Source organism: Mumia xiangluensis (assembly GCF_010994095.1).
Lineage (GTDB): Bacteria > Actinomycetota > Actinomycetes > Propionibacteriales > Nocardioidaceae > Mumia > Mumia xiangluensis.
On record NZ_WJYO01000001.1, the window covers coordinates 622965 to 679845 of the forward strand.

A 56881-nucleotide genomic window follows, 5' to 3' on the forward strand; every position below is an offset into this window, starting at 1 on the left:
GAGCAGGAGCGGTTTCACATCGCAGACCGTGCGTCGAGCAGCGTCGTCGCTACGTCGTCGAGCACCGACTCGTCCCCGGCGAACCATCCCGACTCACGCGGCCAGGTCGTGACGACGTCGGTGAAGCCGAGCCCGGCGGCCCGCTCCACCGCCTCGGTGAGAAACGCGACGCTCGACAGCGAGTAGACGGGCGCACCCGGATCGAGGAGGAGGTAGCGATCGATCGACCCTGGTTGCCGCCCCTCTGCCTCCAGAGCCGCATCCAGCTGATGCGTCTGCGCCGCGGTCTCCGCCCACCAGGCCTCCAGATCGCGGCTCGCGCCGCCGGTCGTCACCCAGCCTGCGCCGTACCGTGCGGCGAGCCGCATCGTTCGTGGGCCCGTTGCGGCGACGACGAAGGGCACACGCGGAACCTGGACGCACCCCGGTGTCCCTCGGGCGTCCACGGCGGAGAAGTAGGCGCCCTCGTGAGTGACATGCTCGCCGCGCAGGATCCGGTCGAGGAGATCCAGGAACTCACCGAACCTGTCGACCCGCTCGCGAGGTGTCAGTGGTCGTTGTCCGAGGACGGCGGCGTCGTAGTTCAGCCCGCCCACTCCCGCGCCGAGCATGAAGCGACCGCCGGACACGTCGTCCAGCGCTGTCACCTCGCGGGCGAAGTGCACGGGGTGACGGAAGTTCGGGGACGCGACGAGCGTGCCGAGCCGCAGGGACGACGTCGCCGCCGCGGCAGCGGTCAAGGTGACCGCCGCATCGAACCACGGGCCGTCGACGAGGTCGCGCCACCCGATGTGGTCGTACGTCCACGCGTGGGCGAAGCCGTACTCCTCAGCACGCCGCCACCGGGTCCCGGCGACCTCCCAGCGCTGGTCCGGAAGGATGACGATGCCGACTCGCATGGTTCGACCGTATGCCGGACCGGCGGCTACGTCGCGTCGTGCTGCCCGGCGGGCAGCACCGGTTGGAGCAACGGACGCTTCGCCGTACGGCCGTCGCCCGACGACCGTCCGGTGAGCCGGCGTCCGAGCCACGGTCCGACGTGCGCGCGGTACCAGGACACCTCGGTGCCGACGCGTTCCCGCGCACCGACGCGTACGGGCGGCGGCAGGGGCTCCTGCCACGCCCGACCGGCGTCGGGAAGGCCGGCGGTCGACGCCATGGCCGCCGCGAGCAGGGCGTGCCCGTCGGGGTTGAGGTGCAGCCGGTCGTCGGCCCACACCCGGGGGTCGCCCGCGGTGGGGACGGTCGCGATGTCGAGCAACGTGGCGCCGTACCGTGCGGTGATGGTGCGGAACCCGCGGTTCAGGGCGGCGACGCGTCCCCGCAGCGCTCGGCCGACGGGTGAGACGGCCGACAGGTCCGGGAACGTCATCAGAAGGACGGTGGCACCCTGACGCCGTAGCGGCCCGACCATCGCGTCGACGTCGGCGACGATGCGCTCAGCGGAGAACGTCGGCCGGATGAGGTCGTTCATCGCGACGACGAGGCTCACCAGGTCGGGTTCGAGCGCGAGCGCCGGCCCGAGCTGCTCGGCGCGGACCTCGGCAGTCACCTTCCCGCGTACGGCGAGGTTGGCGTACGTCGTCGCCGGATCGGCCTCGGCGAGCAGCACGGCGAACCGGTCGGCCCACCCGCGCGGTGCACCGTCCGCGTACGGGGTGTCCCCCACGCCTTCCGTCGTGCTGTCGCCGAGCGCCACGAATCGCCGGTAGGAAGCCATGGCAGGAACGATAGCCGCGGCGGCGGTCGGCGACGGACGCCGGAACGGGCGCCCGCCGCCGGACGGTCACTCCACGTCGGTGAGCAGCGCTCCCCGGGCAGCGCGTCGACGGCGCTGCTCCGCGGGGTCCGGCACGGGCACCGCGGCGATGAGCTGGCGGGTGTACTCCTCGCGCGGTGCGTGCAGCACCTCCTGCCGGGTCCCCTCCTCGACGATCCGCCCGTGGCGCATCACGGCGACACGGTTGGCGAGCGCGTCGACCACCGCCAGGTCGTGGCTGATGAAGAGGCAGGCGAACTGGAGGTCGCGCTGCAGCTCGGAGAACAGGTCGAGCACCTTCGCCTGGACCGACACGTCGAGGGCCGACGTCGGCTCGTCCGCGATCAACAGGTCGGGATCGAGCGCGAGCGCACGGGCGAGGCTCACCCGCTGCCGCTGTCCACCGGACAGCTCGTGCGGGTACCGGCCGGCGTACGACGACGGCAGCTGGACGCGGTCGAGCAGGGCGGCGACCTTGGCCCGTTGATCGGAGGCCGACAGGTCGCTCTGCACCTTCAGCGGCTCGGCGACGCACTCGCTGATCGTGAGGTGAGGATTGAGTGAGGCCGCCGGGTCCTGGAAGACGAAACCGAAGCGTCCGCGCATCGACCGGAGCCGACGGTCGGACTGCGACGTGATGTCCACGTCCCCGATGAGAACCGCGCCCTCCGTCGCCTTCTGCAGGCCGACGGCCACGCGACCGAGCGTCGACTTTCCGCTCCCCGACTCACCGACGAGACCGAGGACCTCACCACGACGCACGACGAGGTCCACGTCGTCGACGGCGCGGAACGACGGCTGTCCGAGGCGACCGGCGAACTCGACGGTCACCCCCTGCATGGTCAGCACCGCCGGCGCGTCCTCCGCCACCGGCGGCGCGCCGACACCCTGGCCGAGGTGGGGCACGGCGTCGAGCAGCCGGCGCGTGTACGGGTGACGCGGAGCGGCGAACAGCCGGTCGACCGGTGCCTGCTCGACGATCTCGCCCCGGTACATCACGACGGCGCGGTCCGCGACGTCGGCGACGACCCCCATGTTGTGGGTGATGAGGACGATCGCCGTGCCGAGCCGGTCGCGCAGGTCGAGCAGCAGCTCGATGATGGCGGCCTGCACGGTGACGTCGAGCGCGGTGGTCGGCTCGTCGGCGATGATGACGTCCGGCTCGAGCGCGATCGCCATCGCGATCATCACCCGCTGCTTCTGGCCGCCGGACAGCTGGTGCGGGTAGTAGTCCACCCGCCGCTCCGGGTCCGGCAGACCGACGAGGTCGAGGAGCTCGACCGCCCGCGCCCGCGCCTCCTTCTTGGAGATGTCGCGGTGCGTGCGGATCATCTCCACGAGCTGCCAGCCGACGGTGTAGACCGGGTCCAGCGCCGTACCGGGCTCCTGGAAGATCATCGACACCTGGTCGCCTCGGACGGTGCGGAGCTTGCGCTCCGACATCCCGATCATCTCGCGCGAGTCGCCGCCGGAGCCGGCGCGCAGCAGCGCCGAGCCCGAGACCACCGCCGTCGCCGGCAGCAGACCCATGACGGCACGCGAGGTCACCGACTTGCCGGAACCCGACTCGCCGACGACCGCGACCACCTCGCCCGGGGCGACGTCGAAGCTGACGCCCTTGACCGCATGGACCGGTGCTGCACCGGTACGGAAGGTGACCGCGAGGTCGGTGAGGCTCAGCGTCGCCACACGGCGTACGTCCTCGTCCACGGCGGCGGCCTCCTCGGCCACCTCCGAGTCCAGGCCCGCCTCCGCGACGGCGGCGGCGTACTCGGCGCTGATCTCCTCCTCGTCCGAGGTGGTGGTGTCGCCCCCGCGTGCCTTGAGCAGCGGGTTGAGGACGTCGTTGAGGCTCTCGCCGACCAGCGTCACGCCCATCACCATCAGGACGATGGCCATGCCGGGGAAGACACCCGTCCACCAGATGCCGTTGGTGGCATCGGACATCGCCTTGTTGAGGTCGTATCCCCACTCGGCAGCCGACGACGGCTCGATGCCGAAGCCGAGGAAGCCGAGGGCCGCGAGCGTGAGGATCGCCTCCGACGCGTTGAGTGTGGCGATGACCGGGACCGACTGGCGGACGTTGGCGAGGATGTGACGGAAGAGGATGCGCGGCGTCCGGGTGCCGACGACGCGTGCCGCGTCGACGTACGGCTCCACCTTCACCGCGAGAGTGGCGTTGCGGACCACGCGGAAGTACTGCGGGATGAAGACGACGGTGAGCGCGATCGCTGCCGCGAGGACACCCCCGACCACTCCGGACGAGCCGCCTCCGACCACGATCGCGACCACGATCGCCAGCAGCAGCGACGGGAACGCGTACAAGGCGTCCATCACCAGCACGAGCGCCCGGTCGACCGGGCCTGACAGGAAGCCGGACAGTAGGCCCAGTGGCACGCCGATGACGAGCGAGAACGAGACCGCGAGGACGATCACCGCGACCGCGGTGCGTGCCCCGTAGATCACCCGCGACAGCACGTCCTGGCCACCGACGGTGGTACCCCACCAGTGCTCGGCCGACGGTGGCTGCTGGGTGCCGAAGGGGACGCCGTCGACACGGGTCTCGTTGAACCCGTACGGCGCCAGCCAGGGCGCGAAGACCGCGAGGATCAGGAACACCGAGACCAGGATGAGGCCGGCGACGAGCATCCCGCGCTGGAGACCGCGGGTGGACTTGAGCAGTGAGATCATCGGTGTCTCCTCAGAACCGCACGCGGGGGTCGACGAACGCGACGATGACGTCGATCAGCAGGCTGGCGACGGCCACGATGATGGCGATCACGGTGACGATGCCCTGGACGGCGATGAAGTCGCGCTTCACCAGGTAGTCGGCCAGCGTGTAGCCGAGCCCCTGCCACTCGAACGTCGTCTCGGTGAGGACCGCGCCGCCGAGCAGCAACGCCACCTGAAGACCCATCACGGTGACCACCGGGACGAGCGCGTTGCGGTAGGCGTGCTTCTTGACCACACGGCGCTCGGGGATGCCGCGGGCACGCGTCGCCGTCACGTGGTCGGTGCGCAGCGTGTCGATCAGGTTGACGCGGACCAGACGCAGGAAGATGCCGCCGGTCAGCAGGCCCAGTGCGATCGCGGGGAGGATCGCGTGCTTGAGCACGTCCCAGACGTACGCGGGGTCGCCCCACAGGATCGCGTCGACGATCATGATGTGCGTCTGCGGGTCGACGTCCTGCAGCGCCAGCTCGACCGACGTGCTGGCGCGCCCCGCGACCGGGAGTCCGAGCGGCACGAAGGCCAGCTTGAGCAGCAGGCCGACGAAGAACACTGGGGCGGCGTAGACGAGGATCGAGAACACTCGCAGCGTCGCGTCGGGCCAGGTGTCGCGGTGGCGCGCGGCGAGGCGCCCGAGCGGGACGCCGAGCGAGAAGGCCACGAGGAGCGCCCAGAAGGCGAGCTCGAGCGTGGCTGCACCGTTCACGATCAGGACGTCGGAGATCGCACGCCCGTCGGTCATCGCGGTGCCGAAGTCCCCGTGGAGGATCCCGGTCAGGTAGTCCCAGTACTGCTGGATCAGCGGAGCGTCGAGGCCTGCCGCAGCCTTGCGCTCGTCGATCTGCTCCGGGGTCAGGCGCCCGCCCTGCGCGGCACTGATCGGGTCGCCGATCACGCGCATCAGGAAGAACACGAACGTGACGAGGATCCAGACCATCGGGATCACCAGCGCCAGCCGCACGAGGAGGTAGCGGGTCAGCGGACTCAGGCCGCCGGAGCGGCGCCGGGCCCGGGGCGCGTCGGGCTGCTCGGACCCGGTCAAGAGCTCAGTGGTCGCCATCGGCTCAACTTTCCACGAGAGTGCTTTTCGGGAGTGCAGACGAGCAGGGCGAGCCCCGGCCAGTCGGCCGGGACCCGCCCCCACTCAGGTGCTGCTCAAACCTCGGTCGTCGTCACTTCGACAGCGACGTCAGCCGGAACTTGAACGCCGCGTCGAGCGTGTTCTCCACGCCCTTCACGTCGTCGGTCGCGACCGCGACCTGCGCGCCCGTGAGCAGCGGCAGCGTCGAGATCTGCTCGGCAGCGAGCTGCTGGACCTGGCCGAGGATCTCCTCGCGCTTGGCCTTGTCGGGCTCCGTGCGCTCTGCGGCGAGAAGGGCGGTCATCTGGGGATCCTCGTAGTGGTTCCCGATGAAGTTGCCCTTGTCGTAGAACGGCGTCACGTAGTTGTCCGCGTCCGGGAAGTCCGGGAACCAGCCGAGCTGGTAGACCGGGTACGAGTCCTTGACGCGCTCCGCGTTGTACGTCGTCCACTCGGCCGACTGCAGGTCGACCGTGAAGAGGCCCGTGTCCTCCAGCTGACGCTTGACCTCGTTGTACTCCTGGTCGGAGCTGCCGCCGTAGTGGTCAGGGTTGTACTGGAGAGCGATCGTGACCGGCGTCTTGACCCCGGCGTCGGAGAGGAACTTCTCGGCCGCGGCCTTGTCCGGCTTCTCTCCGTACAGGTCCTTGAACGCCTCCGTGGCGCCCGGCAGACCCTCAGGGATCGGCGAGTACGCCGGCACGTAGGTACCCTTGTAGACCTGCTCGGAGATCGCGTCGCGGTCGAGCGACGATGCGACGGCCTTGCGGATCGCCAGCTTCTGAGCGTCGTCCGAGCCCGGCATCGTCTTCAGGTTGAAGACGATGTAGCGGAGCTCGCCACCGGCCCCCTTGTGGACGGTGACGCCGTCGGTGCCGTCGAGGCTCTCGATGTCGGTCGGCGTCAGCGAGCGCCAGGCCACGTCGATGTTCTTCTTCTCGATGTCGAGCTTGAGGTTGTTGCTGTCGGCGTACGTCTTCAGCGTGACCGTGTCGATCTGGGGGTCGTTGTAGGCGCCGTCGTAGTCGTCGTTCGCCTTGAACTCGGCCAGCTGGCCCTTCTCGTACTTCCCGATCGTGTAGGGACCGGAGAAGCCCTGCGCCTCGACGGCCTCGTCGTCGCTCAGCGCCTTGTCGGCGGGGTAGGTCTGCTCGTCGACGATCGGACCGGCTGAGGTCACCAGGACCTGTGGGAAGGTCTGGTCGTTCGGCGTCTTGAGCGTGAAGACGACGGTCTTGTCGTCCTTCGCCTCGACGCCCGCCATGTTGACCAGCAGCGAGGCCGGGCCGTTCGGATCCTCGATGTCGACGATGCGCTGGAACGAGAACGCCACGGACTTCGCCGTCAGCGGGTTGCCGTTGGCGAACGTCAGCCCGTCCTTGATGGTGCAGGTGTACGTCGTCGGGGTATCGAACTCGCACTTCTCGGCGGCGTCCGGCTGGGGCTCCGTCTCACCCTCGGGGAAGTTCAGCAGGTACTGGTAGACCTGCGTCTGGACCATCAGCGAGCCGTTGTCGTACGACGCCGCTGGGTCGATCGACACGACCTTGTCGGTGGTGCCGACGACGATGCTTCCTCCGCCGGAGCTGGATCCCTCGTCGTCGCTGTTGTTGCCTGCGCCGCACGCCGAGGCGCTCACGGCCAGGGCCGTGGCGCCAGCGATCGCCGCTGCTGCTCTCAGCTTGTTCACGTCGTTCTCCTCGGGTCAGAGGGGCACGGCCGAAAGATTTCGTGTTCGACCGGGCCCATCGGTAAGGATGTCCGCCGGGCGGACAGCCGCACGGCACGCTACTCCTGACGGCAGCGACCACCTAGGACAGACGCCCAACCTTCACGCGACTGTTATCTGGGCCGTGAGGCGTCCGGGGCTCGACGCGCGCGGTCGACGTGCGGTGGTGCCCGTTACGCTGGGAGGGCCGGATCCTCCGCTTTCCGCCCGTCGCCGTGCCCAGGAGTCTGTCGATGACCACCAACCAGCCGTCCGCGCTGAACCAGTCGCTCGCCGAGTTCGATCCCGAGGTCGCTGCCGCCATCGACGCCGAGCTCGGTCGCCAGCGCGACACCCTCGAGATGATCGCGTCGGAGAACTTCGCGCCCCTGGCCGCGCTGCAGGCTCAGGGCAGTGTGATGACCAACAAGTATGCGGAGGGATACCCGGGCAAGCGCTACTACGGTGGTTGCGAGTTCGTCGACATCACCGAGAACCTCGCCATCGACCGGCTCAAGGCGCTGTTCGACGCGACCTATGTCAACGTCCAGCCGCACTCGGGCGCGCAGGCCAACGCCGCCGCCATGCACGCGCTCATCAAGCCCGGCGACACCATCTTGGGTCTCGATCTCGCGCACGGCGGCCACCTGACCCACGGCATGCGCCTCAACTTCTCCGGCAAGCTCTACAACGTCGTCGCCTACCACGTCGACGAGGCCACGCTCCGCGTCGACATGGACGAGGTGCGTCGCCTGGCGGTCGAGCACCGCCCGCAGCTGATCATCGCCGGCTGGTCCGCCTACCCGCGCCAGCTTGACTTCGCCGAGTTCCGCGCGATCGCCGACGAGGTGGGTGCCAAGCTCATGGTCGACATGGCGCACTTCGCCGGGCTCGTCGCGACGGGCCTCCACCCGAGCCCGCTGCCGCATGCGCACGTCGTCACCTCGACGACGCACAAGACGCTCGGTGGACCGCGCGGCGGCGTGGTCCTCACCAACGACGAGGAGATCGGCAAGAAGATCCGCTCGGCGGTCTTCCCCGGTCAGCAGGGTGGCCCGCTCGAGCACGTGATCGCCGCGAAGGCCGTCGCGTTCAAGATGGCCGCGCAGCCGGAGTTCAAGGAGCGCCAGGAGCGCACCCTCGAGGGAGCCCGCATCATCGCCGAGCGGCTCAGCGCCGACGACATGCGTGCGGCGGGGGTCAGCGTGCTCACCGGCGGCACGGACGTCCACCTCGTCCTGATCGACCTGCGCGACTCGGCGCTGGACGGTCAGCAGGCCGAGGACCGTCTCCACGAGGTCGGCATCACGGTCAACCGCAACGCCGTGCCCTTCGACCCGCGGCCGCCGATGGTCACCTCCGGCGTCCGGCTCGGCACGCCCGCGCTCGCGACGCGTGGTTTCGGCGCCGAGGAGTTCCGCGAGGTCGCCGACATTCTCGCCGAGGCGCTCAAGCCGGAGATCGGGGACATCGAGGCGCTGCGCAAGCGCGTCGCCGCTCTGACCGAGCGCTTCCCGCTCTACCCGTCGCTGGCACCGCTGGCGTGAGCGCACCCTCTGCCCCGTCCCCTCGCCCCGTGGGGTGGTTGTCGCCGCGACTGTGGGGCCTGCACGCCCTGGTCGTCGCCGCGGTCGCCTTCACGGTGTCGCTGGGCCTGTGGCAGATGGGTGTGTACGACGACCGCCGCGCGGAAGCCGGGGTCTCGCAGCAGGACGCGCCGGCGAAGCCGCTGTCGGAGGTGCTCGAGCCGGACGACCCCTTCACGACCTCGGCCGGCTACCAGCACGTGACCTTCAGCGGGACGTACGGTCCGGCCGACGAGCAGGTGTGGGTGTACGGCCGTGAGCAGGACGGGCACAACGGCTACTGGCTCGTCGCGCCGGTCGTCGTCGACGGCGCCGAGTCGACGTCGGACCGCCCGGCGGCGATGCTCGTCGTCCGCGGGTGGAGGCCGGAGATCGGGGCGGGCGCCTTCCCGGCGGTCCCGACGGGCACCGTCGCGATCGAGGCGGTGCTCCAGCCAGGCGACGCTCGCGGTGGCGCCTTCGACGAGGACACGCGCACCCTCGACGGCGTCCGCATCCCGCGCCTGGTCAACGCGATGCCGTACGACCTGTACGGCGGCTACGGGATCGTCACCACGCAGGATCCCGCGGACACCGCCGGGCTGACGCCCGCGGAGATCCCGCCGCCGGTGGTCGACAGCACGGCCGGGATCCGCAACCTCTTCTACGCGATCGAGTGGTGGATCTTCGGCGCGTTCGCGATCTTCATGTGGTGGCGCATGTGCCAGGACGTACGCCGTTCCGGCCGTGGCGGCGGACCGCAGCCCTCGCGCGTGCCGGCGGCCAAGCGGGCCGCACACGAGGCCGCGCGAGCGCGCGCCGCCGGCCGGCAGCCCGATCCTCGCGAAGACACGTCGTCGGTGCGTTGAGCGCCGAAGGTACCCTCGAACGGTGCCCAAGACACTCACCGCGTACCGGATCCTCGCGCTCGTCGTCAGCTTCTTCGTGATCGCCGTCGTCGGTGGCTGGATCATCAAGATGATCGCCACCGAGGGCACCTCGCTGTACGACCTCGGCGAGTTCACCGCCTCGATCTCCCCGATCCACGGCGTCTTCTACATGGTCCTGCTCGTGATCACCGCGATCCTCTCGCGGCAGGCCGGCTGGACCGTCGGGTTCACGCTCACCACGATGATCCTCGCGACGATCCCGTTCGTGTCGTTCTGGGCCGAGCACCGGGCCACGCAGCACACCAAGGCGCTGTGGGCGACGTACGAGGCGGAGGCCGAGGCGGCCGCCGCCCAGTAGCCGCCGCCTGGTGCGGTCAGCGCCCGGCGAACGTCGCGTTGCCGGGGCCGTCTGCCAGGAAAGACCGGATCGCGTTGCGCATGTCCTCGGTGTCGTAGAGCGCCGCGGCGAGCGAGGTGATCTCTGCGTCGGCCGCCGAGACTCCACCACGCTCGACTGCTCGCAGGACGTCCTTGGTCGCCGCGTGAGCGCGCGTCGGCCCCGCTGCCAGCGAGGTCAGCAGCGCGGCGACCGCGTCGTCGAACTGGTCGACCGGGTGCACGCGGTTGACGACCCCCCACTGCTCGAGCGTCGCGGCGGGGTAGAGGTCGCCCGTCATCACGAACTCCTTCGCGCGACCGATGCCGGCCCGCGACGCGAGGCGCTGCGTGCCGCCCATCGTCGGGGTGAGGCCGACGACCTTCTCGACCAGGCCGAACTTCGCCCGGTCGGAGGCGACGATGATGTCGCACGCGAGGGCGACCTCGAGCGCCCACGTGAGGCACAGCGCGTGCGCCGCGAACACGACGGGATAGTCGAGCGCTGCGATGCGCAGCGGCAGCTCGAGCATGCGGTCGAAGAGGACCTTGCCCTCGGCCGCCGACGTCTGGGCGTCGAACAGCGAGACGTCGACCCCGCCCGACACGACCTTGCCCTCGGCGCGGATCAGCAGCGCACGGGGCGGGGCGGACGCGAGGTCGTCCAGGGCGTCCTCGAACGCCTGGTGGAGCTCGAGCGAGTAGAGGTTGACCGGCGGTGCCGCGAACGTGAGGGTCGCGGCACCGCCCGGATCACGAGTCAGGGTGACAGTCACCCTCAGATCTTGTCGGACGACGACGTCGACGTGGTGCCGGGGTCGGTCTGGGCGGCGTCGTCGTCGAGGGCATCCGGCGGCTGCGGTGCCGACGGGCTCGGCGGCGGGGTGACCTTCTCGGTCGGTCGCACCGGCTCCGGCGGCGGCGGCGGGGGCGTGTACGTGCCGCCGGACGGCGACGACGTCAGCTTCTTCGCGGCGAACGCGATCGCGCCGCCGATCGCGGCGACGAAGAAGAGCTTGCGTACGCGGTGCTTCTTCTTCTTCGGCTCGTCCGGGACGTCGTCGGCAACCGCCTGGGCCTTCGTCGCCGCGGCCGTGGCGGCAACGACGGCGAGCTCGGCGGCTCGCTTCTGCGCCTTCCTGGCCTTGCGCTTCGACAGCTCCTTGGCGTGCTTCGCCTGGGCCTGGGTGTCGGCAACCGTCTGGGCAACGACAGGCGAAGCCGCCTCGCGCGCCTCCTCGATCTTGGGACCGACGGTGCTGGCGAGCGAGTCCGCCGCGTCGGAGACGGACTGGGAGGCGCTCTCCCAGAGCTCCCCGGCCTTCTCGGCGAGAGCCTCGCCCTTGGACTTCTTCTTGCGCAGCAACATGATGGGCCTTTCCGTGGAACGGCGTGGTCTCGTTCCACCGTACCGATGTGGCGGTGCCACCGCTGATGGGTCGGCTCTGATGGCTCGGCGCTGGGGCGTGCGTGGGAGGATGGGCGCAGTAGCAACGGAGACGAGAGGCAATCGTGGCTGACCAGTCTGTGACCCTGAAGACCAACCGTGGTGACATCACCATCAAGCTCTTCCCGAACCACGCACCCAAGACCGTGGACAACTTCGTGGGGCTTGCGACCGGTTCCAAGACCTGGCGTGATCCGAGCACCGGCGAGGAGAGCAACGCCCCGCTGTACGACGGGACCACCTTCCACCGCGTCATCGACCAGTTCATGATCCAGGGCGGCGACCCGCTCGGCACCGGCACCGGCGGACCGGGCTACCAGTTCGAGGACGAGTTCCACCCCGAGCTCCAGTTCGACCGCCCCTACCTGCTCGCGATGGCGAACGCCGGCCCGGGCACGAACGGCTCGCAGTTCTTCATCACGACCGTGCCGACGCCGCACCTCAACCGTCGCCACACGATCTTCGGCGAGGTCGTCGACGACGAGAGCAAGGCCGTCGTCGACGCGATCGGCACGACTCCGACCGGCCGCATGGACCGCCCGTCCGAGCCGGTCGTCATCGAGTCGGTCGTCGTCACCGAGGCCTGAGCACGCTCCGTCGGACGACACCGCGATGACACAACCCCCCTTCGACACCGGGGCGGCGCCTCAGCAGGTGCCGCCCCGGTGCTACCGGCACCCGGACCGCGAGACCTACATCGCGTGCCAGCGGTGCGGGAGGCCGATCTGCCCGGACTGCATGAACGAGGCCTCGGTCGGCTACCAGTGCCCCGAGTGCCTGCGTGAAGGTCAGGCCCACGTGCGCCAGGCGCGTACGGCCGGTGGCGGCCTGGTGCCCGGGCGCCCGGGGGTCGTGTCGACGACGCTGATCGGCATCAACGTCGCCGCGTACCTGATCATGTCGGTGACCGGCGGTCTCTGGCTCAGCCCGCTGTACCAGTGGGGAGTGATGCTCGCCGACGGCGGCGTCTTCCAACTGCCGGATGGGTCGCTCGCCGCTCTCGACGGTGTCGCCGACGGCGCGTACTGGCGGATGCTGACGTCAGCGTTCCTGCACGCGAGCATCCTGCACATCGGCTTCAACATGTACGCGCTCTATCTCTTCGGCCCGGTGCTCGAGCGCTATCTCGGGACGGCGCGCTTCCTCGCCGCGTACCTCACGTCGGCCGTGGCGGCGTCGGTCTTCGTCTACTGGCTGTCGGGTGTCCACACGCCGACCCTCGGAGCCTCCGGTGCGATCTTCGCGCTGTTCGGCATGGCGCTGGTCATCATGTACAAGCAGGGGCAGGACGTACGCGGCCTCTTCGCGCTGCTGGCGATCAACGTCGTCATCACGTTCCTCCCCGGTCTCGACATCAGCTGGCAGGGCCACCTCGGCGGGTTCGTGACCGGCCTCGTCTTCGGTGCCGCCTTCGCGTACGCCCCGCGCGAGCGCCGCAACCTCGTCCAGTACGCCGTGTTCGGCGCCGTGTGGGTCGGGATCGTCGGCGCGACCGTCGCCCGGACGCTGCAGCTCGCCTAGTCGATGCGCGTCGCGTACTTCAGGTCGACGGTGCCGGAGAACGCGGGCGCGACGATCTCCGTCTTGGCGTCGATGTCGAGGCCCAGCCGGTAGCGCTCGGCGTAGTCGCGATAGATCTCCACGGCTCCCGACCGGCTCAGGCCGGCGTACAGGTCGGAGATGTCGCCGACGCCCTCGATCACGTACGGCGGGGAGTAGGGCACGCCGTTCAGGATGACGGTGTTGCCGACGCACTTGATGCCGGTCGTCGAGATGAGCCGCTGTCCCTGGACCGTGACCGCTGAGGCGCCTCCCTCCCACAGGGCGTTGACGAAGGCCTGGATGTCCTGCTGGTGCACCACGAGCAGGTTGGGGTCGAGGCCCGGCTCGTCGACGTCGCGTGGCGCGTCCTCGAGCACGATCCGAAGGCCGGGGCCGGTGACCTCGGTGAATCCGGCCTGCGCGCGGAGCGCCTGGACCTCGCGACGCGCCTCGACGACGGCGGTGTTGTCGACCTCGTCGGTGAGGGACTCGATCTGTCGGCCGAGGTCGTCGACCACCTGCTGCTGGGATGCGACCTTGTCGCGGCGCTGGTCGAGCAGGGTCGGCAGGTCCGTGACCTCCTTGCGGAGGTCGTCGCCCTCCGCGCTGATCGCACTGGTCACCAGGAGGATGCCGGCGAGCGCGGTCGTGACGGGCACGGCGATCCGCCACGGGCTGCGCGGCTGCGTACGAGGCCGCTGCCGAGGCGGCTTCGCGTCGTCGTCCGGGACCGTCACGGGTGCTCTCCTTCTCGACCCGAGGTGCGCCGACTACGCTAGCGGACAGAGCCAACTGTCCAGCCCGCCCGTCTGGGGCGTGCCCTTCCCTGTCGAGGTGTCCTGAGTGTCCGAAGCCGAGTCCAAGAAGTCTGCAGCGCGTTCGGGGAATCCCGCGAAGCGTGAGGCGGCGGCAGCTCCTGCCAAGGAGCCTCGCAAGCCCGCGAAGCCGGTCAAGATCGGCAACCGTTGGGCGGCGCCGCTGATGATTGCGTGCGCAGTGATCGGCCTGGTGTGGATCGTCGCGTTCTACGTCGCCGGCAACGAGATCCCTGGCATGAAGGAGCTCGGCTCCTGGAACCTCGTGATCGGGATGGGCTTCATCGTCGCGGCCTTCGGCTTCGCGATGAAGTGGGAATGACGCCGCCGGGCGAATGACAGAACTTCACCCGCACGACTTACACCGGTGTAGTTCTCCACACTGGGGATAAGCCCTGTGGAAGACGGAGGCCCTGGGATCAGCTGATCCCAGGGCCTCCGTCATGTCACACCGATCGTCGTGGCTATCCGCCGTCGTCCTCAGGGAAGAGGGGATCGGTCGGATCCGTCGGGACCTCAGGGTTGGTGGGGTCGGTCGTCGCCGGGCCGGTGGAGACCGTGAGGATGATCTGGTCGCCGGCGTCGGCCTGCTCGCCCGCACCCGGGATCTGCTCGGTGACGGTGCCGGGCGGCTGGTCGGACGCCGTCTCGATGACGCGCACCTCGAAGCCCGCGTCCTTCAGGATCTGCTCGGCCTCGTCGCGCATCTTGCCGACGACGTCGGGGACGTCGGTCTTGCCGGCAGAGACGGTCAGTGTGACCGACGTGCCCGGGTCGACCATCTCCCCGGGAACAGGATCCGTCTTGAGGATCTCGTTCTTCGGGGCGTCGGACTCCTGCGTGACGACCTCGGCCTTGAGGCCGAGCGCATCGAGCTCCTCCTTGGCCTGCTTGGCCTTCTTGCCGATGAGGTACGGGACCTCCACCTGCTCGGGTCCGGTGCTGACCACCATGGAGACCTCGGTGTCGGCACCCTTGGGCGTGTCCATCCCCGCGGGCGGGTCGGTCGAGACGACCTTGCCGGCCTCCACCTCGGCGTTGGGCTGCTCGGTGACCGCGCCCATCGTGAAGCCGTACTCGTCGCCGGTGAGCCGGCGCTCGGCGTCGGCCCGGTCCATGCCGACGACGTCGGGCATCTCGACCTTCGCCACCGGCGGCGGGTCGTTGTCGCCGATGAGCTTGGGGATGCCCCATGCAGCTCCACCGACGACGAGGAGGGCGGCGATCACAGACAGGATCCAGATCCACCGCCTGCTCTTGCCGTCCTCGTCCTCGTCGGGTGACGGGAGGACGGCGGGGGCGAGGGCCTCGGTCGCGGCGGCGGGCGGGACGGCGGCGTACTGCGCGGTCGGCGCAGCCGATGCTGCGGTCGGCTGACCGGACAGCACGCGCTCGATGTCGGCACGCATGGCTGCGGCGCTCTGGTAGCGCTCGTCGGTGCGCTTCGCGAGCGCGGTCGCGACGACCCGGTCCACGACCGGCGTGACCTCGGGGTTGAACGCCGAGGGCGGCGGCGCCTGCTCACGCACGTGCTGGAGGGCCACCGAGAGCGGGCTGTCGCCCTGGAACGGCGGGCGGCCGGTGAGCAGTTCGTAGAGGAGGCAGCCGGTGGAGTAGATGTCGCTGCGCGCGTCGACGGTCTCGCCACGCGCCTGCTCCGGGGAGAGGTACTGAGCGGTGCCGACCACGGCGGCCGTCTGCGTCATCGCCGAGGAGGTGTCCGCGATGGCCCGGGCGATCCCGAAGTCCATCACCTTGACCTGGCCCGACGGCGTCAGCATGACGTTGGCAGGCTTGATGTCTCGGTGGATGATGCCGGCACGGTGGCTGTAGTCGAGCGCCGCGAGGATGTCGGCGGTGATCTCCAGCGTGCGCTCGGGCAGGATCTTGCGGCCCTCGCGCTCCATCTCGCGCAGCAGGTCGCGCAGGGTCCGGCCCTCGACGTACTCCATGACGATGAACGGCACGGTGTGGCCGTCGGGTCCGGTGGCCTCACCTGTGTCGTACACGGCGACGATCGACGGGTGGTTCAGTGCGGCTGCCGACTGCGCCTCGCGGCGGAACCGTGCGAGGAAGGTGGGATCGCTGGCCAGGTCGGTGCGGAGGCGCTTGATCGCCACCGTGCGGCCCAGACGAAGGTCACGGCCGATCCGGACCTCGGCCATGCCGCCACTGCCCAGCAGACCGCCGATCTCGTAGCGGTCGCCGAGGCGGCCGTACGCTCCTGGCGGCCCTGCGTAGCCCTGTCCGGGGCCGGTGGGCGTTTCGGTCATCGTCTCCTGCTTCCTTCAAGGCAACTGCTCAAAAATAGCGGTTGGGCGGTGAGCGCCCGTGTCAGAGGCCAAGTCATCGGCCGATCACCGCCTCGATGATCGACTTCGCGATGGGCCCCGCCAGGCGGCCGCCGGAGATGTCGTCGCGCCCCGTGCTGGACGACTCGACCACGACCGCGACGGCGACCTTGGGGTCGTCGGCGGGTGCGAACGAGACGAACCACGCGTACGGGGGACGATCAGGCGTGGACTGCGCGGTCCCCGTCTTGCCGCCGACCTCGACGCCCGAGATCGCGGCTGGCGCACCGGTGCCGTTGTCGACCACGTCAACCATCATCTGACTCAGCCCAGCGGCTGTCCCGCCGGAGATCGCGTCCCGGATCTTCTCGGGCTCCGCGGTCTCGATCGTCTTGAGGTCCGGCGAGCGCACCGTCGACACGAGGTACGGCTGCATCAGCGCTCCGCCGTTGGCGATGGCGCCGGTGGCCATGGCCATCTGCAGCGGCGTGGCCGAGACCTCGTACTGACCGATACCGCTCTGCGCGAGCTGCGGCGGCTCGAGCTCCTTGTCGCGGTCGGTCGTGAACTGGCTCGCGTTGCTCGGAACCTGGTCGATCGGGCGCCGCGAGAAGCCGAACGCGTCGGCCTGGTCCTGCATGCCGGCCTGGCCGACCTGCATCGACAGGTCACCGAACGTCACGTTGCAGGAGACCTCGAGCGCCTGGGTGAGCGTGATCTGTTTGCCGCCGCAGTTGCCGCCGCCCTGGTTCACCAGCTCGTACGACCCGAAACCGGGTGCCGACAGGGACGACCCGCCCTTGACCGTGCTGTCCGGCTTGAGGCCGAGCTTCTCCATGGCTGCCGCGGCGGTGATGATCTTGAATGTCGACCCCGGCGGGAGGCTCTGCTGGGTGCTGCGGTTCAGCATCGGCTGGTCTTCGTTGGCGTTGAGCCGTTCCCACGCGTCCGAGACGGCCGTGAGGTCGTGGCTCGCGAGGACGTTCGGGTTGTAGGTGGGCGTGCCGGTCATCGCGAGCACCGCACCGGTGCTGGGGTCGATCGCCACGGCGGCGCCCTTCGCGTCACCGGGGAGGTCGGCGAGCCCTTCGGCGGCCGCGCGCTGCGCCTTGCGGTTGATGGTCAGCGACACGCTGCCGCCGCGAGGCTGGTTGGAGCCGATGAGGTCGACCACGCGGTTGACGAACAGGCGGCTGTCGCTGCCGGACAGGATCGAGTTCTGCGACTGCTCGAGCGCGCTGCGGCCGTAGGTGTAGCTGAAGTAGCCGGTGATGTCGGCGTACAGCTTGCCGTCCGGGTAGCGACGCTGGAACTGCCACTGGTCGTCGACCGGGACGCTCTCGGCGATCGGGCGGTCGCCGACGAGGATCGGACCACGCTCGCGCGAGAACTCGTCGTCGATCACGCGCTTGTTGCCGTTCTTGGCGTTGAGGGTCTCGGCGTCGACGAACTGGATGTAGTTGACGGCGAGCAGCAGCGACACGAACAGCGCCAGGCAGACGATGGACATCACGCGGATCGGCCGGTTCACAGCTTCACCACCTGGGTCGCGTCGTCCATCTGCAGCGGAGCGGACTCCGGCGGTGGACGGCGGCTCTGGTCGCTGATGCGGAGCAGCAGCGCGATGATCGCCCAGTTCGCGAGGATCGAGGAACCGCCGTACGAGAGGAACGGTGTGGTGAGGCCGGTCAGCGGGATGACACGGGTGACGCCGCCGACGACGACGAAGACCTGCAGCGCGATCGACACGGCGAGACCGGCGGCGAGCAGCTTGCCGAAGGCGTCACGGCAGAGCAGCGCGGTGCGGAGACCACGCTCGACGATCAGCGCGTACATCAAGATGACGGCCATCGCGCCGGCCAGGCCGAGCTCCTCGCCGATGGACGCGAAGATGAAGTCGGAGTAGCCGAAGGGTGTGATCTCGGGGCTGCCCTGCCCGAGCCCTCGGCCCAGGAGACCACCCCACGCCATGCCGTACAGGCCTTGGACGAGCTGGTAGGTGCCGTCGGTGACGGGGAACGGGTGGAGCCAGGCGTCGATGCGGACCTGGACGTGGCCGAACGTCATCGCTGCGAAGGTGGCGCCGCCGAGGAACAGCGTCGTGCCGACGACGAGCCAGCCGGGACGCTCGGTGGCGATGTAGAGCATCACCACGAACAGGCCGAAGAAGAGGAGCGACGAGCCGAGGTCGCGCTGGAACACGAGCACCCCGAGGCTGACGAGCCAGGCGACGAGGATGGGACCGAGGTCACGGCCGCGTGGGAAGTCGATCCCCATGAACCGGCGACCGGCCAGGGCAAGCGCGTCACGCTTCACGACGAGGTAGCCGGCGAAGAAGATCGCGAGGCAGATCTTGGCGAACTCGCCCGGTTGCAGGCTGAACGGGCCGATCCGGACCCAGATCCGCGCTCCGTGGATCTCGGTGCCGATGACGGGGAGGAGCGGCAGGATCAGCAGGACGAACGCGATCAGACCGAACGTGTAGGTGAATCGTTGGAGCTTGCGGTGGTCGCGCACGATCAGCAGGACGGCCACGAACAGGGCCAGGCCCAGCGCGGTCCAGAGCACCTGCCTCCCCGCGAACTGGTTGGCGTCCGCGCCGGACCGGTCGAGCTCGGCGAGGTCGATCCGGTAGATCATCGCGACGCCGAGCCCGTTGAGGGTGACGACGAGCGGCACGAGGACGGGGTCGGCGTACGGGGCGACGAAGCGTACGACGAGGTGGGTCGCGACCGCGATCACGACGAGGCATACGGAGAGGCCGAACACGAACCCGGGGATCCGGTCGCGCGCGCCGAGGCCGACCGCGCAGAACGCGGCGATCACGATCAGCAGCGCGAGCGCGACGAGGACCGCCTCGGCGCCTCGGCGCTTGCGGTAGACGACGCTGTTCGGGGCGGAGCTGGTGCTCATTCGACACCACCGCACTCCGCGCCGGGGGCGCTCGCCTGGGCGGGGTCGGCACACAGCGCAGCGATCTCGCGCAGCTGCTGGACGGTGTCACGCGCGTCGTCGAGCGACGAGGAGGCGATGCCCTTCTCGACCTGCTCGGCGCGGAAGGTCGGGAGCGACGCGACCGTGACCTCCGTGACCTCCTCGACGCTGTCGAGGTCGATCAGGGGCACGTCGGCCTGGATGCCACGGAAGATGGTGACGTTGCCGTCGGACGTGCCGACGTAGAACTGGTCCTGAGTCCAGTCGTAGGCGAGCTTGCCGGCGAGGGCGAGCAGGCCGACGACGACGACTGCCAGACCCAGGCGACGGAGCCACGGGTGTCGGCGGGGCGGCCGCGGCGCGTAGCGGAGCGCCTCGGGGTCGTTGACCTCGCGACGGCTGCCGTCGACCTCTCGGTCGGCCTCGTCGGTCGTCTCGGCTGCGTCGACCGGGTCGAGGCTCGTCGCCGTACGGGTCTGGGAGCCGCCGCGGCGGACCTGCTCGGCCGCTGCCCCGACGAGCATCGGCTGGCCGTCGGCGCTCGCCAGCGTCGGGTCGGGCGGGGCATCGAGGTCGATCATCTCGCCGAGGATGACGGTGACGTTGTCGGCGCCGCCGGCCGCGAGGGCGCGCTGCACGAGGTCGACCGCCGCGGCGTCGACGTTCGGAGCGCTCCGCAGCACGTCGGCGATGCCGTGGTCGTCGACCATGTCGGACAGGCCGTCGCTGCACAGGAGGTATCGGTCACCGACCTGGGGCTCGATCATCGTCAGGTCGGGCTCGGACTCGTCCCGGCCGAGCAGCACCCGCAGGATGAGCGACCGGTTGGGGTGCGTGCGCGCACCCTCGCGCGTCAGGCGCCCCTCGTCGACGAGGCTCTGGACGAGCGTGTGGTCCTTGGTGATCTGGTGCAGCTGGCCCTCGCGCATCAGGTACGCGCGAGAGTCGCCGATGTGGGCCAGGCCGAACGTCGTGCCGTTCCAGAGCAGCGCGGTCAGCGTCGTGCCCATGCCTTCGACGCTCGGGTCCTCCTCGATGACCTCGGCGAGGCGGTCGTTCGCGCGGTGCACGGCTCCGGCCAGCGCCTCGATCACGTCACCCGACGGCGGACCGTCCAGGCGGCGTACGACGTGCATGACCTCCGACGACGCGAGGTCGCCGGCCGCGGCTCCGCCCATGCCGTCGGCGATCACCAGCAGGTGCTGGCTGGCGAAACCGGAGTCCTGGTTGGACGACCGGCGGCGTCCCACGTCGGAGAGCGCGACGTAGGTGTAGCCGAGGCGAAGCTGCTGGGTCGTCACGACACCGCCTACTTCCGGAGCTCGACCACGGTCTTGCCGAGGCGCACCGCGACGCCCAGGTCGACCGGGACGGGGGACGTCACGCGCTGGTTGCCCAGGTAGGTGCCGTTGGTGGAGCCGAGATCCTCGACGTACCACTGCTGGCCGTTCGTGGAGAAGCGCGCGTGACGCGTCGACACATAGTCGTCGTCGAGCCTGATCGCCGCATCGGTGCCGCGCCCCAGGAGGATGTCGGCGCCCGTGACCGGGACCATCTGGCCGGCGTTCGGGCCGTCGATGACGACGAGCGTCGAAGGCATGCCGCGCTTGGGCTTGCGCCCGCCCTTCGGTGCCTTCTGCTTCGGGGCCTTCTGGCGCGGTTGCTTCGGGGCGCGGGGCGTGTCGACCTTGGCGCCGAAGATGTCGGACCGGATCACGGACACGGCGGACAGGACGAACAGCCAGAGAACCGCGAGGAATCCGAGCTGGATGAGGGTCAGCGTCAGGTCGGTCACCAGCGACCGCCTTGCGGACCTGCCTGCGGCGGTGGTCCGGCGGGTGGGAACGGTCCTGAGGACGGCATCGGGCCGGGCGGGGCGCCGGCGGGCCCCACAGGGCCGGTCGGGCCGACGGGCGGACCCGGGCGCGCGTGGGGGTTGCGGACGACGATGAGCGTGTTGCCGAGCTGGATCCGGGATCCGTCCGACAGCACGGCGTGGCTCACGCGGCGACCGTCGACCACGATGCCGTTGGTCGAGCCGAGGTCCTCGATGGCGACCCGGACGCCCGCGCCCTCCACGGTCAGCCGGACCTGCGCGTGGCGCCGCGACACCCCGGGGTCGTTGATGCGCAGCTGGGCCTCGGTGCCGCGGCCGATGACGACGCCGGGCGGCTCGACGGGATGGCGCACGCCGTTGACCTCGAGCACGAGCGGCGCCTTGGCGACGGCGGTGTCGGTCATCCGGACACCGGCGGCTGGCGTCACTGCGGCGGACGCACGCGAGCGGATGCGGAACCGGCCCGTCGTCAGGTCGGGCTGGTGCACGAACTCCATCTTGAGCGGGCCTGCGAGCGTGTAGTGCTGCTCGGCGACGTGCTCGTGGACAAGCTCGGAGAGCTCGCCGGACAAGGTGCCGCCGTACGGGGCGAGCCGCTCGTAGTCGGTCTCGGCGAGCTCGACGGTGAAGTCGTTCGGGACGAGGACGCGGTCGCGCGAGAGGATCTGCGCGCCGCTGTCGAGCTCACGCTGCAGCGCGGCTGCGATCTCGACGGGCTGCACGGCGCTCTGGAACACCCGCGCGAACGCACCCGACACAGCATTCTCGAGGCGCTGCTCGAAGCGCTGCAGCACTCCCATCGCTGCGACTCCCTCCAGTCGTCGGTGCCGGTCGGCGTCCGATCACGCGTACTCTTTCGGACAAGAGCACTGCGCGTCCACCTGATCGTATCGGGCAGGTGTGTGCGACGGAGCGGTCGCACACAGTGCGGCGCCCACGCACCCTCCGAATCCACCGTTGGGGACGGCTGTTAGAGTTGCCTCGCACTCGCGCGAGTGGCGGAATGGCAGACGCGCTGGCTTCAGGTGCCAGTGTCCGAAAGGGCGTGGGGGTTCAAATCCCCCCTCGCGCACAGTCGAGATCCCGGTCAGGATTCCTGACCGGGATCTCGTGCGTTCGGGCGGCTCTTTCGGTCCCGCACGTGCGACCGTGGAGGGGTGACGACGCCGGGACGCAACTGGGCCGAGACCCACACGTACGAGGCAGCTGCCCTGCACCGCCCGGCGGGCGTGGACGAGCTGCGGCGGCTCGTCGCGGCGGCGCCTCGCATCCGTGCGCTCGGCACCCGGCACGCGTTCCACGACCTCGCCGACTCCCCTGGCGTGCTGGTCAGCCTCGACGCGATCCCGGCCGACGTGGTCGTGGACCCCGACGCGCGTACGGCGACCGTCGGCGCGGGGATGCGCTACGGCGACCTTGCGCCCGTGCTGCACGACGCCGGGTGGGCGCTCGGAGCGATGGCGTCCCTCCCGCACATCTCGGTCGCGGGCGCGGTCGCGACCGGCACGCACGGGTCGGGAGACCGGATCCCCACGCTCTCCGACGCGGTCGTCGCGCTGGAGCTCGTCGGTCCGGACGGTGACCTCGTCACGCTGCGTGAGGGCGACCCCGACTTCGCCGGCGCCGTCGTGAGCCTGGGGGCGCTCGGGATCGTCACGCGGGTGACGTTGCGCGTGGAGCCGGCGTACGACGTGCACCAGTTCGTGCGCAACGCGGTCCCGTGGGAGACGGTGCTCGGCGACTTCGACGCGATCTCGTCCGCAGCCGACAGCGTCAGTCTCTTCACGCGGTGGGGCACGGACGTGGTCGACCAGGTGTGGATGAAGAGCCGGCGTCCGACCGAGCCGTCCGTGCCGTGGGGTGCGGCGGCGACCGCAGACCAGCATCCGATTCTCGGCATCGACCCGGTCCACGCCACCGTGCAGGGCGGCGTCGGTGGGCCGTGGTTCGAGCGCCTGCCGCACTTCCGGATGGGGTTCACGCCCAGCGTCGGCGCGGAGATCCAGGCCGAGTACCTCCTGCCGCGTGACCGAGCCGCGGAGGCGTTCGCGGCCTTGCGGACGATCGGCGCCCGGATCGACCCGCTGCTCCAGGTCACCGAGATCCGGACCATGCCGGGCGACGACCTCTGGCTGAGCCCGTCGTACGGGCGCGACACGGTGGCGATCCACTTCACCCTCGTCCGGGAGCCCGACGCCGTACGCCGCCTGCTGCCGGAGGTCGAGGGTGCGCTGGCGCCGTACGCGGCGAGGCCGCACTGGGGCAAGTGGTTCACCCTGGGTCGTGGGGCACTCGGCGAGCTCTACCCGCGGCTTCCCGACTTCGTGCGCCTCGCCGGCCGACTGGATCCCGAGGGGTGCTTCCGCAACGCGTTCCTCGAGGGGACGGTCTTCGGCTAGAGCCCGACCTCGGCGAAGACGTCGCGACCCTTGCCGCCCTTCGCGAAGCGCAGTCCGATGTCGAGACCGCTGACGCGACGGAGGGTCGCACCGTGCTTCGGCTTCGACTCGATCATGTCGACGATCGCTGGTGCGGCCACGCTGACCGGGTCGGCGATGACGTTCATCTGCTTGCGGACCCTCGCGAACCCCTCCTGGCCGAGCTCGTGGGCCTCGCGAACCATCCCGTCGGTGACGACGACCCCGGGGCTGATCGACGCGATCGTCACGGGTCCGCCGGCCGTCTCGCGCACCAGCGCCTCGGTGAAGGCGCGCAGGCCGCGCTTCGTCGACCCGTACACCGTCATGCCCGGGCGGATCTTGCCGTGCGACCCACCGCCGAGGATGTTGATCAGCTGGCCGTGCCCCTGCGCCGTCATGCCGCGTACGGCGACACGGCTGCCGAGGATCGTGCCGACCATGTTGGAGCTGACCATCTCGACGATCCACTCGGGCCGGAGGTCGACGACGGGGTGCACCGTACGAGCGACGCCGGCGTTGTTGATCCACACGTCGACCCCGCCGAGCTCGCCGGCGGCCGCGTCCCACAGCGCCTGGACCGAGGCCGGGTCGGACACGTCGCACGGCACGCCGAGCACGCGTCCGGAGCCTTCGACCTGCTCGATCCGCTTGGCAGCGTCGGCGACCGACTCCTGGCCGCGTCCGCTCACCACCACGTCGTGGCCACGGCGGCGGAACTCCTCCGCCAGTCCGTAGCCGATTCCCTTGCTGCTGCCGGTGATCACCGCGGTCGTCATGCGAGGAACGTATATGATAGGAACGGTGTTCCGCTAGAGGGAACGCGCTTTCCGTGAGCTCACGAGCGGCGGCGCGACAGGACGTACGCGACGACACCGCACCCCGCGGCGTACAGGAGTCCGTGGCCGATGCGCAGCGCAGGACCACCCCAGAACTGCGGCAGCACGAGGACGAGCGCGACCGCGAGCAGGACACCGCTGGCCCTCGGGTAGCGGCCGGACCGAGCGATCGCGACCGCGGCCAGCACCCCCGCCGCGGCGAGGAGCAGCAGCCCGACCCCGAACAGCGTGACGGCGACCGGCTGCTCCCGCAGCGTCGTGACCACGTCGAGCAGCGCCTGCCCACCGGGCGTCTCGGTGGCGAGCACGTGGATGCCGAAGATCTCGGCGCCGAAGTAGAGGCCGGCGAACGCGGCGCCGGCCCACGCCGTCCCGACCGCCCAGCCGGCGACGACTGCTCCGGCGGTCCCGGCGAGCAGCGAACGGAGCCCGAGCAGTGCGGGCGCGAGCAGTGTGAGCCCGGCGATGCCGCACAGGTGGGCGAGGATCCAGCGGCCGGAGCCGAACGCGGCCACGAGGTCGGCAGACGGTGTGGTCTCGTCGGCCCAGGGTCGCAGGATCGGGAACAGCGCGAACAGCGTGCCCGACGCGACGAAGGCGGTGACAGTCCAGGTCCGCGTACGGCTCGGCGTGGACGTTGCGGTGTGGGTGGCCGCGCTCATGAGGGTGCTCCCGACGGCGAGAGGTCGCCCTGCGCGGTGTTGACCGCGGCGAGACCGAGGATGACGACGTCGAGCAGGGTGTCGAACGTCGTGTCGAGGTCCTCCGGGAGGCGGAAGCCGAGGTCGAGCTCGAGGGTGACGAAGCCGTGGACGGCCGAGCGGAAGATGCGTACGGCGTCGACGAGGTGGTCGTCCGGCGCACCCGCCCCGCGCAGCACCGCTGCCAGCACGGCGACCGCCTCCGCACCGACCGTGGCGAGGGCCGCGTCCGCGGGGTCGTCCGGGTCGGCTGCGACCTGCAGGGCGGCGTACCGGCCGGGATGCACCGTCGCGTAGTCACGCATCGCGTGGCCGAGCGACCGGATCGCGTCCGGACCCGACCGGCCGACAGTCGCGCGGCTCGTCGTGCGGACCAGCTCCCCCACCGCGTGCACGGCGACCTCACGGCGGAGGTCGGCGAGGGAGGCGACGTGCTTGTAGAGGCTAGGGGTCGAGACCCCCGCCTCCGACGCGACCGCGGCGAGCGTGAGGTCGGCGAAACCCGTACGGCCGCCGGCGTCGACCACGTCGAGGGCGACCGCCACCACGCGGTCGCGGTTGAGGCCGACCCTAGGCATCGGCGCCGCTCCGGTGCGTCGCCGAGGCGAGGAACGGCAGCAGCAGTGCGAGGACGTCGCCGGCGGCCTGGAGCTGCGGGTAGTGCCCGACCCCGCCGAGCACGACACCCTCGGCGCCCACGCTCTCGCGGGCGAACGCGAGCTCGGACTCGGGGTCGGAGAAGTCGGGGTCGGTGTCGCCGAAGACGGCCAGGACCGGCGTACGGACGTCGGGGAGGCGCGCCTCCGTCTCCCGGTGGTCGAGCGCCGTGGTGAGGCGACGGAACGCCCGGAGGTGGGCGGGGTCGCTGAAGGTCTCGCGCAGGAGCGCGATCCGTGCGTCGAGGTCTGGCGTCGGGCGGCCTTTGCTGAGGGCCGACCGCACGTACCAGGACCAGACGGCGGCGCCCCACGGGCGGGCGAAGAGGACCCGGTAGACGAGGCGCAGCAGAGAGCTCACGGCCGGCGAGACAGGCTCGCGGTAGAAGCCGGACAGTGTGACGACGCCGGCGACGAGCTCGGGCCGGTCGGCGGCCGCGATGAGGGCAGCGGACCCGCCCATCGAGTTGCCGACGAGGACGGCCGGGCCGGAGGCGAGGTGCTCGACGAGCGCGACGAGGTCGGACGCGGTGACGGCGTCGCCGTAGGCGCGGAAGTCGGTGTCGGAGTCGCCGTGGCCGCGCAGGTCGGTGACGACGACGCGATATCCGGCGTCGACCAGTGCCGGGGTGAGGAGCGCGTACGTCGCGCGGAGGTCGCCCATGCCGGGGACGAGGACGACGAGCCGACCCGCGCCGGCGTCCGTGTAGGCGATGCGGCCCTCGGGGACGGTGAGGTGCTGGAAGTCTGTGTCGGTGCTGTGGCTCATATGCATCACCGTACGGCTAATGGAATTAACTTTCAAGGGGCGGTGCATGCGGTCGGGTGCGGGCATCCGTGTCGTACCGTGACGCAGTGACTGCCGATCCCGCGCCAGCGCCGTACGCCGTCTCCGACGACCCCGCGCTGCTCGACCGCGCCCGCATCCACACCTGGCTCAGCGAGGGTGCGTACTGGGCGCTCGGGCGGACTCGCGAGGTGCAGGACGCGGCCATCGACGGCTCGCTCAACTTCGGGGCGTACGACGCCGCGGGCGAACAGGTCGCGTACGCCCGAGTCGTGACCGACCGGGTGACGTTCGCGTGGCTGTGCGACGTGTTCGTGGCTCCGGCTGCGCGGGGCCAGGGAGTCGGTGTCCTGCTGCTGGACAGCGTCGTCGCTGCCCTCGACGCGATGCACCTGCGCCGGGCGGTGCTCGCCACCGCCGACGCCCACGGGCTCTACGAGAGGTACGGCTTCGCGGTGGTCGACGAACCCGAGCGGTGGATGGTGCGGCCCGGCTCGTGAGCCGGGCCGACGCCGGTCAGTCCACCCAGGTCGCGCCCTCCTGGAAGATCAGCTCGCCCTCCTCGACGCTGAGCGAGTCCTCGGGCCACTCGTCGGGGTCTCCCGGGAGCAGTCCCTCGTTGGCGACGGCGAGCGTCACCTGGGCGACCGGATCGACTCCGGACGTGTCGCCGAGGCGACTCCAGCCACCCGGCCCGCTGCCGTGCGCGAGGGCGTACAGGGCGGCACCAAGATCGTTCACCGGCCCCTCGATCTCGTCCGGCGCGGCACGCTGCGCGACGATGCCGGCCGCGAGGACCGCCTGCGGGTCGGTGATCCGGTAGTCGGTGCGCTGGAGGATCGTCACCCCGGTGATGGCCTCGTCGAGGAGCGGCGCCGCGTCGGAGTCGTCGTCGTGCGCGTGGTCGTGCTCGTCGTCGACGTCCTCCTCGATGATCGCGAACGGCGGGAACGTGCCGCTGTAGTCGTACTGCGCCTCGTCGTACGCCTCCAGCGCGACGGCGAGCGCGTCCTTCGCGGCGCTGATCGTGGCGACGTCGGCGTCGGAGCCGGCCGCAGCGACCGCGACGGTGTGGGTGCGGAGTGCGGAGGTGAGGGCCTCGGCGGCGCGGACGAACGAGTCCTTCGCCTCGTCGGTCCAGCGGTCCGGGCCGGTGTTCTCGGGGTGCTCGTCGGTCATGAGGTCGAGAGTAGCGCCGGGGGGTTTCGACTCGCTGCGCTCGCTCAACCAGCGGGGGGCGGGTTTCGACTCGCTGCGCTCGCTCAACCAGCGGGGGGGCGCTCGCTCAACCAGCGGGGGGTGGGTTTCGACTCGCTGCGCTCGCTCAACCAGCGGGGGGCTACTCGTCCCGCACGCGGCCGCGGTGGGACTTGGTCACCGACCGTCGGCGCTTCGCCTCGACCCGGCGCCGCTGCGACCCGCGGGTGGGCTTAGTCGCCACCCGTGGTCGGGGCGGGGGCGCGAGCGCGGTCCGGAGGCGTTCCGCGAGACGTTCGCGGGCCGCGACCCGGTTGCGCAGCTGGGACCGGTGCTCGGACGCGGTCACGCTGATCCGTGGACCGACCGCAGCCAGGACGCGATCACGCTGCTGCGGCGTCAGCGTCTCGGACGCGGCGACGTCGAAGACGATCTCGACGCGGCTGTCCGTCGTGTTCACCGACTGCCCGCCGGGGCCCGGCGACCGCGAGAAGCGCTCGTCGATCTCGTGCTCAGGGACGACCAGCCCGCGGGGGATCCCGGGGCCGGGGGGAACGACGAGGGGGCCGGTCGCCGCCGGGCTCACGATGCTCCTGTCCCCCGATCGGTGCGCGACCACTCGATCAGAGGACAGGTGTCCATCACCATGGCGACGCCTGCCGCCCGGGTCCGCTCGAACGCCGCCTCGTCGATGACGCCGAGCTGGAACCAGACACCCTTGGCGCCGATCGCCACGGCCTCGTCGGCGAACGGACCCGCTGCCTCCGAGCGCCGGAACACGTCGACGACGTCCACGGGGAACGGGACGTCCGCCAGCGTCGCGTACCCCTTCTCCCCCAGCACCGTCGGTGCGTCGGGATGGATCGGGACGATGCGCTTGCCGCGGGACTGGAGGGCTTCGGCGATCCGGTACGCCGTGCGCGACCGGTCGCCCGACAGCCCGACGACGGCCCACGTCTCGAGGTCGTCCAGCATCAGCGAGACCGCGTGGGGGTCCTGCCACTCGGTGTCCATGAGACCGACGGTAGCGCTGCCGGGAGTGCCGCGCCCTTGTGTCCCTCCCGTGCTCTCTGTCCCGTGCTGTCTGTCCCGTGCTGTCGGTCCCGTGCTGTAGAACCATCGGGTGCCCCTCCGTGCGACCCGCCTCGTCCTGGCTGCTGCTGCCGCCCTCCTTGTGCTCTCGGGCTGCGGTCCGGTGGACGGCGACCTGGCGGCGCAGGGGGCGACCGAGACCGCCGCGCCTGCGGAGGTCGCCGACCAGGTGACGAGGGCGCGCACGATGCTGGACGGGCTCGAGGTCGCCGGCCGCGCACCGAAGACCGGCTACGACCGGGTCCGCCAGTACGGCCAGGCGTGGGCCGACGTCACCCGCACCGGCTGCGGCACTCGCGACAACGTGCTCGCCCGCGACCTGCGCGACCCCGAGAAGCGCAACGCGTGCGTGGTCGTCGCCGGGAGTCTCGACGACCCCTACACCGGCTCGACGATCGCCTTCCGCAAGGCCGACGCGGCAGCGGTGCAGATCGACCACGTGGTCCCGCTCTCGCTGAGCTGGCAGCTCGGCGCGCAGCAGTGGCCCGTCGGCAAGCGCGTCGCGTTCGCGAACGACCCGCTCAACCTCCTCGCCGTCGACGGGCCGACCAACTCCAGCAAGTCCGACTCCGGCCCAGACGCGTGGCTGCCTCCCCACAAGCGGTACCGCTGCACCTACGTCATCCGCTTCACCCGTGTCGCCGCCGCGTACGCCCTGCGGGTGACCGCTCCGATGAAGGCGGCGATCGTCCGCGTCCTCGACGGGTGCACGCGCGTCGTGGGCTCGCCGGCCGATCTCGAGCCGCTGCCGGAGTCGGTCTGGTCGTACGCAGCAGGGTTCGCGAAGGGTGCGTCGTCGAGCCCGCCGGCGACCGCGGCTGTCGACGCGAGCGCGTGCCCGGCCGCGAAGCCGGTCAAGGGCAACGTGCCCGGCGGAGGCGGGGACCGGATCTACCACCTGCCGGGCACCCGCTGGTACGCCAGGACGGTGCCCGAGGAGTGCTTCGCGACAGCCGCCGCGGCGGAGGCGGCGGGGTTCAGGTCTCCGCGATAGCCCCGCGGCCCGACTCCCGCTCGCTCACCCGTCCTGCTCGGCGACCTCCGCGTCGCTGCGCAGGATGCAGAACTCGTTGCCTTCCGGGTCGGCGAGCGTGATCCATCCCGTGCCGTCGGGCCGGCGGAAGTCGCCGAGCTGCGTGGCCCCGAGAGCGAGGACGCGCTCGACCTCGGCGTCACGGGAGCGATCGGTCGGGCGCAGGTCGAGGTGGATGCGGTTCTTGATGGACTTGCCCTCGGGCACCTCGATGAACAGCACCGGTCCTGCCGCGCCGGCGCTCCCGTCGGCGGGCGGCACGATCATGCACTCCTCGTGGCCGGGCTCGTTCGGATCGCCGGGGACGTCCGTGTAGCCGACCAGCACCTGCTTCCACCACTCGGACTGGGCGTAGGCGTCGTGCGCGTCGATGGTCGTGTGCGAGATCCGTGAACTCATGGCCCGACCGTACGACAGGGGGTCAGCTGTCCGTCACGGCCTCGGCGAGCCGACGCTGCTCGAGGGCGTCGAGGATCAGGTCGAGCCCGTACGCGTACTCGTCGCCGAACGCGTAGCCCGGCTTCATGACGTGCTCCACAGCGATCTCCGTCAGGTACGGAAGGTCGTGGGGAGCGACGTCGCCGAGGAACTCGCCCGCGACGTCCGCGGCGCCGTCCCCGTCGCTGAACGGGAGGTTGATCTCCTGGACGACCTGCCCGAACAGCTGCGCGTCGAGCAGCGCGAAGGCGTGGGCGGCGAGGACGACGGAGAAGCCGCCCTGGCGGAGGCAGGCGAGGACGGCTTCGTGGTGCCGCAGGGTCGCGGGCGCGGGAGCCGACCGCGACTCGACGAACCCGACCGCCCACGGGTGGCGCAGGAGGACCTCGCGAGCGGACATGCAGCGCCTGCGGATCTCAGCACGCCAGTCCGTGCCGGCGACCGGCAGGTCGATCTCCGCGAAGACGAGGTCGACCATCCCGTCGAGCAGGGCGTCCTTGTTGGCGACGTGGTGGTAGAGCGACATCGCCTCGACCCCCAGCTCGCGCGCGAGCGCCCGCATCGTGAGCGACGCGGCCCCCGACTCGTCTGCAAGTGCCACGGCCGTCTGGAGCACGAGGGCGCGGGTCAGGGGTGGACGCCGTGACATGAGCTTCTCCTGCATGCGGGTTGCGCTGACTTACACCGTAAGGCTAGCGTGGAGGTCTGTCCTTACAACGTAAGGTTGTGATTCACGTGAAAGCGATCGTGCAGGACGAGTACGGCGACGCGGATGCGCTCCAGCTCCGGGACGTGCCCGACCCGGCTCCCGCGAAGGGCGAGGTCGTGCTCGACGTCCGAGCGGCCGGCCTCGAGCGCGGTGCCTGGCACCTCATGACCGGACTGCCGCTCGTCGGTCGTGCCGCGATGGGGATCCGGCGACCACGGTGGCCTCTCGGCATCGAGGTCGCCGGCGTGGTCGCGGCCGTCGGCGACGGCGTCTCGGAGCTCGCCGTCGGTGACGCGGTCCTCGGCGCCGGCAGGGCTGTCTACGCCGAACGCGCGCGGGCCAAGGTCAAGCATCTCGTCGCGAAGCCGGACGAGCTCTCGTTCGCCGAGGCCGCCGCCCTCCCCGTCTCGGCCGTGACCGCGCTCCAGGCGGTCCGGGACGTGGGCCGGGTGAAGGCGGGAGACCGCGTCCTCGTCATCGGGGCGTCCGGCGGGGTCGGCACGTACGCCGTCCAGATCGCGCGCTCGCTCGGCGCCGAGGTCGCCGGCGTCTGCCGCACCGACAAGGTCGAGGGCGTGCGAGCGCTCGGGGCGGACCCGGTCCTCGACTACACGCGCGACGACCTCAGCAGTGTCGACGGCCGCTTCGACGTCGTCATCGACATCGGCGGGCGGCGCCCGCTCTCCCGTCTGCGACGGCTCCTCACACCGCGCGGGACGCTCGTCATCACCGGTGGCGAGGGCGGCGGGCGATGGCTCGGCGGCCTGGAGCGTCAGATGATCGTGCTGGTCTGGTCGCCCTTCCTCCGCCAGCGCCTCACGTCGTTCATCTCGGTCACGAAGGCTGCCGACCTCGCAACGGTCGCCGACCTCGCGGCACGCGGGGAGATACGTCCGGTGATCGACAGCACCTCGTCACTCGACGCGATGCCCGACGCGATGCGCAGGCTGGTCGCCGGCGACGTGCTCGGCAAGATCGTCATCAGCGTGTCCGGCTGAGGGTCACTCCCACGCCGCGCGCCAGAACGCCTCGAACACCGGGGTGGGCTGCGGCGAGGACCACATCTGGTTCGTGAGGAGCACGGCCACAATGTCGGCGTCCGGATCGATCCACAGCGTCGAGCCCATGCCGCCGTCCCACCCGTACGACCCGGTGCGGCGGCCGTCGGGCTGGTCGCCGGTCTTCACGCCGAACCCGAGCCCCCAGTCGGACAGACCGTCGGCGTCGATCTGACCGACCCGTGGCCTGGTCGCCTCCGCGATGATCTCGGCCGACAGCACGCGGGTGCCGTCGTCGGTGACGCCACCCGCACGCAGCATGCGCCCGAACGCGGCCAGGTCGGAGACCGTCGAGACCAGGCCGTCGCCGCCGTTGGGGAACGCGGGGGGCTTCGACCACTGCCCGTCAGCCGGGTCGTACGGGGTGAGCGCGCCGCCGTCACCCGGCAGCCAGTGCGGGCCCAGCTCGACGGCCAGCCCCGGGCGTACACCGAAGCTGGTGCTCGTCATCCCGAGCGGGTCGAGCACGCGCTGGGCAAGCACGTCCGGCAGCGGGGCGCCGGCCGCCCGAGCGACGAGGACGCCGAGGACCTCGCACCCGGTGTGGTAGAGCCAGCGCTCCCCCGGCTGGTAGGACAGCGGCACCGACCCGACCGCTCGCATCCACGCATTGGGGTCCGGGTTGGTCTGTGGGGACGGAGGTCCCGCCTGCAGCCCGAGACCCGCGAGCGCCGAGAGCACCGGACCCGGGAACGGGCCGGTGAAGTCGAGTCCGATGCCGAGCCGGAGCTCGAGCACGTCGGCGACCGTGATCGGGCGGCCGGCCGGGACGGTGTCGTCCAGCGGACCGGAGGGGTCGCTCAGGACGCGGCGCTCCGCGAGCTCCGGCAGCCATCGCTCGACCGGCGCGTCCAGCCTGAGCGTGTGGTCGTTGAGGAGCGACAGCGCCGCCGCGGCGACCACGGGCTTCGTCACCGACGAGATGCGGAAGGGCGTGTCGACGCGCACGGGCCTGCGGTCGTCGGGCCCGTACGACCCGTATGCGCCGACGGCGACCTCGTCGCCGCGCACCACCAGCCAGGCGAGTCCCGGCGGCTCGGACCGATCGGCGAACGGGGTGACGGCTTCGGTGACACGGGACTGCAGATCCATGGTTCTCCTTCGCGGAAGCTCTCAGGAACGACCGGGCCGGGTCGCCGAACTCATCGGCGCCCGGCCCGGGTCGTACGGTCGTGTTCGTCCGCGGTCAGCGGCGCACGGCGTCGCGACGGTAGAGCGCCCGCGACCACACGTAGCCGCCGACACCGATCAGCACGGTCCACCCGAGCGCGAGGAGGAGCTGCGAGCCGTCGACTCCGGTCCCCTCGAGCAGCGCTCGGACCGTCTCGATGATGGGTGTGAACGGCTGGTACTCGGCGAACCACCGGATGCCGCTCGGCATCGTCTCGACCGGCACGAACCCGCTGCCGAAGAACGGCAGCAGCATGACCGGAAGGATCACGTTGCTCGCTCCCTCGACGGTCTTGCTGCTCAGCCCGAGCGCGACACCCAGCCACGTGAGGGCGTACGCGACGACGATCAGCAGCCCGAGCGCACCCAGCACGCCGGCTGCTCCGCCGTCGGCCCGGTAGCCGATGACGAAGGCGAACCCCAGCACCAGCACGAGACTGATCACGTTGAGGATCAGGCTGCCCAGCACGTGCCCCGTCAGCACCGACGACCGCGCGATCGCCATCGTCCGGAAGCGGGCGATCACACCCTCGGTCATGTCCGAGGCGACCGACACCGCCGTCATCATCGACCCGATCGAGATCGTCATCGCGAGGATGGCGGGGGTGATGTAGGTGATGTACGCCGAGCGTCCGCCGGTGCCGACCCCGGCGCCGAACGCCTCGCCGAAGACCACACCGAACAGCACGAGGAACAGCACCGGCTGCAGGATTCCCCACGCCGACATGCCGGGGTAGCGCCAGGAGTGCAGGAGGTTGCGCCGCAGCATCGTCATCGAGTCACGGACGATCTGCGGGCGGTTGACGGGTGCGGTGGTCGTGCTCATCGTGCTGCCTCCGTGGGGCGCGGGTCGCCGGTGAGGGCGAGGAAGACGTCGTCGAGGTCGGGCGTGTGGATCGCCAGGTCGGCGACCTGCTCATCAGCGGCATCGAGCTCGTCGAGGATCGTGCGCAGCGAGCGGACGTCGCCGCCGTACGGCAGCCGCCGCGTCTCGCCCCCGGTCAGCGTGACCTCCACGTGGCCGGTCGGCACGAGCCGCTTGAGCTCGGCACTGGTGCCCTGCGCGACGAGGGTGCCGTGGTCGAGCACGGCGATCGTGTCGGCAAGCTGATCGGCCTCCTCGAGGTACTGGGTGGTCAGGAAGATCGTCACGCCGTCGGCGACCAGCTCGCGGACGATGTCCCACACGGCCCGGCGGCTGCGCGGGTCGAGCCCGGTGGTCGGCTCGTCGAGAAAGATCAGCTGCGGGTCGCCGATCAGGGTCATGGCGAGGTCGAGGCGACGCTTCATGCCGCCGGAGAAGGTGGCCGCCCGATTCTTCGCCACGTCGGTGAGGTCGAAGCGCGCGAGAAGGTCGGTCGCACGGCGGCGGCCCTCCTCACGGTCGAGGTGCACCAGGTCTGCCATGAGGAGAAGGTTCTCCTCGGCTGTGAGCAGCCCGTCGATCGCGGAGAACTGGCCGGTGACGCCGATCCGGGCTCGGACTGCATCCGGCTCGGTCGCGAGGTCGTGGCCGAGGATGCGCGCGGTGCCTGCATCCGGGCTGATGAGGGTCGACAGGATCTCGACCGCGGTGGTCTTGCCCGCGCCGTTCGGCCCGAGGAGCGCGAAGACGGTGCCGGGAGGGACGGTGAGGTCGATGCTGTCGAGGACGAGCTTGTCGCCGTACGACTTGCGGAGGCCGTCGGCGACGAGCGCCGGCGGTTGTGGCGGTGGTGTGGAGGTCATGATGGGATTCCTCGTTCTGGGAAGAGGGCAGGCTCGCGCCCGCCGGGGATGCGGCGTTGGGGTTCTGCTGGTCGAGCGGCCCGGACCGCTGGTCGAGGCCGGAGCGTGAGCCCCGCCCGCTGGTCGAGGCCCGAGCGCTAAGCCCGCCCGCTGGTCGAGGCCGGAGCGCTAAGCCCGCCCGCTGGTCGAGGCCGGAGCGCTAAGCCCGCCCGCTGGTCGAGGCCGGAGCGTTAAGCCCGCCCGCTGGTCGAGCGGCCCGGACCGCTGGTCGAGGCCGGAGCGTTAGCGGAGGATCGAGACCTCAGACGTCCAGGTCCTCGACCGGAGCATGGTCGGCGGTGGCCTTGACGAGCGCGTAGAGCTCGGCCGGGACGTGGGCCTCGAGGTCGGCGGCTGTCTCGTACACGTCGACGGTGGAGGTCGCGGCTCCTGTCCCCCACGTCTGGTCGGAAGCGACGTACTTGCGCCAGCCGGATGCCTTGCCGTCGGCCCCGGCGGTCCAGGTCGTCTCGGGGCTGCGCTCCGTGTGGACGACGAACTTGCCCGTACGCCCCTGGTAGACGCGGTAGTGCTCCACGCGGTCCTTCGTGGAGCGGCCCCACTCGGCGAGGAGGACGCCGACGAAGCGGGTGCGCTGGGTCTTGCCGACGCCGACCTTGACGGTGATCTCCGAGAAACCCTCCAGCTTGCCCTCCTCGGCTTCGACGAACCGTCGGAGCGCTGTCGAGATTGCCTTCGAGAGATTGCCTCCGACGAGCTCCTGGGCCCGTTGGTAGAGGGGCAGATCGCTGTCGGAGACGTAGATCGTCTTGTTCGGCATGCGCTCATCGTAGTCCGCTTTCGTATGCGTATCAATATACGTATAACTGGAGCGTAGACGGCGCTGCGTCAGGGCGCAAGGGGGAAAAGCCGAAGGGCGGGCCGTCGATGATCGACGGCCCGCCCTTCGAGGGTCTGTGAGCGCTAGGGGGTGTGGCTCCAGATCCCGATCTTGTTGTTCTCGAAGCTCGAGAACACGATGTCGCTCGAGCCGTTGCGGTCGAGGTCGGCGATCTTCGCGCCGCCGGCCTGACCCCAGCCCTCGGACTCCGGCAGCAGGCGCTGCTGGAAGACCCCGGCGGCCGTCTGCTCGAACCAGTAGAGACGGAACGCTCCGTCGCCGGACACCGCGAGGTCCGTGTCACCGTCGTTGTCGATGTCACCGAACCCGGTCTTGCCCGGAGCTGCCTGACCCGGTCGCGTGCTGCCGACGAACTCCGCACCCGGGTCGACGCCCGCGGCGAGCGGAGCGACCGTCCAGCGGTCGCGCGGGTCGGCGGCCGGGGTCAGGAGGAAGACGTTCGGCTTGGCCCGGAGAACGGCCGGCGGGCCTGCGTTGTCGAGGTTCGTGTGGTTGACGCCGACCCAGCGGTCGACCCCGTCGCCGAAGAGGTTCTCGGCCTTGTGGATGCTGAACGACGGGCCCTGTCCGCGGCTGATCTCGTGCATGACGAAGTCGGACGAGGAGAGGCCGTCAGTCGCGTCACCGACGCGCTCGAACCACACGAACGACGCCTCGCCGGTCGGCGGGCCGAGGACCACGGGGCTGACCCCGAAGTACTGCGCCGAGGCGATGTCGAGGTCGCCGTCACCGTCGACGTCGGCCACCACCGGGCTGCTGCCACCGCGGTTGGCGAGCGCGACGGGCTCGGCGAAGCCGCCCTTGCCGTCGCCCTTGAAGAACTGGAGCTCGACGACGTCGTCGGTGGTGCTGGACGGGTTGAACCCCTGCTCGCCGACCGTGACGATGTCCTTGCGGCCGTCGCCGTCGAAGTCGACGAACTGCAGGTCGTGGTAGGCGAACGGGCTGCCGGTGACGATGTCGTGCCGCTCCCAGTCGCGCAGCTCGGCGATGCACGTCTTGAGCGCCTCGAGGGTCCGCGAGGTCAGCGGGCACTTGGCGAGGGCGAGGATCTCGCGCACGCTGCGGGGGGTGTCGTGGTTCTCCCACCACGTCAGGGACCCGCGGCTGAAGCCCATGCCGCTGTCCCAGAAGTAGCCGGCGGGCTGGATGATGTCGACGTCGCCGTCACGGTCGACGTCAGCGAGGGTCGGTTCGCTCGGGAAGATGATGCCGTCCGACGGCTCGACCACAGGGGTCGTCTTCCACGAGCCGACTCCGCCGTCGCGGCGAGGGCCGGCGTTCTCGTAGACCGTGACCGAGCCCGGCTCCGGGAAGGCGGCCGGGCCCTGCATCGTGAGCTTGCCGTAGCTGGTCGAGACCAGCTCGGGACGGGAGTCGCCGACAAGGTCGTCGACGGAGGTGAACGCCGGGCCTACGGCGTCCTCGGCGACGATGGTGCGGGTGAACGGCGAGGTCTCGTCGGCGGCGGCGGGGCTGCCTGCCATCGCCGCTGCAGCGACTGCCGCAGCGAAGGCCACGGCTGTCGTGGTGGTACGGGTGGGGGATCGCATGACTGCTCCTTGAAGCCGGTGTTCCACTTCCTGGAACGTCGTTTCATCGGGATTTCGCAGTCAATATGTCACAGGGTGAGCGACGAAGTCGAGAGTTGTTCAGATACTTCCCGAGCAGCTCACGTCATGGACGTCACGCCGGGATCACGTGCCCGCAGGCCGTCTGCGCTCTACCGTCGACAGGAGAGCGAGCATGGACGATCCCGAGCAGCAGCGGCCGGCGAGCACCTCGGGCCGACGGATCGGCATCGCGGTGCTCGTCGTCGTGTGCCTGGCGGTCGCCGGGCTCCTGCTGACGCTCGTGGTTCCCGGCGACGACCCGGAGACGACCGCCGACCCCGACGACGGCGCGTACGAGACCTCCTGCGTGAAGATCCCTGAGCTGCGGACCATCGACGACCTGCAGACGATCGTCGACACGATCCGGGGCGGCCCCGAGCTGCAGGGCGGTGACGTGGGCGCGGACCTCGAGCTGCAGGACGGCCGCCGCATCTGGCTCGTCGGCGACACGCTGCGGTCCGAGGAGTTCGACGGTCAGCGATTCGTCCGCAACTCGATGCTGCTCATCTCGCCAGGCTGCGCCCGTACGGTGTTGCCCGAGGACAACGGTGCGGTCATCCCCGACCGCGCCGACGGCGTCGGCTACTGGCCGATGTCGGTCGGGCGCGTGCAGCGCGGCGACGTCGACGTCGTGGGGGTCGGCGTCCAGCGAGTTCGCAGCACCGGCGGACCGAACACCACCGAGTTCGAGAACCTCGGCCCCGCCATCGCGGTGTTCCACGTCGAGCGCGGAGGCACCCCGCAGCTCGTCGAGGTGAAGGACCTCGGACCTGACGACCCCAGCCGTACGCGGCCGACCTGGGGCGCCGCCGTCGCCGTGGACGACGACTGGGTCTATCTGTACGGCACGGCGAACCCGGAGACCGAGGGCGTCTTCGGCTACTCGCTGCGGGTGGCGCGCGTCCGCATCGACGACATCCGCGACCAGCGCCGGTGGCGCTACTGGGACGGGAGCCGGTGGCAGCGGGATCCCGACTCCGCCCAGGAGCTGATCGCGGCACAGGGCGGCGTCTCCCAGACGTTGAGCGTGTTCGAGCAGGACGGCTCGTGGTACGCGGTGAGCAAGCAGGACGAGTTCCTCGGACGCAACCTCGTGATCTGGAAGGCACCGTCTCCGACCGGGCCGTTCACCGTGGCATCGACGGCGGCGACGATCCCGTCGGACGCAGCGACGGGGCAGCTGCGCTACATGCCGCTGGCACACCCGGCACTCCTCCCCGAGCACGGTTCGGTCGTCGTCTCGTACAGCCGCAACAACACCGACGTCGGCAAGGTCGCCAGGAACCCGTTCCTCTACCGTCCTGAGTTCTTGCGCGTCGACCTCCCCTGAGTCCGGCAACGGCTTGCAGGACGCTCCGCGTGTCCGCGCATCGCCGTGGTGGCAGCGGCCCTAGGGTGAAAACACAGCACGATCAGTGGGGGTAGCCATGACCGACCTGTCAGCACCATCGATCACTTCCGTCGCGAAGACCGCCTGGTGGGTCCTCGTCGCCCGCGCCCTCATCGCCCTCGGGCTCGGCATCACCGCGCTGGTGTGGCCCGGCCCGACTGCGAAGGTGATCATCGCGCTCTTCGGCGTCTGGGCACTGGTCGACGGCATCATCGCCCTCGTCAGCATCTTCACGAGCAGGGGCCGCTCCTGGGGCTGGTTGCTCCTCGAGGGCGTCCTCGGCGTCACGGCCGGCATCATCGCGTTCCGGGCGCCGGAGACGGTCGGCCTCGCGATCGTCATCGTGATCGCCTTCTGGTCGATCATGATCGGCGCGCTCGAGATCTCGGGTGCTCTGCAGATCCGCGAGGTCCCCGGCAGCGGGTGGGGGTGGCTCCTCACCGCCGGTATCTTCTCGATCCTGTTCGGCATCGTGCTGATCGCGTGGCCCGACATCGCCGCCAAGACCCTCATCGTCCTCATCGGCATCTACGCGATCCTGATCGGCCTCTTCTGGCTGATCACGGCGTTCATGATCCGCAAGGACGTCACGCAGCTCGACTAGCTGCCGCGGACGCCAACGCCCCACGCTGCGACCAGGGCCGTGGGGCGTTGTGCTGGAAGCACACGTGTGGAGAGTGCTGCAGGAGAGTGCTGCGGCGGGGTGTCTGTCAGCCGTACAGGCGGACCGGCAGCTTCTCGATGCCGTACACGATCGAGCGCTGCCGGAACGCGAGGTCCCGCGGGTCGCACGCGAGCGTGATGTCGGGGAAGCGGCGGAACAGGCGCGGGTACGCGGAGCGCAGCTCCATGCGGGCGAGCTCGGCGCCGACGCAGCGATGGAATCCGTAGCCGAACGTCACGTGCGACACCGGCCAGTCGCGGTGCGGGTTGAAGCGCTCGAGGTCGGGACCACCCGTACGGTGGTCGCGGTTGGCGCCGGAGAGCGAGCAGACGACGACGTCGCCGGCCGTGATGTGCCTGCCGAAGAGGTCGTGGTCGACCTTCGCGAACCGGGGGAACGCGACCTGGACGACGGTGAGGTAGCGCAGCATCTCCTCGACGACGGGATCGGCGAAATCGTCGTCCGCGATCAGCCGGGCGCGTGCCTCCGGGTCGTTCATCAGCACCATGGCGCCGAGGGCGATGGTGCTTGCGGTCGTCTCGTGGCCACCGGTGAAGACACCGTCGGCGAGGCCGCCGAGGTCGTAGTCGGAGATGCTGTCGCCGACCTCCTCGATGATCTTGCCGATGAGTCCGTCACCGGGCGCGTCCCGTTGTGCCTTGGTGGCGTTCATCAGGAACGTGCGCGACTCGGAGATCGCGCCGAAGGCCGCACCGCCGCCGGACACGTCGAAGCGCGCCGAGCCGAGTGCGAAGAACTCCTCGCGCGACTCGTCAGGCAGGCCGAGGAGCTCGCAGATCACGAGGAACGGCACCGCGAACGCGAAGTCGGCCATCAGGTCGACCTCCGGGCCCTTCTTCTCCATCACGTCGAGCTGGTGCTCGATGATCTCGTCGATCTTCGGCGTCAGGCGAGCGAGCCGGCGCATCGTGAACTCGGGCGTCAGGAGCTTACGGAGTCGGGTGTGCTCCGGTGGATCGGTGAACCCGAGCCCGCCGATGTCGCCGTCGGCGGCACCGACCTCGCCGACGAACGGACGGATGTCGTTGCTGTACGTGGTGCGGTCGGCGAGGACGGCCTGCGCCTCTTCGTAGCCGCTGACGAGCCAGATGTTCATCCCGAACAGGCCGGCGAGGCGTTTGACAGGCGCCTCGGCACGGACCCTCCCGAGCTGCGGGACCGGGTCGAGACCGTTGCGTCGCAGCGGCATCAGCCAACGGTTCGGGACGAAGGTCAGCTTCGAGAGATCGATGCCGTCCTTCTGCGACCGAAGCAACGTCCGCTGGGCGATCCGCGTGAGCAGATCCGTCGTCATCTTGCGCATAGTCCGACCAGACTAACGTTCGGCCGGGTCCGCGATGGCAGTCGGAGACCGATTTCAGGGATGTCCCTGAGTGCCCTGGGTGAGCACCTGGGCGAGTACGGGGACGGCGCTGCGCTCGATGGGCCTGGTGGCGGTGAGGAGCGTCAGAACCGCCCCGTCGGCCTGGCCCCTCAGGGCGTCGACGGCTTTGCGGCCGGCTGGTGCGTCGAGCTCGGCGCGGTAGCGACGGACGAACTCCTCGTACGGAAGGCCTCCGTGGTGGAGGGCGTGGCGAAGGTCGCTGCTCGGCGCCACGTCTTTGTCCCACGCTGCGAGGGCGAGGGCCTCCTTGCGTACGCCGCGCGGCCACAGCCGGTCGACGAGCACCCGCATCCCGTCGTCGTCAGCAGGAGGGTCGTACACCCGTCTGCCCTGAACGCGGATCGGCCCCATGCCCTCAGTCAGTCACGTTCCCGTGCACGCAGCATGCCGACACGGGCGTGGGGTGGTCCCGGGCCACGTGGTGACCCGGAACCACCCCACTGTCGTGATGGTGTCTTGCTGTGGCGCGCGTCAGCGTCCGAGGACGCGTGCCGTCACCGTCGTCTCCGACGCCGCATGGGTCGCGTCGCCGGTGTAGCGGACGGTGAGCTGGTGCGTGCCAGGCTTCAGCGCCTTCGCCGGGACCGCGACGACGGTCACGCCGAGGACGAGCTTCTGGCTCGCGAGCACGGTGTCGCCCTTGAGCACCTGGACGGTGCCGGTCGCCCGGGGCTTGACCTGCGCCGCGATGATCGGACCGAACAGCGGCGAGATTCCCGGCGTCGCCACCGCGCTCACCGTCGTCGGCGTGAGCTGCTCCTCGAGAGCGATGCCGACGAGCGCCGGATCGTGATCGCTGGAGCGGAATGCGGTCTCGTCGTAGAACAGCGTCGCGTTGTTGTTGTAGCGGCTGTACTCGTACGCGATCGGCTCCATCGCGTTGATCGACCAGACGCCCATGCCGGTGATGTCCGGCGCGGCCGCGGGCGATGCGAACACATGGTCGAGCGACCCGATCTCACCGTCGAACTGGTAGGTCTCCGCCGTCTCGTAGGTCTCCTCGAGGTCGACGTAGCCCGCGTCGCGCAGGACCGTGATCGGGTCCTCCTTCGAGTAGGAGTTGAGGTCGCCGGTGAGATAGACCTTGTCGGTCCCGGCGGCCGCCTTGACGGTGTCGGCGAACGCGACCAGCGCGTGCGCCTGCGCGACCCGCTCGACGTTGCCGGCACCCTGGTCGGGGTCCGGCGTGCCGGAACGCTTCGACTTGAAGTGGTTCACGATCGCCACGAAACGGTCGTCCTCGGTGCCGGCCACGGGCTGGAACGCCTGCGCGAGCGGCTCGCGAGCATCCGCGAAGGCCGGGTCACCGACGAGCACGGTCGACGCGCCGACCGGAGCGACGACCGCCGGCTTGTAGATGAACGCCGTACGGATGAAGTCCTGCTCCGCGACCGGCGGCAGCGCCGATGCGTCGGGCGACGGGGCGTACGCCCAGGTGCCCGCACCGGCCGCCTCGTTGAGCGCCTCGGTGAGCGCGGCGAGCGCGGCGTCACGGTCCTTGCCGAACTTCACGGAGTTCTCGATCTCCTCCAGCGACACCACGTCGGCGCCGAGCGCGTTGATCGCGGCGACGATCTTCTTCTCCTGTCGCTCGAGCTGCACCGTGCTGGCGGCACCGCGCGGTCCTGCCTGGCCGACGCACTCGTCGACCGTCGTCGGGACTCCGTCGCGGTCGACGAAGTACTCGCACGAGATGCCGGTCGTCGCCTCGTACTCCTCGCCGGTGGTGATGAAGTAGTTGAGGACGTTGAACGCCGCCAGCGTGAAGTCGCCGCCGACCTCAGGCGCAGACTGCGGGCGCTCGGCGCCCGCGAAGGTCGCCGGGAGGACGTCGTTGGCGTCGTCCGCGGTGAGCTGGGCGGTCGGCTGCAGCTTCCACGCGCTGTTGCGGTAGTCGAGGACGACGTCCTTGACGAACGTCGCCGACGCCCCGACACGGATGGTCGTGTCGGCGTCGATCCACGGCTGCGGGGTGTTCTTGCCGCCGGCGGTGTAGTTCGTCGAGGAGCCGTCGTCGAGCGTGATCCGCTTGGTGGCGTTCTCCGCGTCCACGGCCTGCGAGGCGGCGCCGGGAGCGGCGACCTCGGTCGGGACGTACAACGGCGAGTCTCCGACCGCGAGGCCGAGCTCGGCGAACGTGTTGGTCGTGTAGTTGTTCGTCACCGTGAAGGGGCCCTTCGGGGTGACGAGCATGCCTTCGAGCGCCTCACGGGCAGCGTCGCCGAGCGGCAGCGCGAGCTCGGTGGCCTTGACCGCCTCGGCAGGCTCGTCGAGCACGACGACGTCAGCCGCGGCAGGGGTGATCTCGGTCATCCCGCCGAACTCGCTGACCACGCCGGTCAGCTCGACGTGGTCACCGACCGCGACCTTCGCGACAGCGGCGCTGCCGAAGACGAAGATGCCGTCGGAGGTGCCGGGCGTCGCGTCGCCCGCGCCGCCGCTGCCCGCCGTCTGGAGGTAGAAGCCGTTGAAGCCACCCGTCGGGTACGCAGCGGTGACCACGCCCTGCGTGATGACGGTGTCGCCGTCGTACGGGCTGGCTGCGCCGGTGCCCTGGATCTCGGCGATGGTGCGCTCCTCGACCGGGTTCGGCGTCGGCACGCAGGCCTCGCCGCACGCGGTGGGCGTCGGGGCGGCCGAGGTGAAGTCGGCGCTGTTGTTGTTGGTGTCGGTGCCGTCGGTCCGGTTGACCGACGCGGTCACCGAGTAGCCGCTCGCGACGGGTGCGGTCTCGGACGTGTTGGAGACTCCGTAGCCGAGGAGGTCCACGACGTTCGGGTTGGCCACGACGGTCGCACCGTCGCCGGTGAGGGTGTCGGCTGTCTTCGTCAGCGCGAGGGTGCCGCCGTTGGCGTTGCCGGAGAACGCGATCGTCGACGGGGCGTCCGGCGTCGGCAGGGCGGCCCCGTTGGTCGAGTTCGCGTTGCCGCTCACGAGGTAGTGGGCGCCTGCCGGGATCGTCCCGGTCAGCGCGATCTTGCCGGTGAAGGCGGTCGTCGAGCTGTACGAGCGGTACTGGACGGTCCACCCGTCCACCTCGATCGGCGAGGACGTCGGGTTGTAGAGCTCGACGAACTTGTTGAGGTACGTGGCACCGGCGCTGCCGCCGTTCAGGTAGGCCTCGTTGATGACGAGATGGTCGGCGGGTACGGCGCTGGCCGGCGCCGCAGCGACGGCGCCGAGCGTGCCCGCGGCAAGCGCGCCTGCGGCCAGCAGCGACGTCGCGCGGGCGACGCGTGGGATGGAGCGTGACACCTGGATCCTCCTAGAGCTGTGCGTCCGGGACGCTGTCGTTACGGGACGAGCATGCGGAGCGAAATGTGCGTGCGGGTGAACGGTGCGAGAACGGATGAGGGCCACGCCCTGCTGGACGTGGCCCTCATCTTTCGGCTACCGGCCGAAGACCTTCACGGTGATGACGGTCTGCGACGGCTTGTGTGTGCTGTCCCCGCCATAGCGGACCGTGACCCGGTGCGTCCCCGGCGGGAGCGCCCGTGCCTTCAGCCCGATCAGCGTCACGCCCCGGACGAGCTTCTGGCTGCCGAGGACCTTGCCGTCAGCCGACACGACCTCGACGGTCCCGGTGGCCTTCGGCTTGACCTGAGCGACGACGACCGGGCCGAACAGCGGCGAGATACCCGGCGTCGCGACGGCGGAGATCGTCGTGGCGGTCTTGACCTTGACGACCGTGACCGGGAGCGACACCACAGTGCCCGACGGAGTTGCCGTCAGCGTGAGCATGGCGGGCCCCGTCGCGAGGGTCGCAGGCGCGGTGAAGCTCACGGTCGCCTGCCCGCCGGTGACCGGGAAGGTGCCGATCTCCGTCGACCCGATCTTGGCGGTCAGCGTCGTGTTCTGCGGGCTGTTCAGCGAGGTGAGGTCGAGCTTGGAGACGTTGAAGGAGTATTGGTCACCCGTCGTGATCGAGCTCGGCGCGCCGGAGACGATCGTTGAGCGGCGTGCGAATGACGGGCTGACCGGCGAGCCCTCCTCGAGGTACGCGATCCACGCGTCACGGTCGACCAGTCCCGAGTCCTTCGGGGCTTCGCCGTCGTCGAAGACGTGGAAGTTGTCTCCGCCGGTCGCCAGGAAGCTGAACGTCCCGATCCTGTAGTCCTTGGCGAGGTCGATCGGATCGCCGTTGATTGTGACCGAGTCGATGACGCCCTTCTTGCGCGGATTGCCCTGAGGATCGGCCGGGACCGAGAGGTCGTCGACCTCGTGGAACGTGTAGGACACGTTGTCCGAGAGCCCGAGCTGGAGGTAGGCACGAGAGGGGACGTCACCGTCGTCCTCGCGCTGCCACTGCTGCTCGAGCATCGTCACGAACTGCTCACCGGTGAGCGTGACCGACCAGAGGTTGTTGACGAACGGCAGCACCGCGTTGGCCTGCGCGAACGTCACCACCCCGTCGGCGTCGGTCGGGATCGTCGGGTCGGGGGCGTACATGAGGTCGGAACGCAGGCCGCCGGGGTTCGCGACACCGATCTCGGCGTTGCCGCCCTGCTCGTCGTCGAGGCTGTCGCGGAGCGTGTTGGCGACCAGGTTGCCGAGCGTCGACTCTGACCCGCGATCGTCGCGTACGCCGGTAGCCGTCGGGGTCGGGTGCGTGTAGACCCCGTTCTCGTACGTGCCGCCGGTGAGCGCGGTCGTGATGTCGTTGGTGATCGTCGCCTTCGGCTGGTTGCCGACCGCGGCCGAGTTGGCGAGCGCGGCATCCACGATCTGCTTCACGGCAGCGACCCGCGGGTACTGGGCGACGAGGTCGGCGTCGGCCGTGGTGGTGCGTGCGACGACGCCGCGGGTGTAGGCGGTCACGTCGTCGGTCGCGGTGTCGTACGTGATCTCGACCTTGGCGACGCCCTCGCCGTAGTTGCCGGACTGGACGAGCGGGCGAGTGCCCGCGCCCCCGGGGATCGGCGCGTCGTACGCGTAGCGCTGGTGGGTGTGGCCCGTGAAGATCGCGTCGACCGAGGCGACCGTGTCGTTGACCATGTGGGCGAAGACCGGGCTCGCGGACACCTGCTGGTCGAGTGTGGCTGCGGCGTCAGAGAGGGGCGCGCCCTCGTGGTAGCTGGCGATGACCAGGTCGGCCTCACCGTTGGCGTCGTCGCCGTCCTTCAGCTCGCCTGCGACGCGGTTGACGGCGGCGACCGGATCGCCGAAGTCGAGGTCGGCGATGCCTGCGGGGCTGACGAGGCTCTTGGTCTCCTCGGTCACGACGCCGATGATCGCGACGTCGACACCGGCCACCGTGTACTCGGCGAACTCCGGGAGCGCCGGCGTCTCGGTGCCCTTCTCGTACACGTTCGCGCCGAGGAAGACGGGAGCACCGAACCGGTTGTTGCCCATCCTCGGGATGACGCGGTCGGTGAGGTCGGCGAAGCCCTGGTCGAACTCGTGGTTGCCGACGGCGGAGTTGTCGAGCTGGAGCGCCTTGAGGACGTCGATCGTGGGGTTGTCCTGCGCGACCGCGGAGGCGAACAGCGAGGCGCCGATGTTGTCGCCGGCAGCGACGAACACCGTCTTGTCCTCGCCGCCGGCAGCTCGGAGCTGCTCGACGGTGCCCGCGAACTTCACGGTGTTGGAGTCGATCCGGCCGTGGAAGTCGTTGATGCCCAGGAACGTGAGCGTGACCTCGTCCACGGGCGCCGCCGAGGCGCTGGGGATGGCTGCGAGGGGTGCCGCGACGAGCGCGGCTACGGCGGCGACAAGGGTGGATCGCCGGAGAAGAGTACGTTGGCTCGGTCGCATCAGGGGACTCCTCCAAAGACGTGGATGCCGCTGACCATAGCGAGTCGAGGTAGCCAGCGCTGCCACAACGTATGACGGTTCCGCCACGTTCAGATGGCAACAATTGAGGGTTCGGACGGATCAGCAGGAGGTCCTGTGGGCGGCGACCACTATCTCGTCCCTGCGCGTGATGCCGAGGCAACCCTCGAGATCAAGGGCTCGCGCTTCCTCGGGTGGGTCCGCCGGGTCGGGTCCGAGGAGGACGCTCGCGCGTACGTCGCCGACGCGCGCCACCTCCACTGGGACGCGCGGCACCACTGCTCGGCCTTCGTGATCGGGTCGGACGGCGCCCTCCAGCGCAGCAACGACGACGGCGAGCCGAGCGGCACCGCGGGCGCCCCGATGCTGGACGTGCTCGTACGCCGCGAGGTGCGGGACGTCGTCGCGGTCGTCACCCGGTGGTTCGGAGGAACGCTCCTCGGCGCCGGCGGCCTCGTGCGGGCGTACTCGGACACGACCGCGGCCGCGCTGGACGCAGCGGGCCTGCTGCGCCGCGAGCTGCGGACGCGCGTCGAGATCCGGGTCTCGCACAGCGAAGCGGGGAAGGTCGAGAACGAGGTGCGCGCACGAGGTGTCGAGGTGCTCGGCGTGGAGTACGGCGCCGGCTCGGTCGTGCTCGCCGTCGCCGCGTGGCCGGAAGCGGTCACGTTCCTCGGCGAGCTCGTCGCCACCCTCACCCGTGGTTCCGGGGACGTTGCGCCGGGCGAGACGTTCTGGGTGCCCTGAGCCACCCCTCCCCTCCCCGATTTGTGGACTTCGTCAAGGTTTTCGGCCTCCGATTCCTTGTCAGAGTCCACAAATCGGGGACGGGGCGGGTCCGGGGGTACGGTCGGGGGATGGCGAAGAAGAGCTGGTCCGACCTCACCCCGAACCAGCGGCGCGCCGTCGTGGCGGTCGGGGCGGCGGAGGTGGTTCTCACCACCGCGGCCCTGGTGAGCCTTGCTCGTACGCCGTCGGCTCGCGTGCGCGGCCCCAAGGCCGCGTGGGTCGCGGGATGCTTCGTGCAACCCTTCGGACCCGTCGCCTACTTCCTCGTCGGGCGCCGCTGACCGCGACCGCTCAGAGGGCGTCGAGCCGGGCGAGGACGTCGCGGACGTGGTCGAGCGAGCGCTTGTGCGCGAGCCCCGTCGTGTCGTCGAAGTAGAGGCCGTCGCCGATCAGCTGGACCGTACGCGCGAGCGCGTCGTCGCCGTAGTGCTCGGCGAGGACCGCGAACCATCCGTTGCGGAGCTCCGCGAGCGTCTCCCGAGCACGGGTGTCGTCCTGCGCGACGCGTGAGGCCGCGATGAGCCCACGGTCGAACGCCGAACCGGTGTCGACCGACGTCTCGAGGTAGTAGCGGACAGGGCCCTGCGAGGCGTCCTTCATCTTGTCGACGTCGGCCCTCCCCTGCTCGCGCAGCCGGTCGAGCATCGCGTCGACCATCGCGTCCTTGCTCGGGAAGTGGTAGAGCAGGCCACCCTTCGACACCTCGGCACGCGCCGCGACCGCGTCGAGCGTCGCGATCCGGCTGCCGCCCTCGACGAGGAGCATCTCGAAGGCGTCCAGGATGCGGTCGCGGGTGGAGGCACCGTCGGTTCGGGCGGACATGCGAGCACTCTAGCGAGGGGGTGGTTTCGACCCTTCGACCCTTCGACCCTTCGACTCGCTGCGCTCGCTCAGGACGGCGCTCGCTGCGCTCGCTCAGGACGGCGCTCGCTGCGCTCGCTCAGGACGGCGCTCGCTGCGCTCGCTCAACCAGCGGGGCTGCGCTCGTTCGACCTGCGGGGTGGGGTGGCGAAGAACACCACGAAACCGGTTGAGTCCTGCGACGCCGACTCTGTACCGTCTGGACGGGAATGACTGTACCGGCTGGACGGTTTACCTAGAGGTGGCCGCCAACGCCGGCCCACCACGTACCGACTCACCTGAACGGGGGACGCCATGAGCACCACCACGCCCGATCGCTCGCACCTCACGCACGCCGGTGCCGGCACGCGCAAGCCGGTGGCGCCGACCCCTGCCCGCGCGGGCTGGCGTCAGTGGGGCGCGCTCGCCGTGCTGATGCTGCCCGTGCTGATGGTGAGCATGGACAACACGGTCCTCAGCTTCGCCCTCCCCGACATCAGCTCGTCGCTGCGCCCGTCGGGTACGGCGCTGCTGTGGGTGGTCGACATCTACGCCCTGATGCTGGCCGGACTCCTCGTCGCGATGGGGTCGCTCGGCGACCGCATCGGGCGACGCCGGCTGCTGCTCGTCGGCGCCGTCGGCTTCGGCGCAGTGTCGTTCTTCGCCGCTCAGGCGGGCGACATCAACGGACTCATCGCAGCCCGTGCCCTGCTCGGCGTCTTCGGAGCGACCCTCATGCCGTCGACGCTGTCGCTGCTGCGCAACATCTTCACCGACCGCCAGCAGCGACGGCTCGCGATCGCCGTGTGGGCCGCAGGGTTCTCGGCCGGCGCCGCACTCGGACCCGTCATCGGTGGCTGGCTCCTCGAGCACTTCACCTGGCACTCGGTCTTCCTGATCAACCTGCCGGTCGTCGCCCTGCTCGTGCCGCTCGCGCTGTGGCTGGTGCCCGAGTCGCGTGACCCGAACCCGGGCCCCGTCGACCCGATCAGCATCGTGCTGTCGATGACGACGATGCTGCCGATCGTCTACGCGATCAAGACGTTCGCCGAGCACGGGTTCACCGCCGTCGTCGGATGGGCCCTCGCGATCGGTGTCGCCAGCGTGGTCGTGTTCGTCCGGCGCCAGCTCGTCCGCGAGCACCCGCTCGTCGACGTGCGCATGTTCCGCAACCGCGTGTTCTCGGGTGCCCTCGTCGCGAACCTGCTCAGCCTCATGGGCCTCACCGGGTTCCTGTTCTTCGGCGCGCAGTTCCTCCAGCTCGTCGTCGGGCTCGACCCGATGGACGCGGCGCTGGTCCTCGTGCCCGGACTCGTCGCGACGATCGCGGCCGGGCTCCTGGTCGTGAAGCTCGTGCCGCTGTTCGGCGTACGGGCTGTGGTGTCGGTGAGCTTCGGCCTGTCGGCCGTGGGCTACGCGATCGCGGCCTTCGCGGGCTCGGTGCCGTCGGCCACGTCGATCGCGGTCGCGTTCCTCGTGCTCGGCATCGGCATCGGCTTCGCGGAGACGCTGACCAACGACGTCGTGGTGTCGAGCGTTCCGGCGGAGAAGTCCGGCGCAGCGTCCGCGTTGTCGGAGACCGCGTACGAGATCGGTGCCGTGCTCGGCACCGCCGTGCTCGGCGGGATCCTGACCGCGACCTACCGCGCGCAGGTCGCCGTGCCGCCGCTCGCCGGGACCGAGGCCCAGCGCGAGGCCGCCGGCGAGACGCTCGGCGGTGCGATGGAGCTGGCCTCGAGCATCCCGCCGCAGGTCGGGCACTGGCTCGTCGACTCCGCACACCTCGCGTTCGACCACGCGGTGCAGACGACGAGCGCGGTGGCGATCCTCATCGCGCTGGGTGCGGCCGCGGTCTCGTGGTTCACGCTGCGCGACGCGGGGCGCTGAGCGGGTTTCGACTCGCTTCGCTCGCTCAACCAGCGGGCAACGGCGCTCAACCAGCGGAGGGTGCTCGCTCAACCAGCGGGGGTTTCGACTCGCTTCGCTCGCTCAACCAGCGGGCAACGGCGCTCGCTCAACCAGCGGGCAACGGACGGGCCCCGGGGATCGCTCCCCGGGGCCCGCTCGCGTGCGTGACTCAGATCAGTTGATCTTGATCTTCATCGAGGTGCCGTTCTGCTCGAGCACCTTCACCTTGACGCCGACCGCGGGGAGCTTGACCCCGTGGTTCGGCAGCTCGGCGTACCAGTACTTCTTCGTGTCGTTGAAGACCGGCTGCGGAGCCTGCGCCCGGATGTAGCTGGCCTTGCCGTTCGTGTGCAGCGTCATCGAGTCGGCCTTGATGAGCCCGAACGGCGCGTCGTACACCTGGATGCGTGCCCGCCACGGTGCGCCCGTCGCGAGGTTGATGATCGGCTCCGGGTGCGCGTCGATCGGCAGGTTGCGTCCCTGACCGGGGTGGTCGGTCGTGTTGTTGTCCGCGACCGAGGTGTCCCAGTACGAGATGAGCAGGCCCTGGCCGTAGCGGTAGTGCTCCACCCAGTCCGGCTTCGTGTTGAGGAACCCGAAGTTGTACGGACCGGTCTCGAGGTACTTGTCGTACCCGACGTACGAACGGTGACCCATGACGTAGTAGTTGTCGTACGGCAGGGTCGTCGTCGCGCCGACGATGCTGTAGCCGTCGAACGTCCACGCCGGCCCGCCGGCCTCGGCGCCGTCGGACAGGATGCTCGCGCCGTCGGCGGTCACCGCGATGTCGTCGAGGAACAGGCCGGGGCGGGTCAGGCCGCCGTCGGTCTTGTAGTACGACCGGAACAGGATCTTCTGACCGGCGTACGCGTTGAGCGGCACGACCACGTTGCCCCATGCGGGGTGCGCGCCGTCGAGGGCAGGGGCGCCGGACGCGTCTGCGCCGTACGCCGTGCCGTCGACCGTGCCCGGCAGCGACGTCCACGTCTTTCCGCCGTCCGTGGACGCCTGGAAGTACGCGTAGTCGTAGCCCTTCTCGATGTCCCAGCGCGCCTTCGCCGCGAACGACGCCGACGTCTTGCCGGTGAGGTCGAGCTCGGTGGTCATCGAGTTCGCGAGGTCGTCCGCAGCACCGGAGAAGAACTGCTTCGTGCCCGAGGCCGGCGCGCCGTAGCTGCGCGTGACCTGCTTCTTCGGCAGCACGACGACCGCGCCCTGCGCCTTGTTGGAGTTCCACTCCTGCGGGCCGAGCTCCAGCTTCTTCTTCTGGGTGGCCGCGACGACCTCGTAGTCGAGCCAGCCGAGCTGCAGCTTCTCCCACGCGCCGAGGTCGCCCGGTCGGGTGCCGAGCGGCTCGCCCTTGCCGTTGAGGCGGCTCTGTGCCATCAGCGTCCAGTACTCGTTGGAGTTGTCGCCCTTGCTCGAGGTGTCGTACGCGTCCGGCAGACCGAGGTCGTGGCCGTACTCGTGGACGAAGACCGACAGGCCGCCGTTCTCCGGCTGCAGCGTGTAGTCGCCGACCCAGAAGCCGGTGTCGCCGATCTCGGCGCCGCCGAGCGGGTTCTGCTCCGGGCCGGTGATGCCGGCGTCGGTGACGAAGGCGTACCAGCGGTGCGACCAGAGCGCGTCGCTGCCGTAGATCGGGTCGCCGTCCGCCTCGTCGCCGCCCGCGTGGACGATCTGGAAGTGGTCGATGTAGCCGTCGGACTCGTTGAAGTCACCGTCGCCGTCGAAGTCGTAGCGGTCGTAGGTGTCGTACGAGGCCAGCGCGGCCTTGATCTCGGCGTCGGTCTTGCCGGCGGCCTTCTGGTCCGCGACCCACGCGGTCACCGCGTCGCGGATGAGGTCCCAGGCGTTGGTCTCGGTGCCGTCGGCCTGCAGGCGTCCGTAGCGGGCCTCGTTGTACGGGACCTTCACCCAGTCCTGGACGGTGCCGTCGACGGTGTAGCGACCCGAGGACTGCGCCTCGTAGTAGGTCTTCACCGACTCGTCGCGCTTGCCGTCCGCGAAGTACAGGTCCTGGTAGTGGTCGCGGTTGTAGTCCGACTGCCAGACGGTCGAGTTGTCCTTCGTCCGGTCGGGCTCCGGGATCTCGTTGTGGATCGGGCCGTCGAAGCGCTGTGGCTCGACGTCCTCACCGGTGACGTTCCAGCCGTCGTCCGGGAAGTCGGGGTGCCGCTCGTCGCCGAACTCCGTGAGGATCACGAAGATCTTGTCGGCGCGCTCCTGCTCGAGCTCGACGTACTGGTCCTGCTTCGTCGCCTTGGTGCCGGACTTCGCGAGCGCCTTGCGTCCGCGCGTGGTCGCGAGCGCGGCGGCCTCGGCGGGCGAGTACGACTTGCCCACCTTGACGACCTCGGTCCCGTTCTTCACGACGGGCTCGGCGTCGCCGTTCACGACGGAGGTGAGCGCCTCTTCGCGGAGCGCTCGACGCTTGTCTTCGAGCGGGTTGGGGAGCTCGTGCTCCCGGTTCGCCTTCTCGGCGGCGGTGACCGGTGGCGCGGAAGCCGCTGTCCCCGGTGACATGAACGCGGCGGCGCCGAACGATGCGGCGACGCCGAGCGTGATGACTGCCGTGCTGAGTCGTCTCAAGACTTCTCTCCCCTTCTGCAACGGTTTGACCCGAGCCAACGTAGGCTCGTTCGCCCTATCCGTCTAGAGCAAGACTTTGTTTCGCTCGGCCTGATGCCAGCAGAAGAACGTCCGGTGCAGGGATGTACCCATAACACGTAGGGCCATGTACGCGGGGCAAAACTCGTGCCACGATGCGTTCATGCACGACCAGCGTGCCCAGAGCGCCGCGGCGGCGATCTCCGCAGCGAGCGGTGTCTCCGACCACGATGCCGTCGTCGTGCTCGGGTCCGGCTGGACCGACGCTCTCGGGTCGATCGGCGAACCCGCGTGGGTGTCGCCGGCCGACGAGCTGCCGGGCTTCGCCGCACCCACCGCGCCGGGGCACGCCGGTGTCGTGGCATCCGTGCCGTTGCGCACCGATCGCGGCAAGGTGGTGCACGTGCTGATCCTGAGCGGGCGCACGCACCTGTACGAGGAGCGAGGAGTGGACGCGGTCGCGCACGGCGTCCGCACCGCTGCCGCGTCCGGGGCTCGGGTGTGCGTCCTCACCAGCGCGAACGGGTGCCTCCACGACGAGTGGCCGTCGGGCACCGGTGTGCTCGTCGCCGACCACCTGAACTTCACCGCGACCTCGCCGCTGGACGGGCCGGAGTTCGTCGACCTGACCGACTGCTGGTCGCCGGGCCTGCGCCGTGTCGCGCGCGAGCTCGACCCGGTGCTGGTCGAGGGGACGTACGCGATGCTGCGCGGCCCCGAGTACCAGACGCTCGCCGAGCTGCGGATGCTTCGTGCGATCGGCGCCGACGTCGTCGGGATGTCCACGGTCCACGAGGCCATCGCCGCGCGCGCCGCCGGCATGCAGGTCCTCGGCATCTCCGTCGTCACGACCACGGAGCTCGATGCTGACGGACAGCGGCCGGAGCAGACCGATCCCGACGCCGTGGTCGCTGCCGCAGCTCGTGCCGCCGCCGGGCTCGGGAGCACCATCCACAGCGTCCTGGCCGCTACCCTGCCCGTGACCGCAACGCCCCAGGAGTCCTGATGCCGATGGAACCACCCCCCTCTCGCCGCGAGCCTCTGCCCGGTGCCGGCCCGGTCTCCGCGCCGGCGGGTGCCATCGAGGCCAACGGGATCAACGTCATCGACGAGTCCGAGCGCAAGGGCACGCCACGCTCGCTGTTCTGGCCGTGGTGCGCCTCGAACATCTCGGTGTTCGGCGTGGCGTACGGCGCGTACTTCCTCGGCTTCGGCGTCTCCTTCTGGCAGGCCCTGATCGCGGGCCTGCTCGGCACGATCGTGTCGTTCCTGCTGGTCGGGATCGTCTCGATCGCGGGCAAGCGCGGCTCGGCTCCCACGATGGTGCTCTCGCGAGCGGCGTTCGGGGTCCGCGGCAACGCGCTGCCGGCAGCGGTGTCGTACGTCCTGCTCGTGGGGTGGGAGACGGTCCTCGTCGCCCTCGCGGCGCTCGCGAGCGCGTCGGTGATCGAGGAGCTCGGCGGTGGTGGCGGTGACGGTGCGCGCATCCTCGGGTTCGTCCTGACCGCGGCGGTCGTGATCGGTGCAGGCATCCTCGGCTTCGACACGATCATGCGGCTCCAGCGCTGGATCACGATCGCGACCGCCGTGCTCACCGTCGGCTACGTCGCGCTGACCGTCGACCACATCGACTGGGACGTCGTGTCGTCGGTGCCGTCGGGTGGCGCGGCTGCGGTCATCGGGCTGGCGGTGTTCGCGACGGCGGGCTTCGGGATCAGCTGGGTGAACTCCGGCGCGGACTACTCGCGCTACCTGCCCCGTACGGCGTCGGCGGGCGGAGTCGTCTGGTGGACCACCGTGGGCGGTGCGATCGCGCCGGTGTTCCTCGTGCTGTACGGCCTGCTGCTCGCGGGGTCGGACCCGGCGCTGCTCGCCTCCCTCAACGCCGACCCGATCGGCACGCTCGTGACGCTGCTGCCGACCTGGTACCTCGTCCCGTTCTTCCTCGTCGCGCTCGCGGGCCTCGTCGGCGGAGCCGTGCTCGACATCTACTCGTCGGGGCTCGCGCTGCTGACGCTCGGGCTGAAGACGCCGCGGTGGGTCGCGGCCGGGATCGACGGCGTGATCATGGTGATCGGAGCGATCTACTTCCTGTGGTTCGCCGACGACTTCTTCGGGCCGTTCCAGGGCTTCCTGATCACGCTCGCCGTGCCGATCGCGGCGTGGGCGGGCATCTTCATCGCCGACCTCGCGATCCGTCGTCGCGACTACGCCCCGCTCGACCTGTACGACCCGCGGGGGCGCTACGGCGCGTGGAACGTCCCGACCGTCAGCTGGTTCGTGCTCGCCGTCGTCGTCGGCTGGGGGATGGTGACCAACACGTGGGCGGAGTGGCTGTCGTGGCAGGGCTACCTGCTCGGACCGCTCGGTCTCGGTGGCAAGGACGGCGAGTGGGCGTTCGCGAACCTCGGTGTCGTCGCCGCGCTCGCGATCGGGTTCGTCGGCTACCTGCTGACCGGCCGCGGCCAGGTGGCTCGTCAGGAGGCCAAGCGCTGATCGGAGGCGACGAGCCACGCGACGGTGTCGTGCTCGAAGCGGAGCCCGGCCGTCGCGAGACGAAGGTGGCGCGACCCCTCGACCGGCCCGGAGATCTCGGTTCCCAGACCGGCGCGGATGCCGGCGCGAGCGAGACGCCGAGCGACAGCCGGCGCGTCGGGGACCCGGACCCACAGCGCGAGCCCGTTCACGCCCGGGACGGTGACACCTCGGCGTCGCAGGGCGCCGGCGAGCATGTGCCACCGCCGCTCGTACCGTGAGGCCGCCTGCGCCACCATCGCCTGGACAGCGGGGTCGCCGAGCATCAGGGCGACCTTCCGCTGAGCCGTCAGCGGAGTGAAGGAACCCGTGATGTCCTGGCGGGCACGGAGCCGGTCCGTGACGGCCGCCGAACCGCCGACGAGTGCCATCCGGATCGTGGGACCGAGCGAGCGCTGGTAGCCGCGGACGAGCACGGACTGGTCGGGGATCCACCGTCCGACCGATGCCGCGGACCGGTTCGCGAGGCTCGCCGCGCCGTCCTCCTCGACGACGAGGACGGCGCGCTCGGCGAGCACGCCAGCGAGCGCGTGGGCCCGGCCCGCCGTCAGGTGGTGGGCGAGCGGGTCGGCCATCCGTGGCTGGATCACGACCATCACCGGCCGTGACGCGAGCGCCTCCTCGAGTGCCTCGGGGATCATGCCCGCCTCGTCGCACGGGACATGGACGACCTGCGCGCGGACGGCCGCCAGGACCGCGCTCGTGTCCGGGGAGCATGCCGACTCGACCGCGACCCGGTCGCCAGGGTGCACGACCAGCGCGGCGAGCTGCGCGAGCGCATCGGCGTATCCCCACGCGACGGCGAGCCCGTCCGGCGCGAACGGCCACGAGTCGTACGCGACCCGTGCGAGGTCCTCGTCGACCTCGCTCGTCTCCGAGCGGTGCCACGCGAGTCGTTCTGCGGCGGCCGTGAGGTACGGGCCTGGGTCGGGGACGAGGTCCACGTCGTACGCCGGCGCGTCGAGGTCGATCCTCACGGGGAGCCTGTCCTCGTCCTCCGTCTCGGACGAGGGGATGCTCAGGTCGCGGACGAAGGTGCCGTTCCGCCCGTCTGAGCGGACGAGGTGCTCGTGACGCAGCAGCGTCCACGCGGTGGCGACGGTGGTGGCCCCGACGTGCAACGCGGCAGCCATCGCGCGGACCGTCGGCAGCCGGTCACCGTCAGTGAGGTCACCCTGCCGGATCAGCCGCGCGACATGGTCGGCGACCCCGCGTGCCGACGGCTCGACCACGCCGGCGGCGAGCTCGGCGGCAGGCATCGACCGGCTGTGGCGACGCTGCCTTCCTCCCATGGTGAATTCTTAACGCTGCTGGCGACCTCCCGCCACTCCGCTGTCGGGATGCGGACGCGTGTCCTACTGGGAAGTCCGCACAATGCCGAACAATCGCGACCGCTCCCGACCCGTGAATGGTCATTAACGTGAGTCAACCCTCGCTGCACACCCGCGGCGGGTCCACGTGGAAGGGCAGCACATGCGACACAGACGATTGCTCCCCGCCGCCGTCGTGACGGCGTCGGTCGCCTTGCTCGGGGCCAGCCTGGTCGCGTCCACCGCCACAGCGGAGGCGCCGTACAGGATCACCTTGCCGGCAGCAGCAGCCGGCATCCAGACCCCTGAAGAGTTCTTCGGGTTCGAGATGGGGGCGGAGGGGAA

General features: G+C 70.3%; 54 protein-coding genes and 1 tRNA gene (2 of these 55 only partly in view). 19 read left to right on the forward strand and 36 right to left on the reverse strand.

The window, feature by feature from the left end; all coding sequences use genetic code 11:
• From GH747_RS02825 to GH747_RS02850, 6 genes are all read right to left on the reverse strand, one after another.
• Nucleotides 1-18, reverse strand: the 5' end (the start) of a protein-coding gene (locus tag GH747_RS02825; protein ID WP_149768030.1) for a glutamine amidotransferase. It extends 747 nt beyond the left edge of the window; only the first 18 of its 765 coding nucleotides appear in the window; the start codon lies at nt 16-18; the stop codon falls past the left edge of the window.
• The gene (locus GH747_RS02830) at nt 15-899 is read right to left on the reverse strand and encodes an LLM class flavin-dependent oxidoreductase (RefSeq protein ID WP_149768031.1); all 885 of its coding nucleotides are present in this window, start codon (nt 897-899) and stop codon (nt 15-17) included. The genes GH747_RS02825 and GH747_RS02830 overlap by 4 nt, the downstream gene beginning before the upstream one ends.
• A gap of 26 nt (nt 900-925) precedes the next feature.
• On the reverse strand, nt 926-1720 hold the full coding sequence (locus GH747_RS02835; RefSeq protein WP_149768032.1) for an SGNH/GDSL hydrolase family protein: 795 nt from the start codon (nt 1718-1720) through the stop codon (nt 926-928).
• Nucleotides 1721-1786: 66 nt separating this feature from the next.
• Nucleotides 1787-4450, reverse strand: coding sequence for an ABC transporter ATP-binding protein/permease (locus tag GH747_RS02840; RefSeq protein WP_228552744.1), 2664 nt, complete (start codon nt 4448-4450; stop codon nt 1787-1789).
• A gap of 10 nt (nt 4451-4460) precedes the next feature.
• A complete protein-coding gene (locus tag GH747_RS02845) occupies nt 4461-5549 on the reverse strand; it encodes an ABC transporter permease (RefSeq protein ID WP_149768033.1) in 1089 nt (362 codons plus the stop codon).
• 112 nt (nt 5550-5661) lie between these two features.
• Nucleotides 5662-7260 (reverse strand): ABC transporter substrate-binding protein, encoded by a 1599-nt coding sequence (locus GH747_RS02850; RefSeq protein WP_149768034.1) that lies wholly within the window; start codon nt 7258-7260, stop codon nt 5662-5664.
• A gap of 272 nt (nt 7261-7532) precedes the next feature.
• Here GH747_RS02850 and glyA point away from each other — a divergent pair, with 272 nt between their 5' ends.
• Genes glyA through GH747_RS02865 form a run of 3 tightly spaced genes read left to right on the forward strand, consistent with a single transcriptional unit; the run spans nt 7533 to nt 10091 of the window.
• Nucleotides 7533-8825 carry a serine hydroxymethyltransferase gene (gene glyA / locus GH747_RS02855; protein ID WP_149768035.1) on the forward strand — a complete coding sequence of 431 codons (1293 nt, stop codon included), beginning with the start codon at nt 7533-7535 and terminating at the stop codon, nt 8823-8825.
• A 29-nt stretch (nt 8826-8854) separates the two neighbouring features.
• Nucleotides 8855-9712, forward strand: coding sequence for an SURF1 family protein (locus tag GH747_RS02860; RefSeq protein ID WP_149768036.1), 858 nt, complete (start codon nt 8855-8857; stop codon nt 9710-9712).
• Nucleotides 9713-9734: 22 nt separating this feature from the next.
• The gene (locus GH747_RS02865) at nt 9735-10091 is read left to right on the forward strand and encodes a DUF3817 domain-containing protein (RefSeq protein ID WP_163695260.1); all 357 of its coding nucleotides are present in this window, start codon (nt 9735-9737) and stop codon (nt 10089-10091) included.
• 16 nt (nt 10092-10107) lie between these two features.
• Here the strand turns inward: GH747_RS02865 and GH747_RS22145 are convergent, their stop codons facing one another.
• Both GH747_RS22145 and GH747_RS22150 read right to left on the reverse strand, forming a co-directional pair.
• On the reverse strand, nt 10108-10884 hold the full coding sequence (locus GH747_RS22145; RefSeq protein ID WP_149768038.1) for an enoyl-CoA hydratase/isomerase family protein: 777 nt from the start codon (nt 10882-10884) through the stop codon (nt 10108-10110).
• Nucleotides 10885-10886: 2 nt separating this feature from the next.
• The gene (locus tag GH747_RS22150; RefSeq protein ID WP_149768039.1) at nt 10887-11477 is read right to left on the reverse strand and encodes a hypothetical protein; all 591 of its coding nucleotides are present in this window, start codon (nt 11475-11477) and stop codon (nt 10887-10889) included.
• A 143-nt stretch (nt 11478-11620) separates the two neighbouring features.
• Between GH747_RS22150 and GH747_RS02880 the strand changes: the two genes are divergently transcribed.
• Together GH747_RS02880 and GH747_RS02885 are read left to right on the forward strand one after the other, a co-directional pair.
• Entirely contained in the window at nt 11621-12142 is a 522-nt protein-coding gene (locus GH747_RS02880) for a peptidylprolyl isomerase (protein ID WP_205602732.1), read from the forward strand.
• 25 nt (nt 12143-12167) lie between these two features.
• Entirely contained in the window at nt 12168-13076 is a 909-nt protein-coding gene (locus GH747_RS02885) for a rhomboid family intramembrane serine protease (protein WP_149768041.1), read from the forward strand.
• On the opposite strand, the gene GH747_RS02890 is transcribed toward GH747_RS02885, so the two are convergent.
• The gene (locus GH747_RS02890) at nt 13073-13834 is read right to left on the reverse strand and encodes a DUF881 domain-containing protein (RefSeq protein ID WP_149768042.1); all 762 of its coding nucleotides are present in this window, start codon (nt 13832-13834) and stop codon (nt 13073-13075) included. The genes GH747_RS02885 and GH747_RS02890 overlap by 4 nt on opposite strands.
• A 106-nt stretch (nt 13835-13940) precedes the next feature.
• Between GH747_RS02890 and GH747_RS02895 the strand changes: the two genes are divergently transcribed.
• The gene (locus tag GH747_RS02895) at nt 13941-14234 is read left to right on the forward strand and encodes a cell division protein CrgA (protein ID WP_149768043.1); all 294 of its coding nucleotides are present in this window, start codon (nt 13941-13943) and stop codon (nt 14232-14234) included.
• A 142-nt stretch (nt 14235-14376) separates the two neighbouring features.
• On the opposite strand, the gene pknB is transcribed toward GH747_RS02895, so the two are convergent.
• The 6 genes from pknB to GH747_RS02925 all read right to left on the reverse strand — a co-directional run bounded on the left by pknB (nt 14377) and on the right by GH747_RS02925 (nt 21774).
• Nucleotides 14377-16185, reverse strand: a complete 1809-nt coding sequence (pknB, locus tag GH747_RS02900; RefSeq protein ID WP_149768044.1) for a Stk1 family PASTA domain-containing Ser/Thr kinase — start codon at nt 16183-16185, stop codon at nt 14377-14379.
• 73 nt (nt 16186-16258) lie between these two features.
• Nucleotides 16259-17734 carry a peptidoglycan D,D-transpeptidase FtsI family protein gene (locus tag GH747_RS02905; RefSeq protein ID WP_149768045.1) on the reverse strand — a complete coding sequence of 492 codons (1476 nt, stop codon included), beginning with the start codon at nt 17732-17734 and terminating at the stop codon, nt 16259-16261.
• On the reverse strand, nt 17731-19116 hold the full coding sequence (locus GH747_RS02910; protein ID WP_149768046.1) for an FtsW/RodA/SpoVE family cell cycle protein: 1386 nt from the start codon (nt 19114-19116) through the stop codon (nt 17731-17733). Before GH747_RS02910 ends, GH747_RS02905 begins: the two co-directional genes overlap by 4 nt.
• A complete protein-coding gene (locus tag GH747_RS02915; RefSeq protein WP_149768047.1) occupies nt 19113-20438 on the reverse strand; it encodes a PP2C family protein-serine/threonine phosphatase in 1326 nt (441 codons plus the stop codon). The genes GH747_RS02910 and GH747_RS02915 overlap by 4 nt, the downstream gene beginning before the upstream one ends.
• A gap of 8 nt (nt 20439-20446) precedes the next feature.
• Nucleotides 20447-20932 carry an FHA domain-containing protein FhaB/FipA gene (locus tag GH747_RS02920; protein WP_149768048.1) on the reverse strand — a complete coding sequence of 162 codons (486 nt, stop codon included), beginning with the start codon at nt 20930-20932 and terminating at the stop codon, nt 20447-20449.
• The gene (locus GH747_RS02925; protein WP_323740620.1) at nt 20929-21774 is read right to left on the reverse strand and encodes a DUF3662 and FHA domain-containing protein; all 846 of its coding nucleotides are present in this window, start codon (nt 21772-21774) and stop codon (nt 20929-20931) included. Before GH747_RS02925 ends, GH747_RS02920 begins: the two co-directional genes overlap by 4 nt.
• Before the next feature lie 189 nt (nt 21775-21963).
• Here GH747_RS02925 and GH747_RS02930 point away from each other — a divergent pair.
• A tRNA-Leu gene (locus tag GH747_RS02930) sits at nt 21964-22046 on the forward strand.
• An 85-nt stretch (nt 22047-22131) separates the two neighbouring features.
• Nucleotides 22132-23373 carry a D-arabinono-1,4-lactone oxidase gene (locus GH747_RS02935; RefSeq protein WP_149768049.1) on the forward strand — a complete coding sequence of 414 codons (1242 nt, stop codon included), beginning with the start codon at nt 22132-22134 and terminating at the stop codon, nt 23371-23373.
• Here GH747_RS02935 and GH747_RS02940 read toward each other — a convergent pair.
• The 4 genes from GH747_RS02940 to GH747_RS02955 are packed head-to-tail and all read right to left on the reverse strand — an operon-like array spanning nt 23370 to nt 26356.
• A complete protein-coding gene (locus GH747_RS02940) occupies nt 23370-24170 on the reverse strand; it encodes an SDR family oxidoreductase (RefSeq protein ID WP_149768050.1) in 801 nt (266 codons plus the stop codon). The genes GH747_RS02935 and GH747_RS02940 overlap by 4 nt on opposite strands.
• A gap of 59 nt (nt 24171-24229) precedes the next feature.
• The gene (locus GH747_RS02945) at nt 24230-24892 is read right to left on the reverse strand and encodes a hypothetical protein (RefSeq protein ID WP_149768051.1); all 663 of its coding nucleotides are present in this window, start codon (nt 24890-24892) and stop codon (nt 24230-24232) included.
• The gene (locus tag GH747_RS02950; RefSeq protein ID WP_149768052.1) at nt 24889-25509 is read right to left on the reverse strand and encodes a TetR/AcrR family transcriptional regulator; all 621 of its coding nucleotides are present in this window, start codon (nt 25507-25509) and stop codon (nt 24889-24891) included. Before GH747_RS02950 ends, GH747_RS02945 begins: the two co-directional genes overlap by 4 nt.
• Nucleotides 25502-26356 (reverse strand): alpha/beta fold hydrolase, encoded by an 855-nt coding sequence (locus GH747_RS02955; protein ID WP_163695262.1) that lies wholly within the window; start codon nt 26354-26356, stop codon nt 25502-25504. Before GH747_RS02955 ends, GH747_RS02950 begins: the two co-directional genes overlap by 8 nt.
• Before the next feature lie 86 nt (nt 26357-26442).
• Between GH747_RS02955 and GH747_RS02960 the strand changes: the two genes are divergently transcribed.
• Complete coding sequence (locus tag GH747_RS02960; protein WP_149768054.1) at nt 26443-26874, forward strand: GNAT family N-acetyltransferase; 432 nt, start codon at nt 26443-26445, stop codon at nt 26872-26874.
• Between the two features lie 16 nt (nt 26875-26890).
• Here the strand turns inward: GH747_RS02960 and GH747_RS02965 are convergent, their stop codons facing one another.
• From GH747_RS02965 to GH747_RS02975, 3 genes are all read right to left on the reverse strand, one after another.
• Nucleotides 26891-27553 (reverse strand): hypothetical protein, encoded by a 663-nt coding sequence (locus GH747_RS02965; RefSeq protein WP_149768055.1) that lies wholly within the window; start codon nt 27551-27553, stop codon nt 26891-26893.
• A 160-nt stretch (nt 27554-27713) separates the two neighbouring features.
• Nucleotides 27714-28157, reverse strand: a complete 444-nt coding sequence (gene arfB, locus GH747_RS02970; RefSeq protein WP_149768056.1) for an alternative ribosome rescue aminoacyl-tRNA hydrolase ArfB — start codon at nt 28155-28157, stop codon at nt 27714-27716.
• Entirely contained in the window at nt 28154-28585 is a 432-nt protein-coding gene (locus GH747_RS02975; RefSeq protein WP_149768057.1) for a CoA-binding protein, read from the reverse strand. The genes arfB and GH747_RS02975 overlap by 4 nt, the downstream gene beginning before the upstream one ends.
• A gap of 109 nt (nt 28586-28694) precedes the next feature.
• Between GH747_RS02975 and GH747_RS02980 the strand changes: the two genes are divergently transcribed.
• Complete coding sequence (locus tag GH747_RS02980) at nt 28695-29657, forward strand: HNH endonuclease family protein (protein WP_163695264.1); 963 nt, start codon at nt 28695-28697, stop codon at nt 29655-29657.
• Nucleotides 29658-29681: 24 nt separating this feature from the next.
• Here GH747_RS02980 and GH747_RS02985 read toward each other — a convergent pair whose 3' ends face one another.
• Nucleotides 29682-30095 (reverse strand): VOC family protein, encoded by a 414-nt coding sequence (locus GH747_RS02985; RefSeq protein ID WP_149768058.1) that lies wholly within the window; start codon nt 30093-30095, stop codon nt 29682-29684.
• Between the two features lie 22 nt (nt 30096-30117).
• Nucleotides 30118-30783: a TetR/AcrR family transcriptional regulator C-terminal domain-containing protein gene (locus GH747_RS02990; RefSeq protein WP_228552745.1), complete on the reverse strand. Its 666-nt coding sequence runs from the start codon at nt 30781-30783 to the stop codon at nt 30118-30120.
• 86 nt (nt 30784-30869) lie between these two features.
• On the opposite strand from GH747_RS02990, the gene GH747_RS02995 reads away from it, so the two are divergent.
• Complete coding sequence (locus GH747_RS02995) at nt 30870-31841, forward strand: NAD(P)-dependent alcohol dehydrogenase (protein WP_149768060.1); 972 nt, start codon at nt 30870-30872, stop codon at nt 31839-31841.
• 3 nt (nt 31842-31844) lie between these two features.
• Here GH747_RS02995 and GH747_RS03000 read toward each other — a convergent pair whose 3' ends face one another.
• From GH747_RS03000 to GH747_RS03020, 5 genes are all read right to left on the reverse strand, one after another.
• Nucleotides 31845-32993 carry a serine hydrolase domain-containing protein gene (locus GH747_RS03000; RefSeq protein WP_149768061.1) on the reverse strand — a complete coding sequence of 383 codons (1149 nt, stop codon included), beginning with the start codon at nt 32991-32993 and terminating at the stop codon, nt 31845-31847.
• Nucleotides 32994-33087: 94 nt separating this feature from the next.
• Nucleotides 33088-33897 (reverse strand): ABC transporter permease, encoded by an 810-nt coding sequence (locus GH747_RS03005; RefSeq protein ID WP_149768062.1) that lies wholly within the window; start codon nt 33895-33897, stop codon nt 33088-33090.
• Nucleotides 33894-34799 (reverse strand): ABC transporter ATP-binding protein, encoded by a 906-nt coding sequence (locus GH747_RS03010; RefSeq protein WP_149768063.1) that lies wholly within the window; start codon nt 34797-34799, stop codon nt 33894-33896. Before GH747_RS03010 ends, GH747_RS03005 begins: the two co-directional genes overlap by 4 nt.
• A 301-nt stretch (nt 34800-35100) precedes the next feature.
• Complete coding sequence (locus GH747_RS03015; protein WP_149768064.1) at nt 35101-35619, reverse strand: EXLDI protein; 519 nt, start codon at nt 35617-35619, stop codon at nt 35101-35103.
• A gap of 143 nt (nt 35620-35762) precedes the next feature.
• Nucleotides 35763-37253: an FG-GAP repeat domain-containing protein gene (locus GH747_RS03020; RefSeq protein WP_149768065.1), complete on the reverse strand. Its 1491-nt coding sequence runs from the start codon at nt 37251-37253 to the stop codon at nt 35763-35765.
• Nucleotides 37254-37446: 193 nt separating this feature from the next.
• Here GH747_RS03020 and GH747_RS03025 point away from each other — a divergent pair, with 193 nt between their 5' ends.
• Nucleotides 37447-38643, forward strand: a complete 1197-nt coding sequence (locus tag GH747_RS03025; protein WP_149768066.1) for a DUF4185 domain-containing protein — start codon at nt 37447-37449, stop codon at nt 38641-38643.
• A 97-nt stretch (nt 38644-38740) separates the two neighbouring features.
• Entirely contained in the window at nt 38741-39307 is a 567-nt protein-coding gene (locus GH747_RS03030) for an HdeD family acid-resistance protein (RefSeq protein WP_149768067.1), read from the forward strand.
• 106 nt (nt 39308-39413) lie between these two features.
• On the opposite strand, the gene GH747_RS03035 is transcribed toward GH747_RS03030, so the two are convergent.
• From GH747_RS03035 to GH747_RS03050, 4 genes are all read right to left on the reverse strand, one after another.
• A complete protein-coding gene (locus GH747_RS03035; protein ID WP_228552746.1) occupies nt 39414-40682 on the reverse strand; it encodes a cytochrome P450 in 1269 nt (422 codons plus the stop codon).
• Nucleotides 40683-40745: 63 nt separating this feature from the next.
• Nucleotides 40746-41123 carry a DUF488 domain-containing protein gene (locus GH747_RS03040; protein ID WP_149768069.1) on the reverse strand — a complete coding sequence of 126 codons (378 nt, stop codon included), beginning with the start codon at nt 41121-41123 and terminating at the stop codon, nt 40746-40748.
• Between the two features lie 120 nt (nt 41124-41243).
• Complete coding sequence (locus tag GH747_RS03045) at nt 41244-44027, reverse strand: ExeM/NucH family extracellular endonuclease (RefSeq protein ID WP_163695266.1); 2784 nt, start codon at nt 44025-44027, stop codon at nt 41244-41246.
• Between the two features lie 135 nt (nt 44028-44162).
• Nucleotides 44163-46526 (reverse strand): 5'-nucleotidase C-terminal domain-containing protein, encoded by a 2364-nt coding sequence (locus GH747_RS03050; RefSeq protein WP_149768071.1) that lies wholly within the window; start codon nt 46524-46526, stop codon nt 44163-44165.
• A 135-nt stretch (nt 46527-46661) separates the two neighbouring features.
• On the opposite strand from GH747_RS03050, the gene GH747_RS03055 reads away from it, so the two are divergent.
• Both GH747_RS03055 and GH747_RS03060 read left to right on the forward strand, forming a co-directional pair.
• On the forward strand, nt 46662-47291 hold the full coding sequence (locus GH747_RS03055; RefSeq protein ID WP_228552747.1) for an IMPACT family protein: 630 nt from the start codon (nt 46662-46664) through the stop codon (nt 47289-47291).
• Between the two features lie 110 nt (nt 47292-47401).
• A complete protein-coding gene (locus GH747_RS03060; RefSeq protein WP_149768073.1) occupies nt 47402-47614 on the forward strand; it encodes a PLD nuclease N-terminal domain-containing protein in 213 nt (70 codons plus the stop codon).
• A 10-nt stretch (nt 47615-47624) separates the two neighbouring features.
• Here GH747_RS03060 and GH747_RS03065 read toward each other — a convergent pair whose 3' ends face one another.
• A complete protein-coding gene (locus tag GH747_RS03065; RefSeq protein ID WP_149768074.1) occupies nt 47625-48155 on the reverse strand; it encodes a TetR/AcrR family transcriptional regulator in 531 nt (176 codons plus the stop codon).
• 333 nt (nt 48156-48488) lie between these two features.
• Between GH747_RS03065 and GH747_RS03070 the strand changes: the two genes are divergently transcribed.
• A complete protein-coding gene (locus GH747_RS03070; RefSeq protein ID WP_149768075.1) occupies nt 48489-50060 on the forward strand; it encodes an MFS transporter in 1572 nt (523 codons plus the stop codon).
• A 195-nt stretch (nt 50061-50255) separates the two neighbouring features.
• Here the strand turns inward: GH747_RS03070 and GH747_RS03075 are convergent, their stop codons facing one another.
• On the reverse strand, nt 50256-52673 hold the full coding sequence (locus tag GH747_RS03075) for an immune inhibitor A domain-containing protein (protein WP_228552748.1): 2418 nt from the start codon (nt 52671-52673) through the stop codon (nt 50256-50258).
• Between the two features lie 181 nt (nt 52674-52854).
• Between GH747_RS03075 and GH747_RS03080 the strand changes: the two genes are divergently transcribed.
• Entirely contained in the window at nt 52855-53697 is an 843-nt protein-coding gene (locus GH747_RS03080) for a purine-nucleoside phosphorylase (RefSeq protein WP_149768076.1), read from the forward strand.
• Entirely contained in the window at nt 53697-55187 is a 1491-nt protein-coding gene (locus GH747_RS03085) for a purine-cytosine permease family protein (RefSeq protein WP_228552749.1), read from the forward strand. The genes GH747_RS03080 and GH747_RS03085 overlap by 1 nt, the downstream gene beginning before the upstream one ends.
• Here the strand turns inward: GH747_RS03085 and GH747_RS03090 are convergent.
• Nucleotides 55169-56518 (reverse strand): aminotransferase class I/II-fold pyridoxal phosphate-dependent enzyme, encoded by a 1350-nt coding sequence (locus GH747_RS03090; RefSeq protein WP_149768077.1) that lies wholly within the window; start codon nt 56516-56518, stop codon nt 55169-55171. The two genes, GH747_RS03085 and GH747_RS03090, sit on opposite strands and share 19 nt — an antisense overlap.
• A 181-nt stretch (nt 56519-56699) precedes the next feature.
• Between GH747_RS03090 and GH747_RS03095 the strand changes: the two genes are divergently transcribed.
• Nucleotides 56700-56881: the beginning of a M14 family zinc carboxypeptidase gene (locus tag GH747_RS03095; protein WP_149768078.1), read on the forward strand. The gene runs 2473 nt beyond the window's last position; only the first 182 of its 2655 coding nucleotides appear in the window; its start codon is at nt 56700-56702; the stop codon falls past the right edge of the window.

Coding starts and splice junctions, on each gene's coding strand:
- GH747_RS02830 (WP_149768031.1), bottom strand. CDS start 899: ATGCGAGTCGGCATCGTCATCCTTCCGGACCAGCGCTGGGAGGTCGCC.
- GH747_RS02835 (WP_149768032.1), bottom strand. CDS start 1,720: ATGGCTTCCTACCGGCGATTCGTGGCGCTCGGCGACAGCACGACGGAA.
- GH747_RS02840 (WP_228552744.1), bottom strand. CDS start 4,450: ATGATCTCACTGCTCAAGTCCACCCGCGGTCTCCAGCGCGGGATGCTC.
- GH747_RS02845 (WP_149768033.1), bottom strand. CDS start 5,549: ATGGCGACCACTGAGCTCTTGACCGGGTCCGAGCAGCCCGACGCGCCC.
- glyA (WP_149768035.1), top strand. CDS start 7,533: ATGACCACCAACCAGCCGTCCGCGCTGAACCAGTCGCTCGCCGAGTTC.
- GH747_RS22150 (WP_149768039.1), bottom strand. CDS start 11,477: ATGTTGCTGCGCAAGAAGAAGTCCAAGGGCGAGGCTCTCGCCGAGAAG.
- GH747_RS02885 (WP_149768041.1), top strand. CDS start 12,168: ATGACACAACCCCCCTTCGACACCGGGGCGGCGCCTCAGCAGGTGCCG.
- pknB (WP_149768044.1), bottom strand. CDS start 16,185: ATGACCGAAACGCCCACCGGCCCCGGACAGGGCTACGCAGGGCCGCCA.
- GH747_RS02910 (WP_149768046.1), bottom strand. CDS start 19,116: ATGAGCACCAGCTCCGCCCCGAACAGCGTCGTCTACCGCAAGCGCCGA.
- GH747_RS02925 (WP_323740620.1), bottom strand. CDS start 21,774: ATGGGAGTGCTGCAGCGCTTCGAGCAGCGCCTCGAGAATGCTGTGTCG.
- GH747_RS02940 (WP_149768050.1), bottom strand. CDS start 24,170: ATGACGACCGCGGTGATCACCGGCAGCAGCAAGGGAATCGGCTACGGA.
- GH747_RS02945 (WP_149768051.1), bottom strand. CDS start 24,892: ATGAGCGCGGCCACCCACACCGCAACGTCCACGCCGAGCCGTACGCGG.
- GH747_RS02950 (WP_149768052.1), bottom strand. CDS start 25,509: ATGCCTAGGGTCGGCCTCAACCGCGACCGCGTGGTGGCGGTCGCCCTC.
- GH747_RS02955 (WP_163695262.1), bottom strand. CDS start 26,356: ATGAGCCACAGCACCGACACAGACTTCCAGCACCTCACCGTCCCCGAG.
- GH747_RS02965 (WP_149768055.1), bottom strand. CDS start 27,553: ATGACCGACGAGCACCCCGAGAACACCGGCCCGGACCGCTGGACCGAC.
- GH747_RS02975 (WP_149768057.1), bottom strand. CDS start 28,585: ATGGACACCGAGTGGCAGGACCCCCACGCGGTCTCGCTGATGCTGGAC.
- GH747_RS02985 (WP_149768058.1), bottom strand. CDS start 30,095: ATGAGTTCACGGATCTCGCACACGACCATCGACGCGCACGACGCCTAC.
- GH747_RS02990 (WP_228552745.1), bottom strand. CDS start 30,783: ATGTCACGGCGTCCACCCCTGACCCGCGCCCTCGTGCTCCAGACGGCC.
- GH747_RS03000 (WP_149768061.1), bottom strand. CDS start 32,993: ATGGATCTGCAGTCCCGTGTCACCGAAGCCGTCACCCCGTTCGCCGAT.
- GH747_RS03005 (WP_149768062.1), bottom strand. CDS start 33,897: ATGAGCACGACCACCGCACCCGTCAACCGCCCGCAGATCGTCCGTGAC.
- GH747_RS03010 (WP_149768063.1), bottom strand. CDS start 34,799: ATGACCTCCACACCACCGCCACAACCGCCGGCGCTCGTCGCCGACGGC.
- GH747_RS03015 (WP_149768064.1), bottom strand. CDS start 35,619: ATGCCGAACAAGACGATCTACGTCTCCGACAGCGATCTGCCCCTCTAC.
- GH747_RS03020 (WP_149768065.1), bottom strand. CDS start 37,253: ATGCGATCCCCCACCCGTACCACCACGACAGCCGTGGCCTTCGCTGCG.
- GH747_RS03025 (WP_149768066.1), top strand. CDS start 37,447: ATGGACGATCCCGAGCAGCAGCGGCCGGCGAGCACCTCGGGCCGACGG.
- GH747_RS03030 (WP_149768067.1), top strand. CDS start 38,741: ATGACCGACCTGTCAGCACCATCGATCACTTCCGTCGCGAAGACCGCC.
- GH747_RS03035 (WP_228552746.1), bottom strand. CDS start 40,682: ATGACGACGGATCTGCTCACGCGGATCGCCCAGCGGACGTTGCTTCGG.
- GH747_RS03040 (WP_149768069.1), bottom strand. CDS start 41,123: ATGGGGCCGATCCGCGTTCAGGGCAGACGGGTGTACGACCCTCCTGCT.
- GH747_RS03050 (WP_149768071.1), bottom strand. CDS start 46,526: ATGCGACCGAGCCAACGTACTCTTCTCCGGCGATCCACCCTTGTCGCC.
- GH747_RS03060 (WP_149768073.1), top strand. CDS start 47,402: ATGGCGAAGAAGAGCTGGTCCGACCTCACCCCGAACCAGCGGCGCGCC.
- GH747_RS03065 (WP_149768074.1), bottom strand. CDS start 48,155: ATGTCCGCCCGAACCGACGGTGCCTCCACCCGCGACCGCATCCTGGAC.
- GH747_RS03070 (WP_149768075.1), top strand. CDS start 48,489: ATGAGCACCACCACGCCCGATCGCTCGCACCTCACGCACGCCGGTGCC.
- GH747_RS03080 (WP_149768076.1), top strand. CDS start 52,855: ATGCACGACCAGCGTGCCCAGAGCGCCGCGGCGGCGATCTCCGCAGCG.
- GH747_RS03085 (WP_228552749.1), top strand. CDS start 53,697: ATGCCGATGGAACCACCCCCCTCTCGCCGCGAGCCTCTGCCCGGTGCC.
- GH747_RS03090 (WP_149768077.1), bottom strand. CDS start 56,518: ATGGGAGGAAGGCAGCGTCGCCACAGCCGGTCGATGCCTGCCGCCGAG.